This window comes from Anoxybacillus suryakundensis, assembly GCF_001418025.1.
GTDB lineage: Bacteria > Bacillota > Bacilli > Bacillales > Anoxybacillaceae > Anoxybacillus > Anoxybacillus tengchongensis.
This window is the reverse complement of sequence record NZ_LIOK01000001.1, coordinates 115,344-173,014: the sequence shown is the minus strand read 5'-3', so window position 1 is coordinate 173,014 and position 57,671 is coordinate 115,344. Positions and strand designations below refer to the sequence as shown.

Sequence of the window (57,671 nt, the reverse complement as noted above, 5' to 3'; positions counted from 1 at the left end):
GCTGAATTTGAAGCGAATGTCATGAAACAAATGGACGCTTACATCGGCTTGCGTGCTGGAGATAATATTAACGAATTTGCTGATGTGCCGGCGGACAAAATGAAAATTCATGGAAAGACGATTATGCAAAAAGTGCATCGTGACATTCGCGTACCAAAAACGAAATGGGTCGTCCTTCGCTATCCGAATCCATCTATGGCACAGCTTGCAAAAATGAGCACAGAGGCGTTTGAAGATTTTTATTTCAACGTATGTAACTTAGACTACGGAAAAATGGATAAAGCGATGGACGCCCTCGTTGAATTAATGAATAAAACTGATCAAGTACGCATTACAGGACCGGGGACAGATTTAACGTTCTCGATTAAGGATATTCCTGCGGTAAAATGTTCAGGACAAATGAATATTCCAGATGGAGAAGTGTATACGGCTCCTGTTCGTGATTCGGTTAATGGTACTATCACATTTAATACACCTTCTCCTTATCAAGGATTTACGTTTGAAAACGTAAAATTAACGTTTAAAGATGGAAAAATTATTGAAGCAACAGCAAACGATACAGAGCGCATTAATCAAATTTTTGATACAGATGAAGGTGCGCGCTATATTGGTGAGTTCGCAATCGGGGTCAATCCATACATTCAACATCCGATGCAAGATATTTTGTTTGATGAAAAAATTGATGGAAGCTTCCATTTTACACCGGGACAATGTTATGACGAGGCGTACAACGGCAACCATTCAAACATTCATTGGGATATGGTTATGATTCAGCGCCCAGAATACGGTGGTGGTGAAATTTATTTTGATGGTGTGCTGATTCGCAAAGATGGCCGTTTTGTCCTCCCAGAATTAGAACCGTTAAATCCAGAAAACTTAAAATAAAAGAAAAGCAACTATGGCTCGTTCATAGTTGCTTTTTCTTATGCCAAATAATTTCTAGTCGATCTCCTGGTGCAAGCGGTTCATAAAATGTTGTCGGTTCACCGTTTTTGAGCAACGTAAACGTTGTCGATGCACCATGAGGAATATCAACTTGGACGTATTGGAATATATCTTGAAAAATGAACGGTTCCATTTTTTGTTCATTAAATTCAAGTTCATCTTCATGGTGAACGAGATCATCTTCTTCAAGTTGTTCACCATTGCGATAAAACGTACCGATTGACTTTGTTAATGTGAATGTTTCACCATTAAATATAATCGGAATAGAATAATAAAGTTTTATTTGTTTTGCTTCAGCGATTTGAGCGATTGTTCGCTGCTTTTTTTTATGAACAATAATATGATCGCCGTCTTCAAATGTTGTATAACGTTGGCACTCAATCCCGTTTCGATACATCGTTCCGCACCATTCAGGAAATGTTACGGTTTTGCCATTTAACGTGATCGTAAACGGTTCGAGTTGTTTGAGCAGATCGTCGTTTTTTGTTGCGTGCAAAAGCTGTTCAATCGTTTCTGGCATACGAACGACAATGTCATCCCGATCACATAAAACCGTATCGAGAGAAACGTGTTCCCCATTCCGTAATACAATCGGCTCAATAGTGTATGGTTGCTCGTTGATTGTCACACGTTTTATTGGCAATGATTCGAGCAAATCACGAAGTTGGATGGTCGCTTGTTTCCCATCTTTTCCTTTTTCAATAACAATCTCGTCATTATTTTTTATTGGTGTGTCAAATGTTGCTAATTCACCATTCTTTAAAATTGTTGGTGGTTCTCCATGTGTCCCAGGAATTGTAATCGTCTGTCCATTTAACGTGATGACGCAAGCTAAGCCCGGTTTCCCATATAGCTTACGTAATTGAATGCCCGCAGCTAGTAGGGCATCACCGATCGACAGTTGTTTCATATCAAATAAGCGAATGGTTTGTCCATTTACATGAACGGTTACGTACTGGATCGGTGTTTGCTTTGCGGCAATGGCAATGCCAATTGGGGTGACGAGTTCCGGGCGATGTTTCATTTCTTCTTGATCGATGTGCAATTTTTGAATAGCATCAATACCACGAATAGCGACACGATTTTCAGGAAGATGGAGTTTTTGAGCAAGCCGCTTTGGCAGTTCAGGTGTCAAACTCCCTCCCCCCACAAGCATGACTGCTTTTGGAGATTGATGATTATTTAATCGTAAAATTTCTTTGCTAATCGCATCAGCGAGTCGATCAATCGCGTCTGAAATTGTTGCAATCATTTGTTCACGAGGCACTTCTGTTTCAAAACCGAGAATGTCTGTAATCGTTACCGTTTCCTTTGAATGTAAGTCACGTTTTGCTTGCTCAGCAAGAGGAAAATCAAGTAAATATGCGTCTGAAATGGCTTCTGTAATTTCATCTCCTGCTATCGGTACCATTCCGTAGGCAATGACTGTACCTAGATTTGTAATCGCAATGTCAGACGTTCCTGCACCAATATCTACAAGCGCAACATTTAATCGTCGCATCGTCGGAGGAATAAGCACATGTAGTGCGGCGATCGGCTCAAGTGTTAGCGCCTCCATTTCTAAATGAGCGCGTTGTAATGCCGCAAGAAGTGATTCAACGACAAGCTTCGGTAAAAATGTGGCAATTACTTCAACGCTTGCGTCATCTCCTTGTTGATCAATTAAGTTGCCAATTTCCTCGCCATCAATTTCATAGCGCGTTACCGAATAGCCAACACAATAGTAGTGATGACTTTTTTCGTTAGATGATTGTTCAGCCAACGTCATTTGAGCTTGTTGAACTGCAGCGAGTTCTAAGTATGTCACATCTTCATGTGTGAGCAGAGGCTTCCCTTTAATGGATATATTCGCTCTTCCTTTTTCTGTTTTTAATGAACGTCCTGCGGCTGCAACGCATACACGCGTCAGAGGTCCGTGTCTCTCCTCTAACGTTTTTTTTATGTCGAGAATAACATTAGAAACAGCAAGTACGTCGTGAATTTGTCCATCAAGCATCGCCCGTTCTTCATGCTCTTTTATGACAATGTCTTCAACTTGATATTGTCCGTCTGTTTCCTTTAAAATAATGCCAACTACTGAACGCGTACCAATGTCTAGTGCAAAAATCAAGCTTCCCACCTTCTTTTTCGAAAATTAAAAAATTCTTTATTGCTTAAACGCGTTTTATAAATAAAGGGGTGACAACTTTATCCACTTCGTTTATAATAATCTCTAATTATATAGAAATGTACCATATTTTTTAGCTTATATAAAGAAAGGATGAGATGTATGAGTAACGAACGATTAGATGAGTTGAGAGCGAAGGTTGATGAGTTAAATTTACAGTTGTTAAAGCTAATTAATGAACGCGGTCGGGTTGTTCAAGAAATTGGAAAAATTAAGGACGCCCAAGGTACGTATTTCTATGACCCTGTTCGTGAAAGAAAAATGTTAGATTTGATTTTAGAGCATAACGATGGGCCATTTGATACGGCGACGTTAAAACATATTTTTAAAGAAATTTTTAAAGCAGGGCTCGATTTACAAGAAGACGATCATAAAAAAGCATTGCTTGTATCAAGAAAGAAAAAGCCAGAAAATACGATTGTCGATGTAAAAGGAGAAAAAATCGGCGACGGTAATCAATATTTCGTTATGGGACCATGTGCGGTTGAAAGCTATGAACAAGTGGCAGAAGTGGCACAAGCGATCAAACGACACGGGCTAAAATTATTGCGCGGTGGTGCTTACAAACCACGCACTTCACCATATGATTTCCAAGGACTTGGCGTAGAAGGGTTGAAAATTTTAAAACGTGTAGCAGATGAGTTTGATTTAGCAGTCATTAGTGAAATTGTAACGCCAGCAGATATCGAAACAGCGCTCGATTATATTGACGTCATTCAAATCGGGGCGCGCAATATGCAAAACTTTGAGTTGTTAAAAGCGGCGGGTCAAGTAAATAAACCGGTGTTGTTAAAACGTGGATTAGCTGCAACGATCGAAGAATTTATTCATGCTGCTGAGTACATTATGTCGCAAGGCAACGGACAAATCATTTTATGTGAGCGAGGCATTCGCACATATGAAAAGGCGACGCGCAACACGCTTGATATTTCAGCCGTACCGATTTTGAAAAAAGAAACGCATTTACCTGTTTTTGTCGATGTCACACATTCAACAGGACGACGCGATTTACTTTTACCTTGTGCGAAAGCTGCGCTTGCCATTGGGGCAGACGGGGTCATGGCCGAAGTACATCCAGATCCTGCTGTTGCGTTATCCGATTCTGCACAACAAATGGATATTGATCAATTCAACGAGTTTATGGAAGAATTAAAATCGTTCCAAAAACAATTTGTCAAAGCGTAAAAACAAAAAGCTGGTGATCGTTCACCGGCTTTTTCTTATGAATTTATTTGTGAAAACGTTGCACTTAGGTAATCATTTATCGTATGATAATTTTACATAAAATTGCGATGTACGACAGTTTTCGATATATAGAGTGCAAAAAAGGAGTGTATGTGATGAATGTAACAATTTATGATGTAGCAAGAGAAGCAAACGTGTCGATGGCAACCGTTTCACGTGTCGTAAATGGGAACCCAAACGTAAAGCCTTCAACGCGCAAAAAAGTGTTAGAAGTGATTGAGCGGCTCGGTTATCGTCCGAATGCGGTAGCACGTGGATTGGCAAGCAAAAAAACAACGACGGTCGGCGTCATTATTCCAGATATATCAAGCATTTTCTTTGCGGAAATGGCGCGTGGCATTGAGGATATTGCAACGATGTACAAGTATAACATCATTTTAAGCAACTCTGATCAAAATAAAGAAAAAGAGTTACATTTATTAAACACAATGCTTGCCAAACAAGTTGATGGCATTTTATTCATGGGCGGCGATGTAACTGAAGAACATGTTGAGCAGTTTAAAAAGTCAGATGTACCGATCGTATTAGCTGCAACAATTGAAAAAAACAATATTATTCCATCTGTTAACATTGACTACGAGCAAGCAGCGTATGATGCGGTGCATATGTTGATCGAAAAAGGACATAAACGAATTGCTTATGTAACAGGACCGTTAAACGATCCGATTAACGGATTAAAAAAATTAGCTGGTTATCGTCGCGCCTTAGAAGAAGCGAATATGGTTTATGATGAGGCGCTTGTTGTGGAAGGAGATTATACGTACGATTCAGGCATCGAAGCATACGAAAAGTTAGCTGAACTTCCACAGCGACCAACAGCGATTTTTGTTGGAACCGACGAAATGGCGCTCGGCGTCATTCATGGGGCACAAGATCGCGGTGTACGCATTCCCGATGACTTAGAAGTTGTCGGTTTTGATAATACGCGCTTGGCAACAATGGTTCGCCCGAAATTGACGACGGTAGTCCAGCCGATGTACGACATTGGGGCCGTGGCGATGCGTTTATTAACGAAATATATGAATAAAGAGCATGTCGACAATCACATTGTTGTGTTGCCACATCGCATTGAATATCGCGATTCGACAAAATAGGTGGCTAACTAGATTTTTTTCTTAAAGAAGAACGCGTATTTCGTGTGCGTATAAACATAGAAAAGGGTGTTCGCTACTTTCGGAACACCCTTGTTATTTTGTTATAAGTTTAACCGTTGTTTGTTGCTTCGAATTGGCTGAAGTGCTTTCATGACGGTTTGTGCATTTTTTTCCGTAATTTCTGCTTTTCTTGGAATGGGTGGATATAAGTCTTCTGGGTCATCCCATTCGAGTGGCAAAGAAACAGGAGCATGAGGTTGCCAACGGACAATCCATTCTTTCGGTAAAGGCCCAGAAATATCGGATTGTTCTGTCATTTCGAGCCACAATAGCGCCCATGCACGTGGAACGACGCGCCAAATGTCGTATCCGCCGCCACCAACTGCGATCCAACGACCGTTACAATATTGATGTGCAATTTGATGTGCTAGTTTTGGAATTTCACGATAAATGCGCATGGACGCAGATAAATGAGTTAACGGATCGTAATAATGGGCATCGACACCGTTTTGCGTCAAGATGACATCAGGGCGAAAAAAATCAGCGATTTCAATTAGAGCTTCCGTATATGCGGCGAGCCACGACTCATCTTCTGTAAACGCATCAACCGGAATGTTGAACGAATAACCGTATCCTTTCCCTTGCCCCCGTTCATTAACGTTTCCTGTTCCTGGGAATAGGTAGCGACCTGTTTCGTGAATCGAAAATGTACATACATTCGGGTCATCATAAAACGTCCATTGTACCCCATCACCATGATGTGCATCAGTGTCAACGTATAAGACACGCACACCATATTTTTCTTGCATATATTTAATGGCCACAGAGCTATCGTTGTAAATGCAAAAACCGGATGCCTTGCCTCGGAATCCATGATGGAGCCCTCCGCCCAAACTGAGCGCGTGTTCAGCTTTGCCAGAGAGGACATAATCGACGGCTGTTAACGTTCCACCAACAAGAAGAGCGCTCGCTTCATGCATGTTTGGAAAAATCGGTGTATCTTCGGTCCCTAATCCATAATTGAGCGCAACATCTTCTGATAGTTGACCCTTTCCTGCTTTTTTTACTGCTGCAATGTAATCTGAATCATGCACAAGAGCTAATTCTTCGTCTGTCGCTAGGCGTGGTGCTACAATTTGTCCGTCATGTAGCGCGCCGAGTGTTTGCAACAGGTCATACGTCAGTTTGACACGTAGTTGATTAAACGGATGGCGATCATGGAATTTATACGTTTGGAACGCATCGGAATAAACGAATATGCTATTTTTGCTCATGATGAAACCCCCGGCAAGTTTGGCCATAATACGTCGTATCCTTGTTCTTTTAAATCATCAATAATCGCCATCGGGTTCATCGTTTGAATGCGAAACACGAGCACTTTATACATATCATCTCGGTCAGGGTAGACAAGAACACTTAAAATATTGATGTTTCTTTTTTGAAAAACAGAGGCGACTTCACTTAACATACCGGTGCGGTTCGGCACTTTAATTTCAATTTGCGAACCTGGTTGATGAGCCCCTGTTAATTGTACAAGTGTATATAACAAATCACTTTCTGTAATGATACCGACAAGTTTATTTTTTTTAACGATGGGCATACAGCTAATGCGGTGTTCGTAAAATAAAGCTGCTACTTCTTCAACGAAGTCAAGCGGATGCCCTGTAATGACGTTTGTTTTCATAATGGTACTTAACGGCTTTTGTAAATCCTCAAGATGTTCGTTCGCATGAAAAATAGATGGACGTGCATCGCGCAAATCGCGATCCGTAACGATACCAACGACACGATATTCATCATCAACAATTGGTAAATGACGAATATTTTTTTGCTTAACAATGTTTAGTGCATCAGCAATTGTATTTGATGGCTTTAATGCGATAACATCCGTTTTCATCATTTGTTCGACAATCATTTCCCCATCCCCTTTGTTTTTAATACATAAAGCGGTTCATAAAACGGAGCTGATCGAATTTTTGGATCGATTGTTGATCGACGCGTTTTCCGATTCGAGCCATTAAGCAGTTTGCCGGATGTGAACAAATTTCTGGATCATCCGTTGCATACCAAACAAGCCCACCTGCGTTCATCATTTTCTCCATTACTTTTCGATATTCCCATACGTTTAATCCGGTTCGTTTTAAATCCCAATGCCAATAGTACTCCGTTGTAATAATGATGTAATCTTCCATCGCATCGTCCATCATAGCTACTTTCAATAAATTTTTCCCAACGCCGCAGCCTCTAAAATCTGGAATGACCTCGATTGCACCAAGCTCGATTAAATTTTCCATCTTCCCTTGCGACCATCTTTCAAGTGGGTCTGGGTATAAAAAAGTGACGTAGCCAACGATCGTATGACCGTGGCGGGCAATAATAATTCGTCCTTCTGGAAGCCCAGCAATTTCGATGAGTGCTTGATGTTGTTGATGCGGTTGTCGAAACGCTGTTAAATCATGATGAAATTCATAGCTAGCCAATTTTTCTGGAGAAATTGGTCCTTCAATAATTAACGTTCCTTTCGGTGTTTTTAATTGTTTTGCGTTATATGTTTTTTTATGCTCCATTGCCCCACCGCCTACTGAAATAATCTCAATTCAATTATACATAAAAAAATAAAAATTAAATCGTTTTCACAATAAACATAAATGAAAATTTTTTAAAAATTGAGAATTTGTTTATAGTATAATATAATACGAATGTAAACACTTCAAACAAGGGGGAGTTTGGGATGATTAAAGTGGAAACGCTACCAGTCATTCAAGGGGATTTCAACTTGAAAAACTATGAAGAAACGTATCAAACGTTTGACTGGTCCGAAACAGAAAAACATTTTTCGTGGTATGAAACGGGTAAAGTAAACATGGCTTATGAAGCGATTGATCGCCATGTAGAAACGTTTCGAAAAAACAAAGTAGCCTTGTATTATCGCGATGCGACGAGAGAAGAAAAGTACACATTTAAAGAAATGAAAGAGTTCTCAAACAAAGTAGCCAACGTATTAAAAGAAGTGGCCGATGTAGAAAAAGGTGACCGCGTCTTTATTTTTATGCCTCGCTCGCCTGAACTATACTTCTCTGTGCTTGGTGCGATTAAACTTGGGGCAATTGTTGGGCCTCTTTTCGAAGCGTTCATGGAAGGCGCAGTCCGTGACCGTTTAGAAGATAGCGAGGCAAAAGTTATTATTACGACTCCTGAACTTTTACCGCGTGTACCTGTAAATGAATTGCCAGCATTAAAATACGTATTTTTAGTTGGCGATGACATTAAAGAAGAAGGTCCGTTTTTTGATTTGAAAAAACGAATGAACGCAGCAAGCAAACATTTTAATATGGAATGGGTCGGACGTGAAGATGGGCTCATTTTACACTATACATCTGGATCGACAGGAAAACCAAAAGGTGTATTACATGTGCATAACGCCATGATCCAACATTATCAAACGGCCAAATGGGTATTAGACTTAAAAGAAGATGATGTATATTGGTGCACAGCCGATCCAGGTTGGGTGACTGGAACATCATACGGTATTTTCGGTCCATGGCTTTGCGGAGCATCTAACGTCATTGTCGGCGGTCGCTTTAATCCTGAGGCGTGGTATAAAACGATTGAAGACTATGGTGTAACGGTATGGTATAGTGCACCGACAGCATTCCGCATGTTAATGGGTGCTGGGGACGAGCTTGTGAAAAAATTTGATTTACGTTCACTTCGCCATATTTTAAGCGTCGGTGAACCGCTCAATCCAGAAGTTGTGCGCTGGGGAATGAAGGTATTTAATCGTCGCATTCATGATACATGGTGGATGACAGAAACAGGAGCGCAACTCATTTGCAACTATCCGTGTATGGAAATTAAACCTGGATCAATGGGGAAACCGATCCCAGGGGTTAAAGCAGCGATCGTTGACGATCAAGGAAATGAGTTACCGCCATATCGCATGGGGAATTTGGCGATTAAAAAAGGTTGGCCGTCGATGATGCGCGCGATTTGGAACAATCCACAAAAATACGAATCATACTTTTTACCTGGTGATTGGTATGTTTCTGGTGATTCGGCATATATGGACGAAGACGGATACTTCTGGTTTCAAGGTCGGATTGATGATGTCATTATGACAGCAGGGGAGCGCGTTGGTCCATTTGAAGTAGAAAGCAAGCTCGTTGAACATCCGGCTGTTGCAGAAGCTGGTGTCATCGGAAAGCCGGATCCGGTACGCGGTGAAATTATTAAAGCGTTTGTTGCTTTACGTGAAGGGTACGAGCCATCTGAAGAGCTAAAAGAGGATATTCGCAACTTTGTAAAAAAAGGTTTAGCTGCGCATGCCGCACCACGTGAAATCGAGTTTCGCGATAAATTGCCAAAAACGAGAAGCGGAAAAATTATGCGTCGCGTCTTGAAAGCTTGGGAACTAAACTTACCGACAGGCGACTTATCAACAATGGAAGATTAAAAAAATCGGGCTATGCCCGATTTTTTTTAATTGGTTGATGGCTGTTCTTCTGTTTGTGTTTCTGTCGTTTCTCCATTTGTTGATTGCCCAGGTGATGAAGCAGGAAGCATACGAACGATATTTGACGGATTCGATTCCAATCCAGCAATATCGACAGCAGTAACGTAATACATACCTTGTCTTAACGGTACGCTTTTTTGTTCTCCTTTGCGTATCGTTGCCATGACTTGAAATGGAGCTGTTTCTGATGCTGTATAGTATACACGATATCCAATGACATCTTGTTCGTGATGTTCGCTCCAAACGAGCGTATTTTCTTTTTGATGTACAGCTAGCGGATCTGGCTTTTTTCCGTTTTCTTGAAGCGTTTTTGCGACAAATACATGCTTCCATTGATCATTTTGTGGAAGCAATTTGCTCATATCCTTTATATGTTGAATTCCCCATTGTTCAAGTAACGAAGTGCTGATCATTATGCCTTCTTTTGTCAATTCTTTTGGTGTTGTCGGTAAGGCTACGTATCGTTCTCCGTTTAGTTCAACGAAAGTTCCACTCACTAAATACGAGTCTTCTTTTTTCGGTACAAATGCGGCATTAAACAAGTCACTTTCTATAAGTCCGAATCGTTTACAAGTTTCCGATGGGAGCAATCCAGAAATAGCGCAATACGAACGTTTAACAATTCCGCCTGGCATGTGGAACCGCTCTTTTGGTGCAATAAGTTCTGGACGAATATCATATGCCCCGTTCATTAACTGTGCCCATAGCAATAAATTTCTTTGGGAATATGACAATCCTTTATAGCTCTTTTCTAGAGGCTTTGGTGTATCGTATCCCATCCAAGTGCCGAACGTGACATGTGGATTTGTTGCGACAAACCAAGCATCTTTCGTATTTTGGCTCGTTCCTGTTTTTCCTGCCCAATCGGCTGAAAATTTTAGTTTGCCATTTAAGAAAGCTGCTGTGCCAGAACGAATGACGTCACGCATCATATCAATTGTTAAATAGGCTGTTTGTGGCGAAAATACTTCTACTGGCTTTGTTTCATGCTCGTATACGACATTTCCATTTTTATCGACAATTTTTTCAATTAAATACGCGTCGATGAACTTTCCACCATTCGCAAACGTAGCATATGCGTTTACATTTTCTTCAATCGTTACCCCTTTTGTTAAACCGCCAAGCGCAAGCGACAAGTTGCTTCCATCTCCTGTTGTTAAGCTTGTAAAACCCATTTTTTCCAAGTATGAAATGGGTCGTTGATCGATGATGCGCGCATATGTCCGAATAGCAGGAATGTTATACGATTTTTTTAGCGCATGGCGAACCGATGTTAAGCCATGCGTTTTTCCATCTGCATTTTTCGGACGGTACGGGCCTTGTTGCGTTGGGATTTCCAAATCGACATCCGGAATAACAGATCCAGGTTGAACGATACCCATTTCCATTGCTGGTGCATAAACAAGAAGCGGCTTCATCGTTGAACCGTTTGAACGATACGCTTGTGTTGCGTGATTGAGTTGTTCCCGTTTATAATCTCGTCCACCGACAAAGCTAATGATTCGACCCGTTTTGTTTTCGATTAGCATAGCCCCCACCTCTACCGGTTGACGAACGGAAATGATTTGTCCTGTTTTTTCATCCTTTTTGCGCACGACCGTATCGCTTCCGAAGTACGGATATTTTTCAACAATTGCTTGCATTCGCTCATATATGTTTTTATCAATGGTTGTATAAATTGTATAACCATTTTGGCGTAGTTGCTTTTCTGCTTTCTCAGCATATTCTTTATATAGTTGATCGTTTGAGCGCACATCTTGTCGTTCATATCCGTCTTTTTTTGATAATAGATCAATAAAAATATCTTTTGCACGTCGTTCGATTTCAAACGTGAGCCACGGATACTTTTCAACAGGAGAAGGTAAGGAAGACACAAAATCTTTTGTAACGTCGTACGCTAGCGCTTCTTTATATTCGTCTTCCGAAATGTATCCCGCTTTTTTCATACGCGATAATACAGTTTTCATCCGATTTAGCGCTGGGGATAAATCGTTTTTCAACTCCCCTTCGCTTGTAAACGGTGTATAGCGAAACGGACTTTGTGGTAATCCTGCTAAAAAAGCCGCTTGTGGCAACTTTAGTTCCTTCGCATCGATGCCGAAAACGCCTTTGGCAGCAGCTTGAACGCCGGCAATATTTCGTCCTGATGCGTTTCGTCCAAACGGCACAACGTTAATATATGCTTCTAAAATTTCATCTTTCGAAAAAAACTTCTCAAGGCGTAAAGCAAACAACACTTCTTTTGCTTTTCGTTCAAATGACACTTCGCTTGTTAAAATTTGATTTTTTACAAGTTGCTGTGTTAACGTACTTCCTCCGCTACGCATGGAGGAGTTTGTTGCTTCTTGAAAAATGGCACGTATAATAGCTTTTGGTACAACCCCTTTATGCTCATAAAAATGTTCGTCTTCTGTTGCGATGACCGCTTGAATGAAATAAGGGGAAACTTGTGAAAGTTTGACTTCGTCACGTTCTAAATCTGAACGAAAATAGCCGAGATACTCGCGATTAGCGAAGTAAATATGTGTTGTTTCTTCATAGTTATAAATATCTTTTTTCATCTCTTTGTACGGAATCGGTTTGACATCTTTCACAAGTGAGGCGAAATATCCTGCACCGACACCGAAGGCAAAACTGAACGCACATAAACTGACAATCAATATAATTAAACATACATTCCAAATGACCTCGTATGTAATTGTAAAATGACGCCATAGTTTTTGCCATGAGAATCGGACTTGTTTTTCTGACATGGTGACCTCCCATCCGTATTGTATTTTCATTATTATATCATAATTTGTCTGTTCGTATCGGGGAATGTCTAAATTTGTTTGAAGATCTTGACAATGGTTTATGATTTATGATAAAAGAGAGTATGCTAATATGTAAATAGTCGAGCGATGAGCGGAATGAGTAGTGCTTATCTCCCTGCGAACAGAGAGCTAGTGGTTGGTGCGAACTAGCGCATAGGTGAGCATGAATTACCTCCGTGAGCATCTTTTGCGAACCGCTTGTGCGAAAGTAGCAAAAGACGGTGTAGACCGTTATGTCAATGAAGTGAGAGAACATGTCCGTTCTCTAAGTAGGGTGGTACCGCGATGAAACTCGTCCCTTCGTGTGAAGGGCGAGTTTTTTATTTGAATTGAAAAAAGAAAGGATGGCTGAGATGGATTTACTTCAAGACTTACAATTTCGTGGTTTAATTAATCAAGTGACGGATGAAGATGGGTTAAAAGCGCTGTTAGCAGGAGAAAGTGTAAAAGTATATTGCGGTTTTGATCCAACAGCAGATAGTTTACATATTGGGCATCTTCTCCCGATTTTAATGTTGCGTCGTTTTCAACAAACAGGGCACCAACCGATTGCGCTCGTTGGAGGAGCAACGGGACTCATCGGGGATCCGAGCGGGAAAAAAGCAGAGCGAAAACTGAACGAAAAAGAAACTGTTGCATATTACAGTGAGCGAATTAAACAACAGTTAAGTCGTTTTTTAGACTTTGACAATGACAATAATCCAGCCATTATCGCAAATAACTACGAATGGATTGGCTCGCTTGATGTTATTACGTTTTTGCGTGATGTCGGGAAAAACTTTGGTATTAACTACATGCTTGCGAAAGAATCTGTACAGTCGCGATTAGAAACGGGTATTTCATTTACAGAATTTAGTTATATGATTTTGCAGGCGTATGACTTTTTAAAGCTGTATGAAATGTATGGATGTAAGTTGCAAGTAGGCGGTAGTGATCAATGGGGGAACATTACAGCTGGATTAGAGCTCATTCGGAAAACAGAAGAAGATGCCAAAGTGTTCGGGTTAACTGTCCCACTCGTAACAAAAGCAGATGGAACGAAATTTGGTAAAACGGAAGGAGGAGCGGTATGGCTTGATGCTGATAAAACGTCACCATATGAATTTTATCAATTTTGGATTAATACAGATGATCGCGATGTTGTAAAATATTTAAAATATTTTACGTTTTTATCGCATGAAGAAATTCTCGAATTGGAAAAACAAACGGCTGAAGCCCCGGAAAAGCGTGCAGCCCAAAAGGCGTTAGCTGCGGAAATGACACGCCTTGTTCATGGAGAGGAAGCATTGAAGCAGGCGATCAACATTTCTGAAGCACTCTTTAGCGGGGACGTATCCAAACTAACAGCAAATGAAATTGAACAAGGTTTTAAAGATGTACCATCGTATGTATGTCATGAAAAGGAAGTAGCACTTATTGATTTGCTCGTTGCAAGCGGTATTTGCCCATCGAAGCGCCAAGCGCGTGAGGACGTCACAAATGGGGCTATTTACGTAAATGGTGAGCGTGTACAAGATGTAAGTAAGATGATGACAGAAGAAGATCGCATGGAAGGTCGATTTACAATTATTCGTCGCGGTAAGAAGAAGTATTACTTAATTCGTTATGCATAAAAAACCTCTCTGCTTATAGCAGAGAGGTTTTTTATTAACGAGAGTAGAACTCAACGATTAACGCTTCGTTAATTTCAGCAGGCAATTCAGAACGTTCAGGGAAACGAGTATAAGTACCTTCTAATTTGTCTGCGTCAAGTGTTAAATAGTCAGGTACGAAGTTGTTCACTTCAAGCGCTTCTTTAATAATTTGAAGGTTGCGAGACTTTTCGCGAACAGAAATCGTTTGACCTGGTTTTACACGGTAAGATGGAATATCAACGCGGCTGCCATCCACTAAAATGTGACCATGGTTGACTAATTGACGAGCTTGACGGCGAGTACGCGCGAAACCTAGACGGTAAACAAGGTTATCTAAACGAGACTCAAGTAAGATCATAAAGTTTTCACCATGTTTACCATGCATTTTACCTGCTTCTTCGAACGTTTTACGGAATTGACGTTCGTTTACACCGTACATATGGCGAAGTTTTTGCTTCTCTTGAAGCTGCATGCCATATTCAGATAGTTTTTTGCGTTGTCCTGGGCCATGTTGACCTGGTGGGTAAGGACGTTTTTGTAATTCTTTACCTGTGCCGCTTAATGAAATACCAAGGCGACGAGAAATTTTCCATGTTGGACCTGTATAACGAGCCATAAATGCTCCTCCTTTGTTTTTATTTTTGGTAAAATAAAAACAGTCGTGCCTCACCATTTATCGCCATTTTGTTTTCATGTATCCTCGCCCTAGCAGCTGAGAGTTACACGATACAACCTCCGATGAGAGAATGATGCTCTCTATGGGGAACAAAATGGACATACAAATGTGAGCACAAAGGCTGCAATATTTTACACAAAGGCTATTATAGTTTTTTTTTGCGTCTGAGTCAATAATTTTTGTATAGTCTTTATCATAAGGATTATGGTATGATATAATCAATAGGTCCTCAGTTTCAGAAATATTACAGAAACTATCATTTTTTTATTTATATGGTTAATACATATAAAGAGAGGAAGTACGTGCGGGTGAGTGAAAAAAATGAACGTTCAAGAACGCGATCAATATGCAATATTTAAGCAAAAGTTTTTTGATTGGTTTTTAAGTGAAGAAGATTTTACGGATTTACCTCGCATGATTCAAGCACTGATTGCCCTACTGAAACACGAATTTCATTTATTAGATGTTACGTTTTACACGTTGAACCCGTTTAAGCATGTTTTTGAACCTGAAATGACGACAGACCGAACGATTGAACAGCATCGAGAGAAACACATCATTCCGTTTAATGATCAGTTGAAAAAACAATTTGATGATGTTGTGATTTTGGATAGTGGTAACGAAATCAAAACGGTTCAATTTGGTATACATTTTTCAGAAGATTCATGCGGACTTGTTCGTTTTCAGCTGCATGAACGAGATATGTTGCCGAAAGCGTTTATCAAACAAATAAAACGTGATTTTTTAAAAGTGTTTGCTCGCATTCGTAAAGTGTTCGAAGTGTTAAGCGAAGAAAAAAGATATGAACAGTTACATCGGGCGGCAACAAAAATTCATGCATCGATGAATATTGGAGATGTGCTTGAAGAAATTGTAAAAACGTTAAAAGAAGTGTATCCGACGTTTACATGCCACTTGTTTTTATCTTATGATAGCACGACGGATCGTGACTTGCCGATTAAACTACTGACGTTTGAAAATGAAGATGAGCACATGGGTGCGATGCAGGCGTATGTGACGGGACAAATCCAACTTCACGATTCGCTCGTTCATAAAAAGTCTGTCATTTATGCTCCGATTAAAGGGGCACAAGGGATTTACGGTGTCATTGAAATGATTGCGCCGACGATCATGGAGCTCCCAGAACGAGAAATGCGTTTCATTTCCTTATTGGCAAATACAGCTGGTAGCGCATTAGAAAATGCAAAATTATATGAACAATCGAAACGATTAATTGCTGATTTACAACTCATTAATGAAACGATTCACCACTTAAATACAAATTTACGCTTCCAAGATGCACTACAATTTATGATTGAAAAAATTAAAACATCGTTTGATGCACAGGAAGTTGGCTTTATTATTTTGCAAGAAAAAGAGCGAAAAGTACTTCCGGGTAGCACAAATTTTTTCCAATCACGTGAAGCAAAGCCATATGTTGATTTCGTTTTTCATCGCATCCAACATCCGCGTGATACGTTATTTTTAGGTGATGTAAAAATTCATAGCAACTATACGAAACGGTTTCGTTCGTTGATGGCTGTACCGATGATGCGTGGGATGATGAAAGGTGTAGCGATTGTTTTACATCAAGAAGCATATCATTTTTCATTTGATATGTTTAAATTGTTGCAGTCGCTTATTCATCATTCGACATTGGCATTTACGAACGCAGCGTTGCGCGAAGAACTCGAACGAATGGTCATTACAGACCGATTAACAAATTTATACGCACGACATTATTTAGATGAACGCATTCAACGTTCGATGGAAGAGGACGGTCTAGGTACATTTATTTTAATAGACATTGATAATTTCAAAAAAATAAACGATACGTACGGACATCAAGTAGGCGATGAAATTATTATTCAAGTAGCGAATATTATTAAAGCAAACATTCGCCAAAATGATATTGGGGCTCGATGGGGAGGAGAAGAACTCGCCATTTATTTACCAAAAGTGTCCATCAATGCGGGTTTATCTATTGCAAACCGTTTAGTACAAAAAGTTCGTGAGTTAACAAATCCCCCTGTGACCATTTCCTGTGGCGTATCGTATTGGAAGAAAAATCGCGCAGATTCTGTAAAGGAGCTATTTAATCGTGCAGATGAGGCGTTATATACCGCAAAACGGACAGGAAAAAACCGCGTTGTTGTGCAAGAATATTAAAAAGAGGCCAGCTTGTATGGGCCTCTTTTTTACATGTTGAGATAGTGAACGAGCGTTTCAACAAAACGTTGTAAGTGTTGTTCATCTATCTCATCAAAACGATTTTTTATTGGGCTGTCAATATCAAGTACCCCAATGACACGACTATCTTTCATCATTGGAATGACAATTTCAGATTGAGATGCTGCATCACATGTGATGTGACCTGGAAACGTATGAATATCCGCAACGCGTATCGTTCGTCTTTCAGCGGCGGCTGTTCCGCATACCCCTTTGCCGAATGGAATGCGCACGCAAGCTGGCAATCCTTGGAATGGTCCAAGCACGAGTTCATTTCCTTCAGCTATATAAAAACCAACCCAATTAATATCGTGTAAAAAGTAATTCAATAAAGCGGAAGCATTCGCTAAGTTCGCTACAACATTTGTTTCATCCGAAATTAACGCTTTTAATTGTTCGATGACAAGTGTATAATTCTCTTCTCTTGTCCCTTTGTATGTTTGTGCATGAAACATATTTTTCACTCCTCTACATCAACATATGTTCGACTCCTTGGTGAAGGCCGGCAACCGAGTGGGCATCTGAGCCATACACGAGAGGAATACCACGTTTGACTGCTTCTTTTACAACCCAATGAGGTGGGTATGGCTCTAAACATAGTGGTTTTACTACACCAGCCCCGTTATAATCGAGTTCTAATTGCCGATTTTTCATTTCATCCAGAATGTGCGCAATCATTTTTCCTTCATCATACTCACACGGATAGGCGCGTTGAAACTTGTGAATAAGCGTAAGGTGACCGATTCGTTTTGGTTTGTATGCCCCTAAATCAGCAACGACGGAAGCTAAAACGGTTTTGTAATATGCATCATATACTCGTTCAATAGAATGAAAAGCGGCAATGATGTCGCCAAACATTTCTTCGCTATAATCGATACACATGTATCGATCGTCAAGGAGTAAAAAATGAACAGACAAAATGCTGTCGTCTAATTGTGGACCAATTTCATTTAAAAATTCTTTCGTTTTTTGTTCGTATCCGACGATAAAATCAACTTCTAATCCGATGCGGATACGAATATGTCTTTCGTACTGTTTTTTTAATGACTGCAAAATTGATACGTATGATGCTAGTTGTTCTTCTTTCATCGCGCTATCTTGATAAGGGGTTGGGTCTATAAATCCTTTCGGAAGCGGTGCGTGCTCAGTAAATGAAATATCTGTATAGCCAAGCGAAATGGCTGTTTCGATGTATGTATGCAACGCATCATCGCTTCCATGAGGACAAAACGGTGTATGAATATGTCCATCACGCACATTGTTCACCTCTTTAGGCGCAAAGTTCGACAAAAATCACGGTTTTTAGGAAAAAAATTAAAATTTTTGCTCAAAAAATGTTGCTAACATGGTATCATAAAATCATTGAAAAGAAAATGCCTTCTCCATAAAAAAAGAAAGCTTGACAACAAGGAGGCCCATTATGGAATTTGTAGCGATTAGTGCGCTCCTCGTCATCGGAGGACTAACATATACATATGTGTACCGAAAACGTTTATATAAACAAATCGATCAATTAGAACAATGGAAAATTTCTTTAATGAATCGCCCTGTACCTGAGGAACTGTCAAAAATTAAATCGTTAAATATGATGGGGGAAACAGAGCAGCTGTTTGAGAAATGGAGAAATGAATGGGACGATATCGTTGCAGTGCAACTGCCAAACATAGAAGAAAAGTTGTTTGATATTGAAGAAGCGGTTGTCAAATATCGGTTTATGAAAGCGAAAGAAGCTTTACATCAAACAGAGCAACAGTTAAAGGATATTGAAGGAAATATTCAACGCATCTTGTTAGAGTTACAAGAATTAGTCGGAAGTGAAGAAAAAAATCGTGAGGAAATTGAGCAATTTAAAGAGAAGTATCGCCAAGTCAAAAAAGCGATGCTTACCCAACGCCATACATTTGGTCGCACAGAAGCTGCACTTGAGGCACGATTAAATGCCCTTCATCAACAATTTCAAACATTTGAACAGTTAACAACGGAAGGGAATTATTTAGCGGCTCGTGAAGTCGTATTACTCATTCAAAACGAACTGAATGAATTAAATCGTTTTATTGAACACATTCCGCTTTTGTTAAGCGATGCGCAAGTTGAAATTCCAGCACAATTAGATAATATGATTGAGGGATATCGCGAGTTGATAGAAAAAGGATATGTACTTGACCATCTTCCTGTAGAAAAAGAAGTGGAAGCCATCCGTGGAAAAGTATCCGAAGTGCTTACATTGTTAGAAACGTTGGCTGTGGATGAAGCAGAAAAACTGCTTCGTGAAGTGCAAGAAGATGTGGATACGCTGTACGATTTATTAGAAAAAGAAGTATATGCGGAACGTTTTGTTCATGAGGAAACAGAAAAAATTGAGCAAACGCTTTATGAGTTAGAAGAAGAAACGAAAGAAACGCGCGATGAAACATTGTTTGTACAGCAAAGCTACCATTTATCGCAAAATGATCTTGATAAATATCGCCAAATTGAAAAACAAGTGCAACAGTTAACGAAACGATTTATGTTAATTCAAACGAAAATGATTGAAGAACGTTTAGCTTATTCGCTTATTCGCGAAGAGTTAGAGGAAATTTTGGCGCAAATTGCTACCGTGAAAGAAAAACATGTTCAATTTCGTGAACATTTATATGCATTGCGTAAAGATGAGTTAGCGGCACGTGAGAAGTTGACAGAAATGAAAAAACAATTGTCGGAAGCGATGCGACTGGTGAAAAAAAGCAAGCTCCCTGGCTTGCCAGAATCTTATATGCTACAAGTAAGTGAGGCGCGTGAAAGTTTAACGCGTGTATCGCTTACGCTAGATGGAAAACCGTTAAATATGGAAGCTGTTCATCAAGCATTGGATGAGGCGATTGTTTTTGTAGAAAATGTATGTGATCAAACAAAAGAAATGATTGAACAAGCCCAACTAGCAGAAAGAGTCATTCAATACGGCAACCGCTATCGTCGCCGTTTTCATGCGGTGAATGCAGGACTAGAAGAAGCAGAACAACTATTTCGTCGATACGAATACGAACTAGCTTTGCAAAAAGCTATTGTTGCGGTAGAGCAAGTAGAGGAAGGAGCATTTGAACGTATTCGTGAGTGGTTAAGAGAAAACGAGTGAAGGAGCTTCCTTCACTCGTTTTTAACTTGCTTTTTTTTCGGTACGTGCAACATGATTTGTTTTGTTAAATAATAAACCAATCACCCCACCGATGAGCGCTGGTGTGAGCCATCCGATTCCTTGTTCAAAGAGCGGTAATGTTTTTTCATATACATGTAAAGCCGCTGCTACGTCAAATCCTGCTGTTTTTAGTCCATCCACGATGCTAACAAGGGATGTGCCAACCATCGCTCCGATATAAACGGTTTGTTTGCCGCCAAAATAGTCATGTAAAAAGGATAAAACGACAAGAGTAATGGCCAGCGGATAAATGATAATAAGAACAGGAATCGATAATGAAATGAGTTTTGTTAAACCGACATTTGCAATTACCGCACTGAAGCCGCTCATCACGATGACAAGTGTTCGATAAGAAAGTTTTGGCGAAATTTTCGAAAAATAACTTGCGCATGATGATAATAAACCGACAGACGTTGTTAAGCATGCTAGCATAATAATGATCGATAAAATGACTGTACCGGCTTGTCCGAATAAATAAGTGGCGGCTTGACTAATAATTTCTCCGCCGTTATTGCGGTAGCCGATCGCCTGTACACTCGATGCGCCAATGAAAGCGAGCGATAAATAAACGAGCGTCAGTCCGGAAGCAGCAATAAAACCAGCTTGAATACAAAGTTTAGTTAGTTGTTTCGTATGTGTAATTCCTTTTTGTTGAATCGCTTGAATGACGATAATACCAAAAACGAGTGCCGCAATGGCATCCATCGTTAAATATCCATCAATAAATCCTTTAAATAGTGGAGCGTGTGCATAGATATCCGTTGGTTTTTGGATTGTGCCCATAGGGGTCCATATACTTTTAATAAAAAATAACGTAAGACCGATAAGTAAAAATGGTGTTAACAATTTTCCGATTCGATCAACTAATTTCGATGGGTTTAATGCTAACCAAAGCGATATGCCAAAATAAGCAACAGTATACACCGCTAACATCGTCGACCGATCAGTTGTTTCAGGTAAAAACGGTGTCACTCCAATTTCAAACGATACCGTACCTGTTCGTGGAATGCCAAAAAATGGACCGATCGCTAAATACATGACAGCTGTGAAAATGACACCAAATACAGGATGAACCCGGCTAGCTAATTGTTGCAAATCGCTTCCTGTTCTTGCGATGGCGCTGACCGCTAATACAGGTAATCCAACGCCGGTTATTAAAAAGCCTGCAATCGCAACCCATACGTTTTCCCCTGCCGCCTGTCCGAGAGCAGGAGGAAAAATCATATTACCAGCACCAAAAAATAAAGCAAATAACATAAAACCAACAGCGATTAAATCTTTTTTCGACATGCTGATCCTCCTTTGTTGTCTCCGTACCAGCCTATATACTACCATAGAAAATAAAAATTTTGTCGTTTTTATCAAAAGTTTCAATCTTTAAAATATTCTTTGATTATTCCTTTTTTGAATAAAGATGTGATAATATAAGAAGGCTGTTTGTATACGAACGTAATGGAGGCAAGGGCGATGATGTATTTAGATAATAGCGCCACAACAAAACCATTTCCAGAGGTACTACAATCTTTCATAAAAGTAGCGACCCATTATTTCGGAAATCCGTCTTCACTACATGGATTAGGCATGCAGGCAGAGCGATTGCTCACGCAAGCAAGAGAGCAAATTGCACGTTTGCTCGAGGTGAAACCGTCAGAAGTGATTTTTACATCTGGAGGGACAGAAGGAAACAATTTGGCCATTAAAGGTGTGGCTTGGCAACATCAACAACGCGGTCGCCACATCATTACAACAGCGATTGAACATCCGTCTGTCATTGAAGCATGCAAACAGCTTGAACAATTCGGCTTTCAAGTTACATATGTGCCTGTTGACGAACGTGGTATCGTGTCGGTAGCACATATTGAACAAGCGTTGCGTGATGATACTATTCTTGTTTCGGTTATGCACGTAAATAACGAAGTAGGTTCTATTCAACCAATTGAACAGATTGGTGCGATGTTAAAAAAATATCCAAAAGTGTTGTTTCATGTTGATGGGGTACAAGGTGCGGCGAAACTGCCACTTCATTTAAAACGTGCAAATGTGGATTTATACACGATGTCAGCTCATAAATTTCATGGGCTAAAAGGAGCAGGAGTTTTATACGTTCGCGAAGGCGTGCGTCTTTCGCCCCTTTTGTCAGGGGGAGAACAAGAAATGCAATTGCGTTCGGGAACTGAAAATGTTGCTGCCATTGTTGCGATGGCGAAAGCATTACGATTATCTATTGAAAAGTATCGCGAATCATATGCTCGACTCGTGGAAATAAAACGAGCGATCATCGGACGTTTACAAACGATTGAAGGCATTTCTGTCCACACGCCGTTAGAGCAATCTGCTCCACACATTATTCATTTTTCTTTAGAAGGAATAAAATCAGAGACGTTTGTTCACGAACTGGAAAAACAACATATGTATGTATCAACGACATCAGCTTGTTCGTCTCGTAAAAAAGCGCCAAGTAAAACATTGTTAGCAATGGGAATTGAAAAAACACGGGCAGAGCGTTCGATTCGTATAAGCTTATCGTATGAACAACAAATCGAGCATGTTCCAATTATTGTTGAAGCCATTGAGAAAGCATATGAACGATTAAAAATAGTAGCGAGGGGAACGAAATGACGTACGATCATATTGTAATTCGTTACGGTGAAATGTCGACAAAAGGAAAAAACCGTTTGCAATTTGTGAGATGTTTAAAAAGAAATATAGCAAAAAAACTACAACATTTCCCTGATATTCAAATTGAAGCATTGCGTGATCGGATGTATATTCGCCTACATCATACACCACCGCAACCTGTTATCGAAAAATTACAAGAAGTGTTCGGTATTCAATCGTTAAGTTTAGCGTTAAAAACGGAGAGTGACTTACAAAAGATAAAAGAAGCGACACTATTTTTTTTGAAACAATTCCCATATGAAGGGAAAACGTTTAAAATATCGGCTAGAAGAGCAGATAAACAATTCCATGTTACAACAAATGAATTAAACTATGAGCTGGGCAGTTATGTGTTGAAAAATACAACGGGCTTAAAAGTTGATGTTCACCGTCCAGATATTGACATTCGTGTTGAAGTGCGGAAAGAAGGAACATACATTACTGCATACGATGTACCAGGAGCAGGTGGCTTACCTGTTGGAACAAGTGGAAAGGCGATGTTGATGCTTTCAGGCGGAATCGACAGCCCTGTAGCTGGATACTTAGCAATGAAGCGCGGATTGCAAATTGAAGCTGTCCACTTTTTTAGCCCACCGTTTACAAGCGAGCGGGCGAAACAAAAAGTGATTGACTTAGCGCAACGTTTGACGGAATTTGGCGGAGCGATTCGTCTTCATATCGTGCCGTTTACCGAGCTGCAACAAGCCATTTATAAACAAGTACCTGAAAATTATTCGCTTATTTCAACGCGCCGCGCGATGTTGCGCATCACAGATGAGATTCGTAAAAAACAAAATGGACTGGCGATCGTGACGGGAGAAAGTTTAGGACAAGTGGCTAGTCAAACACTTGAAAGTATGGTTGTTGTCAATGATGTAACAACGACACCTATTCTTCGCCCGCTTGTTTCGATGGATAAAACGGAAATTATTTCAATTGCTGAGCGAATAGGGACACATCATATTTCCATTCGACCATATGAAGATTGTTGTACAATTTTTACGCCAAAAGCACCAAAAACGAAACCGAAAAAAGAAAAAATTATTCAATATGAGAAGTTTTTACCTTTAGATGAGATGATCGCGGAAACTGTTGCTCGCGTCGAAACGATTACGTTGAAACCCGATCAACCGATGGATGATCTCTTTTAAGAGAATGTGTATGAAGTCCATTTGTTTTGCACAACCTATAGGTACAAGGGGGTGAAAACGAATGGCAAATCGAAATCGATTGCTCGTCCCTGGTGTACAACAAGCGATTGATCAAATGAAATATGAAATCGCTCAAGAGTTTGGCGTGCAGTTAGGTCCCGATACAACTGCACGAGCAAACGGCTCTGTTGGTGGCGAGATTACGAAACGTCTCGTGAAAATGGCAGAACAGCAATTAGGTAGCCAAAAATAAATGTTATGTTAGGCGACAAACTCGGTAGTTCGTTCTACCGAGTTTTTTATTTTTTAAAAATTTTTAGAAAAGTTATACAAAAACGTTTGATTTTTTTGTATAATTTTTCTGTATTATAACGGTAAGGGGGAGAGGAAAATGAATTTAATTGCACCAGAAAAGTACAATTTGACAAGTGAATTTGAAAAGTACGCACATGATCCAAACCGGATAGCGTTAAAATGGGAAAGTGAAGTGGGGGAAACGAAAGAGCTTACATATGCCGAGTTAATGAAACAGGCGAATAAAATTGCAAACGCTTTCGTTAGTCATGGGTTGCAAAAAGGGGACAAGGTTCTTGTGATGCTCCCGCGGTTGTTAGAGGCATATGCGGTGTATATTGGGGCGCTAAAAGCAGGACTTGTGGTCATTCCAAGTTCTGAAATGTTGCGCACAAAAGATTTGCAGTATCGAATTTCTCATGGGGAAGTGAAAGGAGTTGTTGCTTATTTTCCGTATATTGAGCAATTTATCCCTATTGAGGGGATGGAAAATGTTATAACATTTTCAGTCGGCGGTTCGACTGAGCGCTGGCTCGATTTGCACGATGAAATGGCGAAGCAAAGTGATACATTTGTCGCTGTAGAGACGTCTCGAGAGGATATGGCATTTTTATCGTATACATCGGGAACGACCGGCAATCCGAAAGGGGTTGTCCATACACATGCTTGGGCATATGCGCATTTGCGAACAGCAGCAAAAAATTGGCTTTGCATCGAAGAAGGAGATCTTGTTTGGGCGACAGCGAGCCCGGGATGGCAAAAATGGGTATGGAGCCCGTTTTTATCAACGCTTGGATGTGGAGCGACAGGTTTTGTATATTACGGACGTTTTGAACCAGAAAAATATTTACAGTTATTAGAGAAATATAACATTAACGTACTTTGTTGCACGCCAACAGAATATCGTCTTATGGCTAAAGTTTCGACGATTTCTCAATACAAGTTGCCGCACTTGCATAGCGCTGTATCTGCTGGTGAACCGTTAAACCGTGAAGTGATTGATACGTTTGAACGTTATTTTGGTGTGCAAGTTCGCGATGGATATGGACAAACAGAAAATACGCTACTTGTTGGAGTTATGAAAGGAATGAAAATGAAACCAGGATCGATGGGGAAACCGACACCGGGCAATCGCGTTGAAATTATTAATGAATTTGGTGAGCCGTGTGCGGTTGGTGAAGTCGGAGATATTGCTGTACATGTCGAAACGCCAGCTTTATTTAAGTGTTATTATAAAGACCCAGAACGCACAGCGATGCAGTTCCGCGGTGAATATTACATTACGGGTGATAAAGCGAAAAAAGATGAAGAAGGGTATTTTTGGTTTGAAGGTCGCGGTGATGATATTATTATTAGCTCGGGCTATACGATTGGTCCGTTTGAGGTAGAAGATGCGCTAGTAAAACATCCATTCGTGAAAGAATGTGCCGTTGTCGCTAGCCCAGATGAAATTCGAGGCCATGTTGTGAAAGCGTTTATTGTGTTGCGGGAAGGGGTTGATAAAGATGATCCAAACTTAATTCCGCAACTTCAAGAGCACGTGAAACAACTAACGGCGCCATATAAATATCCGCGCAAAATTGAATTTGTTGATGATTTACCAAAAACGACTTCTGGAAAAATTCGTCGCGTTGAATTACGTGAACGTGAAATGAAGGCGATACAAAAATAAAATGTTCCGCTCCGATTCAATCGGGGCGGAAAAAAGCTTGACGAATAACAAAAATTTGTGTACTATTCTTTTTAGAATTTTCTTAAAATTAAGAAATGTTTTTTTAAAACTCTTTTTTTGATAACGCTTACATTTTTGTTTTTCGACTTTGTCAAGGCATAAAGAGGAGAAAACGTCCATAAAGTGTTATCGAAAGAGAGAAATAGAGAAAAAAAGGGGGGGAGAAAGTGGGCATATTAAACGTACAAAATGTATCTATTCGTTTCGGTGGTGTGTTAGCGCTTGATGCTGTTTCTTTTGAAGTGAAAGAAGGAGAAATTTTTTCACTCATCGGCCCAAATGGAGCTGGAAAAACGAGTATGTTGAATTGCATTAGCGGTTTGTACAAACCAACAGAAGGAGATATTTTCTTCAAAGGGGAACGCATTACGCATATTAAACCACATAAACGTGCTGCTTTAGGCATTGCGCGCGCGTTTCAAAACATCGAATTGTTTCCTCATTTATCCGTTTTGGACAATCTTATGCTCGGTAGACATGTGCGCATGAAAACGGGAGTGCTGGCAGGTGGATTGTATTGGGGGAGAGCACAAAAAGAAGAAGTAGAGCATCGTTATAAAGTTGAGGAAGTAATCGACTTTTTGGAGCTTGAACATGTGCGCAACGTGCCAGTTGGAACGTTGTCTTACGGTTTACAAAAACGGGTGGAAGTCGGTCGGGCATTAGCAATGGAGCCTGATTTATTATTGCTTGACGAACCGATGGCTGGCATGAACAATGAAGAAAAAGAAGATATGGCACGGTATATTATTGATATTCACGAAGAAAAAAAGACGACGATTATTTTAATTGAGCATGATATGGGCGTTGTCATGGATTTATCTAATCATATTGCTGTATTAGATTTTGGAAAATTGATCGCGTACGGAACGCCAAAAGAAGTGCAAACAAATCCGCGCGTCATTGAAGCGTATTTAGGAGAAGAACATGCGGTGTAAAGGGGGAGTTTTATGGAACAAATGACGTTTCCACAGCTATTAACCGCTCGTGCGCGACAAAAAACAAATCAAGTCGCATTGCGCGAAAAAGATTACGGCATTTGGAACGAATATACGTACGGGGATTATTACGAACAAGTGAAAGCGTTCGCATTAGGACTTGCTTCGCTCGGTTTTCAGCGCGGTGATAAGCTTGCGATCATTGGTGATAATCGACCAGAGTGGGTATTTAGTCAACTAGCGGCCCAGAGTTTAGGAGGAATTTCAGTTGGTATTTATCAAGAATCGTTACCAAACGAACTAGCGTACATTATCGACAATTGCGATGCAAAGTTCGTTGTTGTTGAAGATCAAGAACAAGTTGATAAGGTGCTAGAAATTGAACAGCAACTGTCAAAAGTACAACATGTCATTTACTACGATCCACGTGGTATGCGAAACTACAAGAACGATAAGCTATTATACTTCCAAGACGTGCAAGCGCTCGGTCGACAATTTGAACAAATGTATCCGACATATTTTGATAATGAAGTACAAAAAGGGTGTTACGATGACATTGCCATTTTATCTTATACATCTGGAACGACCGGAAATCCAAAAGGAACGGAACTTTCTTATCGCAATTTATTTGAAATGGCAAAGAACCTCGCAAAAATCGATCCACTTGACGAACAAGACGAATACCTTTCATTTTTACCACTCGCTTGGATAGGCGAACAAATGATGACCATTTCAATGGCATTCCACTGCAACATAGTTGTGAACTTCCCAGAAGAACCTTCAACAGTATTTGAAAATTTACGAGAAATTGGACCGCATGTGATGTTTTCACCACCGCGCATTTATGAAGACATTGTCTCAAAGTTTCAAGTGCGCATTCAAGATGCGAGTTGGTTGAAACGAAAAATGTATGAATGGTGTAAGCCGATTGGCGAAAAAGTAGCAGAAGCTCATTTTACGAAAAGCGATGTTTCATTTTGGACGAAATGTTTGTATAAACTTGCAGATTATTTCGTGTTTAGTGCCATTCGAGACCATTTTGGTTTGTTGCGTTTAAAGCGCGCATATACAGGTGGGGCTCCATTAGGCCCAGATGTATTTCGCTTTTTTCATAGCATTGGCGTGAATGTGAAAAGCATTTATGGTCAAACAGAAGTATCAGGTATTGCGATTGTTCATCGCGATGGAGATATTAAAGTGGATAGTGTTGGCATGCCAATCCCAGAAACAGAGGTGAAAATTTCTGAGCAGGGTGAAATTTTGTTAAAAAGCCCAAGTGTATGTTGTGGCTACTATAAAAATGAAAAAGCGACAAAAGAAACGATTGAGGATGGATGGCTGCATACGGGCGATGCTGGTTATTTAGATGAATCGGGTCATTTGTATGTGATCGATCGTTTAAAAGATGTCATTCGTTTGCAAACGGGTGAGATGTTTTCACCGCAATTCATTGAAAATAAATTGAAATTTAGTCCATATATTCAAGAAGCCGTTGCCATCGGACGCGATCGTCCATACGTCGTTGCCATTATTAACATTGATATGGCGAACGTTGGGAGATGGGCCGAAAAAAATCAACTCGTTTATACAACTTATTCCGATCTCTCAGCGAAACAGGAAGTTATTCAGCTCATTCAAGAACAAGTGAATGAAATTAATCAATCGTTGCCAGAAAAAGCGCGTGTGAAAAAATTTGTATTGCTCTATAAAGAACTTGACGCAGACGATGAAGAATTGACAAGAACGAAGAAAGTACGTCGTCAATTTATTGCGAAAAAATATGCGTCACTTATTGAAGGCATGTATTCAGAAACGGATCATGTTGCCGTAGAAGGAACAATTAAATACCGTGATGGCAAAGAGCAAGTTATTAAAACGACGTTAAAAATCGTTTCGATTGATGAAGGGGAGGGAGCAGCATAAATGGCTTTTTTCTTACAAATGCTTGTAACGGGTATCGTCGTTGGGAGCGTATATGCGCTTGTTGCGCTCGGTTTTGTGCTCATTTACAAATCGAGTGATGCCATTAATTTTGCCCAAGGTGAATTTTTACTTATCGGGACGTACGTTTGTTTAACGCTTGTTGCTAGCTATAATGTTCCGTTTATTGCTGCATTATTGCTCGCTTTAGCGTTTAGTGCATTGCTTGGTTGGAGCGTAGAGAAAGTCGTGTTGCGTCCTTTCATTGGAAAACCAGTCATTTCTATGATCATGGCGACGATTGGATTATCGAGTGTACTTGCAGGGATTGTGCATATCATTTGGGGGCATGAAACGCGCGTATATCCACCGGTCTTTTCGGAGAAGCCACTACAGTTTGGAGAGGTGATTATCGCTCCTGTATACGCATGGTCATTTGTGATTGTGATGATTTGGCTCATCATTTTCACGTTATTTTTCAAGTATTCACGTTTCGGTATTGCGATGCGAGCAACAGCAGATGATCAACAAGCCGCTTTATCTATGGGGATTAGCGTTAAAACGATTTTTGCGATTGCATGGGCGATTGCTGCAATCGTATCAGCAGTTGGCGGGGTGCTATTAGGTAATATTAACGGAGTCAACTCCTCCCTTTCGCTCATCGGATTGAAAGTGTTGCCAGTTGCCATTTTAGGTGGGCTTGACAGCATCCCTGGAGCGATTATTGGCGGCATTTTAATCGGTATCATCGAAAGTATGACAGGAGGATATTTAGACCCGCTTGTCGGCGGTGGTTTGAAAGAAGTGATCCCGTTTGTCATCCTCGTCATCATTTTAATGGTTAAACCTTACGGACTATTTGGAAAGAAAGAAATCGAAAGGGTGTGAGAAATGGTGCGAAATCCGTTTGTGATGCAATGTGGGGAATTTCATGTTGATTATAAGCAAGATATGGCGATTTGGAAAATTGCTCGCGTTCGTTGGCGTATTTTTGCTGTTGTAGCATTATTTGCACTTTTTCCTATGGTTGCGACAGACTATGTAGTCGGTTTGGCCACATTATGTGGTATTGCAGCTATCGGAGCAATCGGATTGAATATTTTGACAGGATTTACTGGTCAAATTTCAATAGGGGTTGGCGCATTTTTAGGAGTGGGTGGATATACGTCAGCCATTTTGACGACCAAGTTAGGTTTTAGCTTTTGGATTGCCTTCCCGCTTGCTGGACTCATCACAGCGCTTGTCGGTGCTTTGTTTGGGATTCCATCATTGCGCTTAAAAGGGCTATATTTAGCGATTGCGACGTTAGCAGCGCAAGTGATTATTTTGTTTGTCATTTCACGTTGGGATTCGTTAACAGGTGGTACAGCAGGGCTCGTATTAAGCCGTCCACAAATCGGTTCGTTTACGTTCATGAGTGAAACGAGCTATTACTACTTAATGTTTGCTGTTTTACTTATCACTATGGTTTTTTCACTTAATTTATTTCGTACCCGTGTCGGACGCGCATTCATTGCAGTACGAGACCGCGATATTGCAGCGGAAGTGATGGGCATTGATTTGTTTAAATATAAAGTGCTCGCCTTTTTCGTTAGCTCGTTTTTTGTTGGTATTGCTGGAGCGCTTCTTGGACATTACACGATGATTGTCAGCCCAGAACTTTATAGTATTTCTGTTTCAATTGAATACTTGGCGATGATTTTAGTCGGTGGTTTAGGAAGTGTGTTTGGATCGTTGTATGGAGCAGTGTTTATTACGCTTATGCCCGTTGTTTTACGAAGTGTTGTTGATTTATTAAGCGGTACGTTTCCTGGATTAGAAGGCGTACTTGTCGGTATGAAAGAGGTTGTCTTCGGAGTTGTGATCATTTTATTTCTCGTGTATGAGCCAGATGGATTAAATAAAATTTGGTTAAATATAAAAAATTATTTCCGTCTCTGGCCATTTTCTTATACGAAGTAATATGAAGCGGAATATCCGCTTTATATACAATAAAAAAACATAAGGGGGATGAAAGAATGAAGAAAAAAGGAGCGCTACTTGCTACGTTGCTTCTTGGAGCAAGCATGTTGTTCGGGTGTTCAGGAGGTGACAAAACAGCAACAGAACCAGCAAAAGAGACAGGAAAAGAGCAAGGAACAATTAAAATTGGTGCATTGTTTGATATTACAGGGGCAACTGGAGATGTTGGTACACCGTATGCAGAAGGGGAAAAAGCGTATATTGAATACGTTAATTCGAAAGGCGGGGTAAACGGTTATAAAATTGAGCTTGTTGGTCAAGATTACGCATACAAAATTCCGGAAGCGCAAAAGTTGTATCAAAAGTACAAATCAAGTGATAAAGTATCCGCTATTTTAGGATGGGGAACAGCCGATACGGAAGCGTTGCGTCAACAAGTTGCAACAGATAAACTACCATTTTTCTCAGCTTCTTATTCAGAAAATTTAAAAAATATAAAAGAAAGTCCATATAACTTTTTAACAGCTGCATCGTATTCTGATCAAGCGCGGTCGGTGCTTCGTTGGATTAAAGAAAATCATACAGGGGGCACGCCAAAAGTCGCTCTTATTTACAATGACACGGCATTTGGAAAATCGCCAATTCAAGATGCAAAAGATTTTGCGAAAGAAATTGGCGTAGAGATTGTAGACGAACAAATTGTTGATTTAAAAGCGCTTGATGCGACGTCACAGCTCCTTAATATGAAGAAAAAAGCACCTGATTATGCGATTATTCAACAAACTTGGGGCGCGACAGCAACCATTTTAAAAGATGCAAAAAAACTAGGCATTGAGACGCAATTTATCGGTTTAAACTGGACAACGGGTGAAGGATTACTTCCGATTGCTGGAGATGCGGCAGAAGGGTTTATTGGTGTTGTCACGCATGCGTTTCCATATGAAGATTTACCAGGTATGACTGAAGTAAAAGAGTATTTAACAAGCAAAGGAGAGAAATTAGAGGATAAAAACCAAAAGTTTATTCAAGGATGGGTGACAGCGAAAATTCTAGTAGAAGGAATCAAGCAAGCAGATGATCCAACGAGTGGCGAAGGCATTCGTCAAGGCTTAGAAAAATTAAAAGATCTTGATTTAGGAGGATTAGCTGCACCTGTTACGTTTACAGCTGACAACCATGCTGGAACAAATCAAATCCGTCTAGCAAAAGTAGAAAACGGAAAGTTTAAAGTGTTTACGGACTACTTCGGATATTAAAGTGAATGAAAGGGTGTTTTCAACAGGAAGCACCCTTTCGCATTCAAAAAGGGGGAAAACGATGCTTACGTTAAATAATGTGGAAGTGATGTATAATCGCGTCATTCTCGTGCTTAAAGGGATGTCGATGGTCATTCCAGAAGGGAAAATTGTCGCTTTGCTTGGCAGCAATGGGGCAGGAAAAACGACAACATTAAAGGCGATTTCAGGATTGTTAAGAAGCGAAGATGGGGAAGTGACGGACGGATACATTGAGCTATATGGCGAACGAATCGAGGGAAAAGATGCAGAAGAAATTGTGAAAAAAGGTATTTTTCAATGTATGGAAGGAAGACGAGTGTTTGAGCATTTGACGGTAGAAGAAAATTTAATTGTCGGTGCCCATACGCGAAAAGATCGTCATAACATAAAAGCGGATTTACAAAAAGTGTATCATTACTTTCCGAAACTTCATATGTTGCGCCATCGGCAAGCTGGATACTTATCGGGCGGAGAACAACAAATGTTAGCGATCGGTCGTGGGATGATGGCAAAGCCGAAAATTTTATTGCTTGACGAGCCATCGCTGGGGATTGCTCCACTACTTGTAAAAGAAATTTTTTCAATCATTAAAAAGATTAACGAAGAAGAAGGAACGACCATTCTTGTTGTTGAACAAAATGCGAATATCGCCTTGTCGATTGCCCATTATGGATACATTATGGAAAATGGTCGCATTGTAATGGATGGTCCGGTTGAGAGACTACTTGAAAATGAAGATGTAAAAGAATTTTACCTTGGCATGAGCGAGAAAGGGCGTAAAAATTATCGCGAAGTAAAGTCGTATAAACGGAGAAAGCGGTGGTTGTAATGGAAGGGTGGAAATCGTTCTTGATTGACGCATACGAACAGTCGCCAGCATTACGCGAGCGGTTAGACGTTGAAAATATCAATCCGTATGAATTGACAACGGTTGAACAGCTTAGTCGTATCCCTGTATTGAAAAAAGAACAACTACCTTTTTTGCAAAAACATGAGTTGCCCTTTGGAAAGATGATTACAACAAAAACAAATGAACTTGCACGCATATTTATGTCCCCTGGTCCGATTTATGACCCACAAGGAGACGACCAAGATGAATGGGGATTTTCAGAAGCGCTTCAAGCGGCCGGTTTTACGAAAGATGATATCGTTCAAAATACGTTCTCATACCATTTATCACCAGCGGGTTTTATGTTTGATAGCGCCCTTCGCCAGATTGGAGCAACTGTCGTTCCAGCCGGTCCGGGCAATCGCGAATTACAAGTGCAACTTATGAATGATTTACAAGTGACAGGGTATGTTGGTACACCAAGTTTTCTACATTTATTGTTGCAATATGCGGATGAAAAAAGGATACATGTAGCGGTGAAGAAGGCGTTTTTTACCGCAGAAAAACTAACAGAAAGTATGCGTGAACAGTTTGAGCAAAGAGGTATTCGTGTTTTTGAAGGATACGGAACAGCTGATTGCGGTTGTATTGCATTTGAGGATCGGAAAGGCCCAGGCTTAAAAATTAGTTCACGTGCGATCGTTCAACTGTGCGATCCGATAACGGGAGATTCGCTCGATGAAGAAGGGGAAATTGTTGTTACGATATTGGATCGCACGTATCCGCTTGTGCGGTTTGGCACAGGGGATGTTTCACGTTGGGTAGAAGGTTATAAAGGTGAGCGCATCATCGGTGTGCTTGGACGTGTCGGTACGAGTGTAAAAGTAAAAGGGATGTTTGTTCATGAACAACAGTTAAAGCAAGTGATGGCTGAAGTAGGTTGCCCAATATTTCAAGCGGTTGTGACGAAGGAAAATGATCGTGATCAATTAACGATTTACATCGAAAAAGAACTTGATGAAGAAGCGAAACAAAAAATTAACAACGTGATTCGTGTAACGCCAACATTCGTTTGCGTACATCGTGTAAACGAAGAGGAACGGTGTCTTGTTGATCGAAGAAAATGGTAAAAAGAGGCGTTACGCCTCTTTTTACAAAAATGTTCGTTTTACTTTTTCCCAAAATGAGTTATCTTTTAGTTTGACGGTTTTAATGACTTTTCCGCTTAATGAAATATCAATTTTTTCGACATGTTGAATGCTTAATGCTTCATTATCCATACCGATAATCGGATAATCGTTTCCGTCTTGTACTACTTTCAATGTAAGTTTGCGATTTCCGCTTAAAATAAATGATGAGCCGAGGGTACGATAACGATTATTGTTTAATGACGCTAATTCGCTTACTTGAAAACAAGGGAGCATAGGATCAACGACTGCGCCATTGACTGATTTATTGTAGGCGGTACTTCCTGTAGGTGTAGCAATGATCATTCCATCACCACGGAATGTTTCGAAATGCAAGTTATCAATAAACACGTCCATGACAAACGTTTTAATAACACTTGAACGAATCGAGCATTCATTCAAACAGTAAAATGATGTCGAGTCATTGACTGTGACATAAATCGTTGGATATTTCCGCACTTCAATTTGTTCCGTTGTCATCGCTTCAATCATTTTTTTCGTATCATGAATATGAAAATCACAATACATACTTAATGAACCTGACGTTGAAATACCCGCATATAAGCAATCGTCACGAAAGCCTGTTTTTCTGACGGCTTGTAAAAATGTCCCGTCTCCACCGACGCTTACAATAATGTTTGCTTGTTTAGCATCGTCCACAACTTCAAACTTATACTGTTTAGCCAGTTCAATAAGTGGTTGTACTTGTTTTTTCGTTTCGTCATCATGTTTATGAAAGAAGTACATACGATTGCGTCGTTCAGTCATCGATTTTCCCTCCGTTAAAATGTCCTCACGTTTATTTTATCATTTATTTTCCATTCATAGCGAATTTATTCGTTTAATTTTCCTCATTTTTGTCGACAATGTCATCGGGAGGGAAGTGAACAACCGATGATTTTCGTTATCGTCATCATCCTTATAGCCTTCTTAGCGCTTATTCCTTTTTTATACGTGCGTATCACCATTCAATTTCAACATGCACAAGATAATGATCAATTAACGATAGACATTCGCCTTCTTCGGTTTCTTCGTTATCGTTTTACTGTTCCGCTTATTGAAATATCGAAGAGAGAAGCAGGCTTTGTGACAGAACAAAAAACGAATACCGGAAAAGATGAAAAAACAACGTTTACTGTTACGGATGCTCGGGAACGTCTAGCCCAAGTGAGGCAGTGGTTCAATCGAATCGTTCATTTACATACAATTGTAAAAAAGTTTTTACAAAAAGTTTCTGTTTTACAGTTTCACTGGCATACACAAGTTGGGGTAGGCGATGCCGCGAAAACAGGGATGATTGTAGGGCTTGGTTGGTCGATTAAATATTATATAGTAGCCATGGTCAGTAAATATATGAACGTTTGTAGTCATCCTTCTATTTCAATTGTTCCTTTTTTTCAAGGAGCAGTATCACGTACGTCGTTTACATGTATGATCCGATTTCGAATCGGTTATGCTATATTAGCAGGACTGAAGGTCGTCAAACATTTGAAAAAAGGAACACGGGTCACGAACGACGTGGAAAGCTGTTAGGAGGAATGAAAATGAGTGGACATCCAATTGAGGGATTAATGACGACAGCGATGGAAAACTTAAAGCAAATGATCGATGTCAATACGATTATTGGTGATCCTGTGGAGACACCAGATGGAAGCGTCATTTTAACTGTATCAAAAGTCGGTTTCGGTTTTGCAGCAGGCGGTAGTGAGTTTATGTTGAATGATGGAAATGAACAACAAAAAGAAGCTCATCCGTTTGGTGGCGGAAGCGGTGGCGGTGTATCGATTACCCCGATTGCCTTTTTAATTGTAAACAGTTCAGGTGTGAAACTGTTGCATGTTGATGAAAGTACGCATTTATATGAGAAAATTTTAGACTTAGCCCCGCAAGCGATTGAAAAAATTCAGCAAATGTTTGAGAAAAAAGAAAAACCGAAGCAACATAATGAAGCACCCGATTTTGATATTTAGTCTCAATCGAAATAATTGAATTTTTCATCTAATTACGTTATGATGAGCCTGTATCTTATATAAAGAGGAGGCTTACTATGGCGAGTGTTACATTTAAAGGAAATCCTGTCACATTAATCGGTCAAGAAGTGAAAGTCGGTGATGTCGCTCCGAATTTCACCGTACTTGCAAACGATTTATCGCCAGTGACATTAGATGATACAAAAGGATTCGTTCGTTTAATTAGCGTTGTCCCATCGATCGACACAGGGGTTTGTGATGCCCAAACACGTCGCTTTAATGAAGAAGCAGGAAGCATTGAAGGAGTAAAGGTATTAACGATTAGCGTTGATTTGCCATTTGCTCAAAAACGCTGGTGCGCAGCGAACGGATTAGAAAACGTTGTCACATTATCTGATCATCGCGACGTATCGTTTGGTCAAGCCTACGGTGTGCTTATTCAAGAGTTACGTTTACTTGCCCGTGCTGTATTTGTCGTAGATCGCAATGATCGTGTGACATATGTCGAGTATGTATCGGAAGCGACAAACCATCCAAACTATGAAGCAGCGATTGAAGCTGCGAAACAAGCGGCTCAACAATAATTGTGAGAGGCTATCTCAAAAAAGGGATAGCCTTTTTCGTTTACATTCTCTAAAATAAAATGTCGGACAGAAAGGAGTGAATGATATTGGAAAAGCTATTTACAGTCATTGACGAAACAGCAACGTGGTTGCAAGAAGAATTAAAATGCTCTTATTTAGAAGCTGTCGCTGAAACGGGTGAAAACATATTTCATGAAGAAATTCTTCAAGAAGAAGTAAGTGAGTTGTTAAAAAAACGGCTGAAAAAAGCGTATGAATCTATTAGTTTGCACGATTGGAAAAATGAACATATTCGTAAAGCGTTGCAATTAGCGGTGTTAAAAGGAATGAAGGAATATGTACAGCCTCACCATCAAATGACACCAGATGCGGTATCAGTATTTATCGGTTATTTAGTTGATGAATTTACAAAAACGTATTTTTCGCTATCGCTTCTCGATCCAGCCATTGGAACAGGAAATTTAATGACAGCTGTATTAAATCAACTGACGAATAAAAAAGTAAAAAGTTACGGAGCGGATGTAGACGATTTATTATTGAAGCTCGCTTATGTGAATGCAAATTTACAACAACATGAAATGCAACTATTTCATCAAGATAGTTTAAAGCCATTGTTTATTGAGCCAGTTGACGTAGTCGTGTGCGATTTGCCGATCGGATATTATCCAGATGACGAAAATGCCAAGTCATTTCGCTTACATGCAAAGAGCGGTCATTCATATGCTCATTATTTGTTTATTGAGCAAAGCATTCGTTATACGAAAGAAGGCGGATATTTATTTCTCTTAATTCCAAATACGCTGTTTACATCAGATGAATCAAAAGATCTGCACGCGCTCATCAAAGAAGAGACGTTTATTCAAGGCTTGTTGCAGCTTCCGCTTTCGATGTTTAAAAATGAAGCAGCAGCGAAAAGTATTTTTATTTTGCAAAAGAAAGGTACATATGCAAAAGCTCCAAAACAAACGTTGCTTGCTCAACTTCCTAGCTTTTCAAATAAGCAGGCGATGCAAACAATGGTGTTGAAGCTCGAACAATGGCTAAAAGAAAATCGTTCATAACCTTCTGAATATAACAAATATGTGAAGAAAACGTTTTCGTCAAGTTTGTGTACTTGAAAAGAGCGACGAACGACCCGTAAAATGAGAGACGTACCGATGAAATTCGCATATTTGCATACAATAATTGTGAACGATGTTAAAGGAGCTGTTTAGTCAAATGCCAAAAGTCATAGCCATTAATGCGGGAAGTTCTTCGTTAAAGTTTCAATTGTTTAACATGCCGAGTGAAGAAGTATTAACAAAAGGTGTTGTTGAGCGAATTGGTTTTGAAGATGCGATTTTTAATATTACAGTAAATGGTGAAAAAATAAAAGAAGTAACACCAATTCTAGATCATGCAGTTGCTGTAAAAATGTTACTTGATAAATTAATTGAGCTTGGTATTATTCAATCGTTTGATGAAATCGAAGGAATCGGTCATCGCGTTGTGCATGGTGGCGAGAAATTTAGCGACTCGGTTTTAATTACAGATGAAACGTTAAAAGAAATTGAAGATTTATCTGATTTAGCGCCATTACACAACCCAGCGAACGTTGTTGGCATTAAAGCGTTCCGTGAAGTGTTGCCGAACGTACCAGCTGTTGCGGTGTTTGATACAGCATTCCATCAGACGATGCCAGAGCAGTCGTTTTTGTATAGCTTGCCGTATGAGTATTACGAAAAGTTTGGCATTCGTAAATACGGATTCCACGGCACATCGCATAAATATGTGACACAACGGGCAGCTGAACTATTAGGTCGCCCAATTGAGCAACTTCGCTTAATTTCTTGTCACTTAGGAAATGGAGCGAGCATTGCAGCAGTAGAAGGTGGAAAATCGATTGATACGTCGATGGGCTTTACGCCGCTTGCTGGTGTAGCGATGGGAACGCGTTCTGGAAACATTGACCCAGCGTTAATCCCATACATTATGCAAAAAACAGGAAAAACAGCAGAAGAAGTGATTGATATTTTAAATAAGAAAAGTGGTATGCTCGGCTTAACTGGTTTTTCAAGCGATTTACGCGATATTGAAGAAGCGGCGGCTAAGGGCGATCAACGTGCGGAATTAGCGCTTGAAGTGTTTGCAGGGCGCATTCATAAATATATCGGTTCATACGCAGCGCGCATGTGTGGTGTAGATGCGATTATTTTCACAGCGGGCATTGGAGAAAACAGCGATGTTGTGCGCGCAAAAGTATTACGTGGTCTTGAATTCATGGGTGTTTACTGGGATCCAGCATTAAATAAAGTGCGCGGCAAAGAAGCGTTCATTAGCTATCCACACTCTCCGGTAAAAGTATTAGTCATTCCGACGAATGAAGAAGTGATGATCGCTCGCGACGTCATGCGATTAGCAAACTTGGTGTAAAAAAGGTGTCCTTATGGGCACCTTTTTTAAAAGATAAGAAAGTATAAAATTTCAGATTTGGGGAGCTGTCTAGCTCCAAGCGCCATCTGCTCGAGTCGCTCCGCCCCACACTGCGGCGGCGACAGCCTCCTCGGTGGGGCTTGTGCGCTCTTCGCCGATAGGCGGGCGCTTTGCGTTTTTCCTATTGATGTATGCGATTTGTAACCGTTTGGTTCATCCGATACCAAATCCATAAATCGTTAATGATTGAAGCGAGGGCCGCGATTTCAAAGTTGAGCGTGCATGAACGAGCAAAATCATTTTCTTCCCCAAGCTGCCTTTGTTTTTCATTAATTTGCTGTTCTAGCTCGATAATTCGATCAGGGATTTTTCCACGAATCGTCTCCCACTCTAATAAAATCGCCGCTTGTTCTTCTTTTGTATACATCTCCCACGCCTTCTGTAAATGTGGCAGTCGAATGCCTAGCCGTTCATCATATATAAAATGTGTACTCATTTTATTCTCCCATCCTTTTCATTTATTAATTTTTATTTTAATCAAAATAGTTATTGAAAAAAAGAAAAATAGTTGTTACATTATTAATATGTAAAATGAATAAATATTAAAAAACAAGTATTTTTATTCTTTAGGGAGGAACGATCATGGCAAATCCAAAAGTAGTGCTCGCTTATTCAGGAGGTTTAGATACATCGGTAGCTATTAAATGGCTGCAGGAACAAGGATATGATGTTGTTGCTTGTTGTTTAGACGTCGGTGAAGGGAAAGATTTAGAGTTTGTGAAAGAAAAAGCGTTAAAAGTAGGCGCTGTACAATCATATATGATTGATGCGAAAGAAGAGTTTGCGAATGAATATGCGCTTGTTGCTCTGCAAGCACATGCGCTGTATGAAGGAAAATATCCGCTCATCTCTGCGTTGTCCCGTCCGTTAATTTCAAAAAAACTCGTTGAAATTGCTGAATTAGAAGGAGCAGTTGCTGTGGCGCACGGTTGCACAGGAAAAGGGAATGACCAAGTGCGCTTTGAAGTGTCCATTCAAGCATTAAATCCAAATTTAAAAGTGATTGCACCTGTTCGTGAATGGAAATGGTCGCGTGAAGAAGAAATTGAATATGCGAAACAACATAACATTCCGATTCCAATCGATTTAGATAGCCCATTTTCCATTGATCAAAACTTATGGGGAAGAAGTAACGAGTGCGGCATTTTAGAAGATCCATGGGCAGCACCGCCAGAAGAAGCATACGAGTTAACAGTTGCACTTGAACATACACCAAATGAGCCAGATATCATTGAAATCGGCTTTGAGCAAGGGGTACCGAAAACAATTAATGGAAAAGCGTATTCGCTCGCAGAGCTTATTCTTGAACTGAATGCATTAGCTGGCAAACACGGTGTTGGTCGCATCGATCATGTTGAAAACCGACTCGTTGGGATTAAATCACGTGAAGTATACGAATGCCCAGGAGCGATGACACTTATTAAAGCGCATAAAGAATTAGAGGACTTAACACTTGTCAAAGAAGTCGCTCATTTCAAGCCGATCATTGAGCAAAAAATTGCGGAAGTCATTTATAACGGTCTTTGGTTTTCCCCATTAAAAGATGCGCTTGTCGCATTTTTGAAAGAAACACAAAAAAATGTCACCGGTGTTGTTCGAGTGAAATTATTTAAAGGTCATGCCATTGTAGAAGGTCGGAAATCACCGTTTTCGCTATACGATGAAAAATTAGCGACGTATACATCAGAAGATGAATTCGATCATCAAGCAGCTGTTGGGTTTATTTCCCTATTTGGCTTGCCGACAAAAGTGTACAGTATCGTCAACAGCCAAAAGAAGGTGAACGTGTGAAAAAGTTATGGGGAGGACGGTTTACAAAAACAGCAGCACAATGGGTCGATGATTTTGGCGCATCGATCCATTTTGACCAACAACTCGTCGAAGAAGACATTGAAGGAAGTATCGCGCATGTGACGATGCTCGGTGAATGTGGCATTTTACCAAAAGAAGATGTCGAAACGATTAAAAAAGGGTTAATGGAGTTATTAGAAAAAGCGAGAAATGGCGAACTTTCCTTTTCTGTTGCCTATGAAGATATTCATTTAAACATTGAAAAAATGTTGATTGATGAAATTGGTTCTGTTGGAGGGAAACTTCATACAGGAAGAAGTCGAAACGATCAAGTTGCGACGGATATGCATTTATATTTGCGAAAACGGGTCATCGAGATCATCGAGCTAATTCGTCAATTGCAACATGTGCTTGTGGAAAAAGCAGAACAGCATATTGAAACGCTTATTCCTGGTTATACGCACTTGCAACGAGCACAACCGATTTCATTTGCTCATCATTTGATGGCGTATGTATGGATGTTTGAACGTGATCGAGAGCGGTTTACAGAATCGTTAAAGCGGATTAACAAATCGCCGCTTGGTGCGGGAGCGCTTGCAGGGACGACGTTTCCGATCGATCGTCATTTGACAGCCAAACTTCTCGGTTTTGATAGCATATATGAAAACAGCTTAGATGCGGTGAGCGATCGTGATTTTATTATCGAATTTTTAAGCCATAGTTCCCTTTTGATGATGCATTTATCTCGCTTTTGTGAAGAGCTTATTCTTTGGTCGAGTCAAGAGTTTCAGTTTATTGAAATAGATGATACGTTTGCGACAGGAAGTAGCATTATGCCGCAAAAGAAAAATCCCGATATGGCTGAGCTCATTCGTGGAAAAACAGGACGAGTGTATGGGCATTTAATGGCCCTACTGACCGTTATGAAAGGATTGCCGCTTGCTTACAATAAAGATATGCAAGAAGATAAAGAAGGCATGTTCGACACGGTTCAAACGGTCATTGGTAGCTTAAAAATTTTCACCGGCATGATTGAAACGATGACAGTTCGTACTGATGTAATGGAAAAAGCAACGAGACAAGATTTTTCAAATGCAACAGAACTGGCGGATTATTTAGCGAAAAAAGGTGTGCCGTTTCGTGAGGCGCATGAAATCGTCGGGAAACTCGTGCTTACATGCATTGAACGGGGTATTTTTTTAGCAGATTTGCCGCTCGATGTATATCAACAAGCGTCGCCTTTATTTGAGGAAGATATTTATGAAGCACTTGATCCGTATACAGCTGTCAACCGTCGCATGAGTGCAGGTGGAACGGGATTTAAAGAAGTGAAGCAAGCAATCGAAAAAGCGAAACAAATAATAGAGGCATAAAAGCGCTCGCTTTTATGCCTCTGTTTGTTCAGGTGTGCGTACAACAAGTACATCGCATTTTGCATATCGTGTAATATGTTCGGAAACGCTTCCAATGAAAAAGCGTTCGACTGCACTCATTCCTGTTGCGCCACAAACGATTAAATCGACTTCATATTTTGGAGCGACTTCTTTTGAAATTTTTACTTTTGGGGAACCGTACTCAATATCTGTGACGACTTCTTTCACTCCTGCCTCGACAGCTTGTTTTTCATACGATTGTAACAATTCTTTTGCGAATTTTTCTGCCCGCTCCGCCACCGTTCGATCGTATGCTTCAATGGTTGCGAATGAACGAACGTCAATAATGTGTGAAAGAACGAGTGAAGCGTCGTTGCGTTTGGCAATTTCAATTGCTTTTTTAAACGCCCATTCTGCTTCTTTTGAGCCATCGACTGCTACTAAGATTTTTTTATACTTGTACATAAACACTCCCCCAATAAAAAATTTTCCTTCCTATTCAAGTATATCATTTTTTGTAAAACAAACACTACGTATTGTCGAAAAATTTATGACGAAAGGGGTAAAAACAATGCGTGAAAAGGAACAAAAAGAACAACTGTATTATGATGAAAACGGCGTTTCAGAAGTGACTGAGCAAATTACGGACGCATACATCAGTGGGGTCATTGAACAGGAAGATGAGCAAAAGAGGCGATAACGCCTCTTTTGTTTCTAACGAGCATAACAAGTGTTTTCCTCCGCCTATTTGTAGTACGATAAACATAGCAAAGCATGGATGGAGGGATGAGTATGAGACATGCGATTGTAACAGCGGGGTCGAAAGGGCTCGGAAAAAAAGTGACGGAACGATTTTTAAACAAAGGATATGCTGTTACCGTCCATTATCGAAGCGACGTACAAGCGGTTGAAGCATTGAAAGACATGTATCGTCATTGTCATGACCGCCTTCATTTTGTACAAGGGGATGTGACGAACAAAGAAGATTTAATTCGTCTCGTGGATGAAGCGTTGGCGACATTTGGGCGAATTGACTACTTGATTCATAATGCAGGTCCTTACATATTCGAGCGAAAAAAACTGGCGGATTATACTGATGACGAATGGTACGAAATGATTGAAGGGAACTTAAGCGCTATGTTTCATTTGTTTAAAAGGGTTGTCCCGATCATGCGCAACCAACGTTTTGGCCGCATTGTGACGTACGGTTTTCAAGGAGCAGATCACGCACCAGGGTGGATGTATCGTTCAGCATTTAGCGCAGCGAAAGTGGGGCTCGTCTCGCTTACAAAAACGATTGCGCTTGAAGAAGCGGAGTATGGCATTACAGCAAATATGGTTTGTCCGGGAAATATTATTGGAGAAATGAAAGAAGCGACCATTGCATATGCTCGCCAGATAAAAGACGATATGACACCGATTGGCCGTTCAGGGACAGGGGAAGATATTGCCCGCGTCGTTGAATTTTTATGTGATGATCGCTCCGATATGATTACAGGGACAGTCATTGAAGTAACCGGCGGTCTAGACGTTATTCATCGGTATCGAAAATAGGCTGCCATCGTGACAGCCTATATGATTTGTAGTTCTTTTGGATATGTTGTTAAAAGAAGCGGTCCTTTTTCAGTCATGTACACGTCGTCTTCAATGCGTACGCCACCGACCGATGGGACGTAAATACCAGGTTCAATGGTAAATACCATTCCCGCTTGAAGAGACATTGTGTTTGTTGCGTTCATCGACGGATATTCATGAACATCAATGCCGAGACCATGACCGATTCGATGCGGAAAATATGCTCCGTATCCTTCTTGTTCGATGAGCGAACGAGCGGTTTTGTCAATGCTTCCAATCGGTGCGCCAATTTGACACGCATGGATCGCCGCTTGCTGCGCTTGTAAGACGGTGTTGTATATGTGTTTTTGTTCTTCTGTTGGTTTCCCGAATACGACCGTGCGCGTAATATCGGAACAATATCCATCAAGTACGACACCGAGGTCAAATAACACGAAATCGCCTGCTTGAATACGATTCATTCCTGGGACACCATGGGGATGTGCGCTATTTGTTCCGGTAAGAACCATCGTATCAAACGCCATCGTACGTACCCCATGTTTTTTTAATTCATATTCAATAGTGGCGATGATTTCTAATTCTGTTTTCCCTTCTTTCAGCGAACGGACACCGACATCGACACCGAAATCCGCTAATTCGGCTGCTTGACGAAGCATGTGGAGTTCTTTTTCATCTTTTGTCATACGTAGTTCATGGATCGTGTCGGTCAAATCGAAACATGATGCATGAGAAAAGCACGATTGAAGTTGCTCGAGACGGCTTACAGTGATATGAGATTTTTCGATACCGATTCGTTCTGTTTGTACATTTCGTCTATTTAACTCATTGTGCAACATATGCCACGGATCATGCACATCATCATAGCCGACGATGGAATATGACCAGCCTGCTTGTTTTGCTTGATTCACATCCATTTCTGGACAAATGAGAAACGGTTCGTCATTTGGAAGCACGACAATAGCTAATAACCGTTCATGTGGGTTGCTGTAAAAGTTGCTAAAATAAAAAACGTTTGCTGTCGATGTAATAAACGCCCATGATGCGTTTGTTTCTTTCAGTTTTTGTTGAAGTTTACTTATTCGTTCCATCATATTCACATCCTTTCTTTTTCAGCTTATCATGAACGAAAAAAGAAGGAAATAGCGCAAAAATGAAGAAACAAGATCATGTAAAAAACGAGGAAAGGAGAATGAAAAATGAAGCTGACTTACCACGGACATTCAGCCATAAAAATTGAAACGAATGGAAAAACGATTTTCATTGATCCTTTTATTACAGGGAATCCGCTAACAGATTTAAAGGCAGAGGATGTTCATGTCGATGTTATTTTGTTAACACATGGTCATAATGATCATGTCGGAGATACAGTTGCATTAGCAAAGAAAAATGATGCTCTTGTTATTGCTCCTTATGAATTAGCTACATATTTAAGCTGGAAAGGTGTTCGTACCCATCCGATGCACATCGGTGGATCATTTACGTTTGAGTTCGGTAAAGTAAAATTGACGCAAGCGTTTCACGGTTCTAGCTATGTAGAAGAAAACGAAACGATTGTTTATACAGGAATGCCAAGTGGCATTTTATTCTATGCAGAAGGAAAAACGATTTATCATGCCGGAGATACAGCGTTATTTTCTGATATGAAACTTATTGGAGAAATGAATGATATCGACGTTGCCTTTTTACCAATCGGAGATAATTTTACGATGGGACCAGAGGATGCAGCGATTGCTGCGAAATGGCTAAAGGCGAAAACAGTTGTTCCTATTCATTACAATACATTCCCTGTCATTCAACAGGATCCACAATGGTTCGTCGCAAAGATTGAAGGTGTTGGTCGCGTCCTGCATGTTGGGGAAAGCGTTGAACTGTGAAAACGTTCATTGAATGCAGTCATGCACACCCTTATAATAAGAGTAAGAAACTGTCGAAAAAGGGTGGGGCAACTTGACGATTACGAAGCACGAACAAATTTTGCAATATATTGAGAGCTTACCGGTCGGAGAAAAAATATCCGTTCGCCAAATCGCAAAAGAAATGGGAGTAAGCGAAGGAACGGCTTATCGTGCCATTAAGGACGCTGAAACAAAAGGATATGTGAGCACAATTGAACGGGTCGGAACGATTCGCATTGAACAAAAGAAGAAAGAAAATATTGAAAAGCTAACGTATGCTGAAGTTGTCAATATTGTTGATGGGCAAGTGCTCGGAGGAAAAGAAGGACTACATAAAACGTTAAATAAATTCGTCATCGGTGCGATGAAGCTTGAAGCGATGATGCGTTATACAGGTGCAGGTAATTTGTTGATCGTTGGGAACCGAACGAAAGCGCATGAATTAGCGCTTGAAGCCGGGGCGGGCGTGCTCATTACAGGTGGTTTTGATACAGAAGAGCATGTGAAAAAATTAGCGGATGAGCGGCAACTGCCGATTATTTCGACAAGTTACGACACGTTTACGGTTGCGACGATGATTAATCGCGCCATTTATGACCAGTTAATTAAAAAAGAAATCGTGCTTGTTGAAGATATTTTAACGCCATTTGAAAAAACAGCATATTTGTATGTGACAGATCCAATCGAGCGGTGGTATGAACTGAATCGCGAAACGAAGCATAGCCGTTTTCCAGTCATTGATCAGCAATTAAAAGTGCAAGGAATTGTGACGGCAAAAGATATTATGGGATATGAGCGTGACGTGCTGATTGAAAAAGTGATGACGAAACATCCGATTACAGTCAGTGGAAAAACGTCAGTCGCTTCCGCATCGCATATGATGGTGTGGGAAGGAATTGAAGTGTTGCCAGTTGTCGATGAATACAATCGACTTCAAGGAATTATTAGTCGCCAAGACGTATTAAAAGCGCTACAAATGGTTCAACGTCAACCACAAGTTGGCGAGACGATTGATGATATCGTAACCACCCAGTTTTTAACGGAAACAGTTGATGGTGTTTTTCGTTGTAACATTACTCCGCAAATGACAAATCATTTAGGAACATTATCATACGGTGTATTTACGACGATTGTAACCGAGGCGGCTACGCGCGCGCTTCGGTTACATAAGCGTGGCGATCTCGTTGTAGAGAACATTACCATTTACTTTATTAAACCTGTACAAATTGATAGCGTCATCGATATTAAGCCGAAATTGCTAGAAATTGGGCGTAAATTTGGGAAGGTTGACGTTGAAGTGTTTAATGAAGGGACGCTAGTCGGAAAGGCGTTAATGATGTGTCAATTGCTTGAACGACAATAGGCTGCGTACGGCAGCCTATTTCGTTTCTTCCGCTTCTTTTACTGCGAGCGGAAAATAATAGCGATGGGCACGGTAACCTGCCCATATGCTTCCTGCACCGACAAGAAGAAACACAATACCAACGATGAGAGATACCGTTGACCGATGAATGAAAAATTGGTTGATTGCAAAGAAAAATACAAACGAGCCAAGCGCAATGCTTGATTTTGAACTAATCCATTTTCGCTCCATCGGTTTTTTACTTCGAAAATATTTTATTTTGTAATACAAATAAAACGAAAGTGAAAAAATGATAAGTATAACAAATATCGGCATATCCAGTCCTCCAAAAGAAAAATTGTTGCGTGATTATTTTACATCTTTTCGAATCATAATAAAATATGTTTTAATGGAGAAAAAAAGGGAGAAGCGCCATGGGACAAAAAGTTTTGGAAATTATTGATCATATTCGGCAATTTGATACGATTATTATTCATCGGCACGTTCGGCCAGATCCCGATGCATACGGTTCACAAGGAGGGTTAGCCGAGATCATTCAAGCTTCATTTCCAGAAAAACGAGTATATACAGTTGGAAAAGACGAACCATCGCTTGAATTTTTACGTAAAATGGATGTTATTTCGGATGAAATGTATAACGATGCACTTGTGATCGTTTGCGATACGGCAAATGAAGAGCGCGTTTGTGATCAACGTTATAAGCTAGGGAAAAAAATTATTAAAATCGACCATCATCCAAATGAAGATCCATACGGTGACATCTTGTGGGTGGATACAAATGCAAGTTCCGTTAGCGAAATGATTTATGAGTTATACTTAATTGGAAAGGAACATGGTCTTGTTTTAACGAAAGAAGCTGCTCGGCTTATTTATGCGGGCATTGTTGGTGATACAGGCCGTTTCCTTTTCCCAAGTACAAATCCGAAAACATTTAAATATGCAAGCGAGTTAGTTGAATACGAGTTTTCGTTTGTCGATTTATATGATCAACTGTATCGAACGAAATTATCGATTGCACATTTAAGCGGATATGTGTTGCAAAATTTCGAGCTATCTGAACATGGAGTGGCTCATATTATATTAACAAAAGAGCTGTTAAAACAATATGATGCAACGCCGTCAGAAGCTTCTCAACTCGTGAGTGTGCTTGGAAATATTGAGGGAATAAAAGCATGGGTATTTTTTGTAGAAGAAGATGATCAAATTCGTGTCCGTCTTCGTTCCAGAGGCCCGATCGTCAATGAAGTGGCGAAAAAATACCGTGGTGGAGGTCATCCGTTAGCCGCAGGCGCATCTATTTATTCGTGGGAGGAAGTTGAACACGTATTAGCAGATTTAAACGAAGTGTGCAAGCAACAGTAGGAAGCTTTCTACTGTTGCTTTAATTTTAGTTCAATAGATATATGAGTGAAAAATAAAATGGTTTCGATATCGAGATGATACGTTCGATTGTCGATAATGTACGTTTTATTTTCAATTGCTTTTTTTAATAGCTCTTTACTTTTATATACTGTTTCGATATCTTTGGCCGTTATATGTTGAATATCCCTTTTTATATCTTCTTCAATGCGGAAGGTTGTGTACGTATCGATGCCATACGATTGAGCGTTAATGATTTTCACATCAATTGATTGAATCGTCAGTCGTTTTTTATTTTCTTTGTTTAGCTGAATGTAATCTTGTTGCCAAATGTTTAAATCATGTTTTAATTGAGCAATGATTTCTTGTTGGGTTTTGAGTTGACGCACTTGTTTTTCTTGTAAAATGCCAAAAATGTGTGTGAAAACGATCCAACTGATCATTGTTCCAATTGCCGCCCCAGCAAAAAAGCGTTGCCATCCTGGATCGCGTGAATATGGTGGAACCCTCATGCGCCATGCTCCTGCGTAAACCAGCGAATGAATGTCATACCTGTTTGTGCGCCACCAGTTGCCGATAAAATGAGTAAAAATTGTTTAATGACATCTCGTGTTTCTCCTTGGAAAAATCCGCGTTCGACGCTATAAAACGTATCAAACGTACCACCAATGGCTGCAATTAACGCCCAAATTTTCAAACTGCTCGCAAAGCGATACATCATTGTCAGGGGCGGTTCGCCAGACAAAAAAGCCCCGAATCCCCCGATGAGAGCCCCTCCAACTAACACGCCTAAAGCAATGAAGTAGCTTTGAATAAAAGCAGGTAAAAATGCTGTTTTCATCTCCATCCCTCTCACTCCTTCTGTATACTATGTATATGGGACAAACGAACAAGGTATGTTTTGCTTTTCAGCTTTTACAGAGTCTATAATAGAAAAAAATAGAAAAGGTGGGAGACACATTGTCGTTTATCCATCTACAAGTACGAAGTGGTTATAGTTTATTAAGTAGCACGGTCAAAATTGAAGAGCTTGTCATACGTGCACGCGAGCTTCAATTTCCAGCGATCGCATTAACGGATGAAAATGTGTTGTACGGCACTATTCCGTTTTATGAGATGTGTCAAGCACATGGAATGAAGCCGATCATTGGTATGATAGCAACGGTCATTCATGAATATGGTCATACAGATCAGCTTGTGTTGTTGGCAAAAAATAACGACGGGTATCGTCAACTTGTCCATATTGCTACAATGATTCAAATGAATGGTGGGAAAGGGATTTGTTTATGTGACTTATCTCGTTACACGAGCGAACTAATTGGCATCACAAGCGGGTTGGACGGGCGAATAGAACAGCATTTGTTAAATGGCGAAATCGTCCAAGCAGAAGCGATTGCTCAAAGGTACACTGAAATATTCCAGCAAGGCGATTTTTACATAAATGTTCAACAACACGGGTTGCAAGAGCAAGCAAAGTTATTGCCGCTACTTCTTGAATATAGTAAACGATGGAACATTCCGCTCGTTGCAACAAATGATGTACGTTACATCTATAAAGAAGATGCGCTTGCATGTGAGTGTTTGCTTGCGATGAAGCATGGAAAGAAAATGAATGACACAAGCCGTCCGCGTTTGGAAACAAATGAATATGATTTAAAAAGCGCAGATGAAATGGTCTCTTTATTTTCTATGTGTCATGAGGCGGTGGAGGAAACGATCTGTATTGCAGAACGATGCCATGTGACGTTTGAACATGAACAATGGCATATGCCGCGTTACCCCGTTCCTTCAGAGACGACAGCGGATGAATATTTACAAACATGGTGCTTTAGAGAGTTGACAAGACGCTTTCCAGAGCGTCCCCAAGCATATGTTGACCGACTACGATATGAGTTGCAAATCATTCAACAAATGAACTTTAGTGATTACTTTTTAATTGTTGCCGATTTTGTCCGTTTTGCGCGTGAGCGAGGCATATTCATCGGACCGGGACGCGGATCAGCCGCAGGTTCGCTCGTTGCTTACATACTCGGTATTACCCAAGTAGACCCGTTGCAATATGGGTTATTGTTTGAACGTTTTTTAAATCCAGCACGTTTATCCCTTCCAGATATTGATATCGATTTTGCGGATGATCGTCGTGAAGAAGTGATTCGTTACATTGAGCAAAAATACGGAGCTGATCACGTTGCACAAATTATTACGTTCGGAACTTTTGGGATGCGTTCTGCTATTCGTGAAGTTGGTCGCATTTTTGATGTTGATGAACACGAAATTCAACAAACGTTATCAACGGGAAGTTTCAATCATACGCGGCCATGGCATTACGTTGCACAACGAATTGAAGGATTGCCGAAGCATACGTCCGTTCATGCTGCTGGCATTGTGATTAGTCCGCGTCCATTAACCGATGTCGTTCCTCTTCAAAGCGGGCAAACGACAACATATGTGACGCAATATGCAATGGATGCGCTCGAACGACTAGGATTACTAAAATTTGATTTGCTTGCTCTTAAAAATTTAACAATGATTGAGCAAATGGTTCAAAGTATTGAACAGCGCACAGGTCGTCGCTTGAGTTTTGAAAACATGCCAATGGATGATCAAAAAACGTATGCGCTCTTAAGTCAAGGGGACACATTTGGTGTGTTTCAGCTTGAGTCAGAAGGAATGAAGCGGGTATTGCGCGAATTACAACCGACAACGTTTGAAGATATTGTTGCAGTGAACGCCTTATTTCGTCCAGGACCGATGGAGCAAATTCCAACATATATTTCTCGTAAACATGGCCGCGAACAAATCCGTTACATGCATGATGATTTGCAACCGATTTTGCAGTCGACATATGGCGTCATCGTGTATCAAGAACAAATTATGAAAATTGCTGAACAAATGGCGAGCTTTTCGTTAGCTGAGGCAGATTTATTACGGCGAGCGATAAGCAAAAAAGACGTTGGACAAATGGAAAAAGAGAAAAAGCGCTTCGTTGAGGGATGTATACAAAATGGATATGATGCCGATCTCGCAAACGAATTGTATGAACTCATCGTTCGCTTTGCTGGATATGGTTTTAATCGTAGCCACGCGGTAGCATATAGCTACATCGCATATATGTTGGCGTATATTAAAGCGCATTATCCGCTTGATTTTTATGCAACATTATTAACAAACGTAAGTGGACAAAAAGAAAAAATGATGCAATGTGTATACGAGCTTCGGAACAAAAAAATACGTTTACTTCCCCCTTCCATTACGCGAAGCGAAGGGCATTTTACCGTTGATGACAACGGCATTCGTTTTGGATTGTTAGCGATTAAGCAAGTAAGCGCCGCCTTTGTCAAGCAAATAATCAAGGAGCGTCAAAAACGCCCATTTGCTGATTTTTTTGATTTCGTTTTACGACTACGTATTGAGCCTTCGCAAAAAAAGATAATTGAAGCACTTATTTTTTCTGGCTGCTTTGATGAATTTCATATCGAGCGTGCCACTCTTTATGCAAGTATTGATGTTGCGATTGAGCATGCAGAGTTGATGAATCTCCCTCTGAATATACGGCCAAAATACGTCCACGCTGAACCGCTATCGCTCATCGATCAACTGAAATATGAGAAACAATGGCTCAATGTATACGTGTCCCCTCATCCTGTTGAATCATTTTCACACTTTTACTCGATGTGGGGAGCAAAACGTATGTATGAATGGATCATAGAAAGGGCAAAGGAAGGAAAAGTGATTGTATATGTTGAGGGGGTGACGAACAAGCGGACAAAAAAAGGGGAAGAAATGGTGTTTGCTACAATTTGTGATGATAGTGATGAGTGGCATGCAATTGTATTTCCAACGAGCTATAGGCGGTTTCATGCTTTATTGCAACAAGGAAGCGTACTTTATATGGAAGGAAAAATAGAGCAGCGACCGAGCGGTTGGCATCTTATCGTACAACAAGTAAGAAAGCCGGTATGTGTGTATGTCAAAATTGATGAACAACATGCATCACCAGCTGTATTAAAACAGTTAAAACATATATTAACCGCTCATCGAGGATATGCACCTGTTATTTTGTATTATGAAAAAGAACGAAAAAAAGTGCAGCTTTCCCATGAGCACGCAGTATCTCCAAGTGATGAGGTAATCAGGAAATTGACAACATTGCTTGGGGATGGGAATGTCGTTGTGAAATAAAAATGCTTTACTATTTTTCATTTTTATTATATTTTTATAGAAGTTAAGTGGTCAGACCAGTGGCGACCACTTCGTGGGGGGATTGTTAGTGTCGTTGTTTGAAAAAGCGCTTCATATGCATGAGCGTTATCAAGGAAAACTAGAAATAAAAGCGAAAGTACCGTTAAAAAATGCTTACGATTTAAGCTTGGCTTATTCTCCTGGTGTAGCAGAACCGTGCAAAGTTATCCATCATGAACCGAACAAAATATACGATTATACATTAAAAGCGAATACAGTAGCTGTTGTATCGAATGGAAGCGCAGTATTAGGACTTGGAAATATTGGAGCCGAAGCAGCGTTGCCAGTCATGGAAGGAAAGGCCGTGCTTTTTAAAAGTTTTGCGGGAGTTGATGCGTTTCCGATTTGCTTAAATACATCCGACGCAGAACAAATGATTCAAACAGTGAAGCTACTTGAGCCGACATTCGGTGGCGTTAACTTAGAAGACATTGCAGCTCCGCATTGTTTTATCATTGAAGAACGCTTAAAGAAAGAACTAAACATCCCGGTCTTTCATGACGACCAACATGGAACAGCGATCGTGACTGTTGCCGGTTTAGTGAATGCATTGAAATTAGTGAACAAAAAAATAGAACATATTCAAGTTGTGATTAATGGAGCAGGTGCAGCAGGAATAGCGATCATGAAGTTGCTTCGTTGTTATGGTGTAAAACATATGATCATGTGCGATTCCAAAGGGGCAATTTATGAGGGACGCCCGTACGGAATGAATGAGATGAAACATGAAGTTGCACAATGGACAAACCATGAGAAAAAAGCTGGCACGTTAGAAGAAGTGATCGTTGGTGCGGATGTATTTATTGGTGTGTCCGTTGCAGGAGCATTGACAGCTAGCATGGTTGAAACGATGAATCGAGATGCAATTATTTTTGCGATGGCAAACCCGACGCCAGAAATTATGCCGGAAGAAGCGTTGCAAGCAGGGGCAACAGTTGTTGGTACAGGACGTTCTGATTATCCGAATCAAGTGAATAACGTGTTGGCATTTCCAGGTATTTTCAGAGGGGCGCTTGATGTGCGTGCAAAACAAATTAACGAACAAATGAAAATAGCAGCAGTCGAAGCAATAGCACATTTAATTGCAGAAGATGAGTTGCGTGCGGATTATGTGATTCCTGCTCCGTTCGATCCGCGCGTCGCTCCAGCAGTTGCTGCTGCTGTGGCAAAAGCAGCAATCGAAACAGGAGTGGCTCAAGTGATTGTTGATCCAAAAGAGATAGAAAAACGAACACGACAATTAGCTTTGATTGCAGGTGAGGACACCGATGACTACTTCTAAAGTGTATATTGAAACGTTTTGGCAAATTCATCGCATGATTGAAGAAGCGGGGCTTCAACCAGGGGATCGATTGCCTTCTGAACGAGAGTTAGCGGATCGGTTACGAGTCGGTCGATCTTCCGTTCGTGAAGCGCTGCGAGCGTTAGAGTTGCTTGGATTAATCGAAACGCGTCGCGGGGAAGGAACATTTATGAAACCGTTTGGTGATCACCAGCTCATTCAACTACTCGGTTCGTTTATTTTGCAAGGAAATCGGGAAAAACGAGATTTAATCGAAACAAAAATGTTTATCGAACGAATGTGTCTGCAGCTTGCTTGTGAGCGACTAACAGATGAGAAGCTCGAGCATATAGCTCGTGCTGAGCATACGTATGATTTATTTTTTCAACGAGTTGTGGAAGCAACCGACAACTATTTATTGTTACGCATTTGGCTTGTATTAAACGACTTTTTTGAACACGTATATACGTTGACTCTCCCTTCCGAGTTTTATGAACAAATGTGGACAGCGCTACAAAAACGGTCTTGTGAAGAAGCGACAGCGATTTATGAACAATACGTGATGCAAAAAATGTCGAAAGAAAACTGACACAATATGACAAACAAAGTTGTCTCTATTCGGTAAAGTAGAAATGGACTAAGTAGGGGAGGGAAACATGTGCTGAAAGATTTGTTCTCTAAAAGGAAAAAGTATGCCACCATTCCGTCTGAACAAGCGAAGCAAGATGTACCAGAAGGCATTATGACGAAATGTCCAAAATGTAAAAAAATTATGTATACAAAAGAACTAGTGAAAAACTTACGCGTTTGTATATCATGCGGTTATCATCATCCGATGTCTGCTCCAGAGCGCATTGCGTGTTTATTAGATGAAGGAACGTTTCAAGAATACGATCGTCACCTTCTTTCTAAAAATCCGCTCGATTTTCCTCAATATATTGAAAAAGTCGAGGAAGATCGTGAAAAAACAAAACTAAATGAAGCGGTCGTCACAGGGGAAGGAATGATTAACGGGTTTCCTATCGTCATTGCCGTAATGGATTCTCGCTTTCGCATGGGAAGTATGGGATCGGTTGTCGGAGAAAAAATCGCACGTGCCATCGAACGAGCAATGGAAAAATCAGTGCCTTTTATTATTTTCACCGCTTCAGGTGGAGCGCGCATGCAAGAAGGTGTATTAAGTTTAATGCAAATGGCGAAAACGAGCGCAGCGTTAAAACTGTTTAGCGAACAAGGTGGACTTATTATTTCAGTGATGACTCATCCGACGACAGGTGGTGTATCAGCAAGTTTCGCCTCGCTTGGGGATTACAATTTCGCTGAGCCGGGGGCGCTCATCGGTTTTGCAGGACGACGTGTCATTGAACAAACCGTTCGTGAAGAGTTGCCAGAAGATTTTCAAACAGCGGAATTTTTATTGAAACATGGACAACTAGATGCTGTGATTCTGCGTCACGAGCTAAAAGACGTATTAACGAATGTATTAGACATTCACCAATCGCGAGGTGGAGACGAATGGCATACGAATTAGAATTTGAGAAACCACTTGTAGAATTACGGAAAAAAATTAGTGAATTGAAAGAATTTACAAAGTATCGCGACGTCGATTTTTCCGATGAAATCAACAAATTAGAAGCCCGACTTGAAAAACTTGAGAATGACATTTATGCCAATTTAGGTCCATGGGATCGTGTACAAATTGCACGTCATCCGAATCGCCCGACAACGCTTGATTATATTGAACGTTTGTTTACAAACTTTTTTGAATGTCACGGTGATCGTTGTTTTGGTGATGATGAAGCGATCGTAGGGGGAATTGCAAAATATCATGGGTTGCCTGTGACTGTCATTGGCCACCAACGTGGGAAAGATACGAAAGAAAATATTCGTCGCAATTTTGGCATGCCACATCCAGAAGGATATCGAAAAGCGCTTCGCTTAATGAAACAAGCTGAAAAGTTTGGGCGTCCGATTATTTGTTTTATTGATACGAAAGGGGCATACCCTGGAAAAGCGGCAGAAGAACGAGGACAAAGCGAGGCCATCGCGCGAAACTTATTTGAAATGGCGGGATTGACAGTTCCCGTTGTATGCATTGTCATTGGCGAAGGGGGAAGCGGTGGTGCGCTTGCACTCGGTGTCGGAAACTACGTTCACATGCTTGAAAATTCAACGTATTCCGTTATTTCGCCAGAAGGAGCAGCAGCAATTTTATGGAAAGATGCATCACTTGCAAAAAAAGCTGCCGAAACGATGAAAATTACGGCGAAAGATTTGAAACAGCTTGGTATCATCGATGAAGTGATTCCTGAGGTGCGCGGTGGTGCCCATCGAAATGTAGATGAACAAGCGAAATATATTGATGATGTGCTTAAGCGTTCCTTGCGTGAATTACTTCCATTACATGCTGAACAGTTGATTGCTCAACGATACGAAAAATATAAGAAAATTGGCGATTTCATTGATTCCGAACAGCATGTTTCGGTTATGTAAAAAAGGTCATCCGTTTAGATGGCCTTTTTCTTTACATGAAATAGACGACTTTGGGCAAACTTTTTGTAGTGCAAAAAAATCAACGTTTTGTGAAACATTTCATTATGTATTGTGTTCCATATACCTTCATGTTATCTTAAAGTAAGAGGTCATACTTCTTATTTTATTTTTTTAAAGAGGTGAAGAGCGATGAAAAGAATTGGTGTGCTTACAAGCGGTGGCGATTCGCCGGGAATGAATGCTGCCATTCGTGCAGTCGTCCGAAAGGCGATCTATCATGGATTAGAAGTGTACGGCATTTACCATGGATATGCAGGATTAATTGCCGGTCAAATTAAAAAGCTTGAAATCGGGGATGTTGGCGATATTATTCATCGTGGCGGAACGATGCTATATACTGCCCGTTGCCCAGAATTCAAAACGTTAGAAGGACAGTTAAAAGGAATTGAGCAGTTGAAAAAACACGGTATTGAGGGGCTTGTTGTCATTGGTGGCGACGGTTCATACCAAGGGGCGAAAAAATTAACAGAGCACGGCTATCCGTGTGTTGGTGTGCCGGGAACGATTGATAATGACATTCCTGGAACAGATTTTACGATCGGATTTGACACAGCATTGAATACAGTGATTGACGCGATTGATAAAATTCGCGATACAGCGACATCTCATGAACGTACATATGTCATTGAAGTCATGGGACGTCATGCAGGTGATATTGCGCTTTGGGCAGGTCTTGCAGGTGGAGCAGAAAGCATTTTAATCCCAGAAGCCGATTATGATATGGACGAAATAGTCGCGCGTCTCAAACGCGGACATGAACGTGGTAAGAAACATAGC

Annotated in this window: 52 protein-coding genes and 1 other annotated feature (2 of these 53 cut by a window edge); of the genes, 36 read left to right on the top strand and 16 right to left on the bottom strand. The window is 40.4% G+C overall.

Annotated features, from left to right (window positions below):
• Positions 1–885, top strand: the 3' portion of a protein-coding gene (locus tag ASC42_RS00805) for an aminopeptidase (protein ID WP_032100405.1). The gene continues 231 nt to the left of window position 1, outside the view; the window shows 885 of its 1,116 coding nt (coding positions 232–1,116); its start codon lies beyond the left edge, outside the window; its stop codon occupies positions 883–885.
• Between the two features lie 22 nt (positions 886–907).
• Here the strand turns inward: ASC42_RS00805 and ASC42_RS00800 are convergent, their stop codons facing one another.
• A complete protein-coding gene (locus ASC42_RS00800) occupies positions 908–3,064 on the bottom strand; it encodes a cell division protein FtsA (protein ID WP_055440117.1) in 2,157 nt (718 codons plus the stop codon).
• A 150-nt stretch (positions 3,065–3,214) separates the two neighbouring features.
• On the opposite strand from ASC42_RS00800, the gene ASC42_RS00795 reads away from it, so the two are divergent.
• Together ASC42_RS00795 and ccpA are read left to right on the top strand one after the other, a co-directional pair.
• A complete protein-coding gene (locus tag ASC42_RS00795; protein ID WP_035047540.1) occupies positions 3,215–4,297 on the top strand; it encodes a bifunctional 3-deoxy-7-phosphoheptulonate synthase/chorismate mutase in 1,083 nt (360 codons plus the stop codon).
• Positions 4,298–4,452: 155 nt separating this feature from the next.
• Positions 4,453–5,451, top strand: a complete 999-nt coding sequence (gene ccpA / locus ASC42_RS00790; protein WP_055440116.1) for a catabolite control protein A — start codon at positions 4,453–4,455, stop codon at positions 5,449–5,451.
• A gap of 101 nt (positions 5,452–5,552) precedes the next feature.
• On the opposite strand, the gene ASC42_RS00785 is transcribed toward ccpA, so the two are convergent.
• Genes ASC42_RS00785 through ASC42_RS00775 form a run of 3 tightly spaced genes read right to left on the bottom strand, consistent with a single transcriptional unit; the run spans position 5,553 to position 8,018 of the window.
• Complete coding sequence (locus ASC42_RS00785; protein WP_055440115.1) at positions 5,553–6,725, bottom strand: acetoin utilization protein AcuC; 1,173 nt, start codon at positions 6,723–6,725, stop codon at positions 5,553–5,555.
• Positions 6,722–7,366 (bottom strand): acetoin utilization AcuB family protein, encoded by a 645-nt coding sequence (locus ASC42_RS00780; RefSeq protein WP_055440114.1) that lies wholly within the window; start codon positions 7,364–7,366, stop codon positions 6,722–6,724. The genes ASC42_RS00785 and ASC42_RS00780 overlap by 4 nt, the downstream gene beginning before the upstream one ends.
• Positions 7,367–7,385: 19 nt before the next feature.
• A complete protein-coding gene (locus ASC42_RS00775; protein ID WP_003398366.1) occupies positions 7,386–8,018 on the bottom strand; it encodes a GNAT family N-acetyltransferase in 633 nt (210 codons plus the stop codon).
• 167 nt (positions 8,019–8,185) lie between these two features.
• On the opposite strand from ASC42_RS00775, the gene acsA reads away from it, so the two are divergent.
• Positions 8,186–9,904 carry an acetate--CoA ligase gene (acsA, locus tag ASC42_RS00770; RefSeq protein ID WP_055440183.1) on the top strand — a complete coding sequence of 573 codons (1,719 nt, stop codon included), beginning with the start codon at positions 8,186–8,188 and terminating at the stop codon, positions 9,902–9,904.
• Positions 9,905–9,930: 26 nt separating this feature from the next.
• Here the strand turns inward: acsA and ASC42_RS00765 are convergent, their stop codons facing one another.
• Entirely contained in the window at positions 9,931–12,717 is a 2,787-nt protein-coding gene (locus ASC42_RS00765; RefSeq protein WP_055440113.1) for a transglycosylase domain-containing protein, read from the bottom strand.
• A gap of 138 nt (positions 12,718–12,855) precedes the next feature.
• Positions 12,856–13,080 (top strand) — a binding site (T-box leader).
• Between the two features lie 50 nt (positions 13,081–13,130).
• On the opposite strand from ASC42_RS00765, the gene tyrS reads away from it, so the two are divergent.
• Positions 13,131–14,390: a tyrosine--tRNA ligase gene (gene tyrS, locus ASC42_RS00760; protein WP_055440112.1), complete on the top strand. Its 1,260-nt coding sequence runs from the start codon at positions 13,131–13,133 to the stop codon at positions 14,388–14,390.
• Between the two features lie 34 nt (positions 14,391–14,424).
• Here the strand turns inward: tyrS and rpsD are convergent, their stop codons facing one another.
• Positions 14,425–15,027 carry a 30S ribosomal protein S4 gene (gene rpsD, locus ASC42_RS00755; RefSeq protein WP_055440111.1) on the bottom strand — a complete coding sequence of 201 codons (603 nt, stop codon included), beginning with the start codon at positions 15,025–15,027 and terminating at the stop codon, positions 14,425–14,427.
• 372 nt (positions 15,028–15,399) lie between these two features.
• On the opposite strand from rpsD, the gene ASC42_RS00750 reads away from it, so the two are divergent.
• Positions 15,400–17,256 carry a sensor domain-containing diguanylate cyclase gene (locus ASC42_RS00750; protein WP_082435651.1) on the top strand — a complete coding sequence of 619 codons (1,857 nt, stop codon included), beginning with the start codon at positions 15,400–15,402 and terminating at the stop codon, positions 17,254–17,256.
• Positions 17,257–17,285: 29 nt separating this feature from the next.
• Here the strand turns inward: ASC42_RS00750 and ASC42_RS00745 are convergent, their stop codons facing one another.
• Together ASC42_RS00745 and hisJ are read right to left on the bottom strand one after the other, a co-directional pair.
• Complete coding sequence (locus ASC42_RS00745) at positions 17,286–17,771, bottom strand: GAF domain-containing protein (protein ID WP_055440110.1); 486 nt, start codon at positions 17,769–17,771, stop codon at positions 17,286–17,288.
• A gap of 13 nt (positions 17,772–17,784) precedes the next feature.
• On the bottom strand, positions 17,785–18,573 hold the full coding sequence (gene hisJ / locus ASC42_RS00740; RefSeq protein ID WP_032100395.1) for a histidinol-phosphatase HisJ: 789 nt from the start codon (positions 18,571–18,573) through the stop codon (positions 17,785–17,787).
• A 163-nt stretch (positions 18,574–18,736) separates the two neighbouring features.
• On the opposite strand from hisJ, the gene ezrA reads away from it, so the two are divergent.
• On the top strand, positions 18,737–20,428 hold the full coding sequence (gene ezrA / locus ASC42_RS00735; RefSeq protein WP_055440109.1) for a septation ring formation regulator EzrA: 1,692 nt from the start codon (positions 18,737–18,739) through the stop codon (positions 20,426–20,428).
• A 21-nt stretch (positions 20,429–20,449) separates the two neighbouring features.
• Here ezrA and brnQ read toward each other — a convergent pair whose 3' ends face one another.
• Positions 20,450–21,778, bottom strand: a complete 1,329-nt coding sequence (gene brnQ / locus ASC42_RS00730) for a branched-chain amino acid transport system II carrier protein (protein WP_055440108.1) — start codon at positions 21,776–21,778, stop codon at positions 20,450–20,452.
• 177 nt (positions 21,779–21,955) lie between these two features.
• On the opposite strand from brnQ, the gene ASC42_RS00725 reads away from it, so the two are divergent.
• From ASC42_RS00725 to ASC42_RS00675, 11 genes are all read left to right on the top strand, one after another.
• Positions 21,956–23,107: a cysteine desulfurase family protein gene (locus ASC42_RS00725; protein WP_055440107.1), complete on the top strand. Its 1,152-nt coding sequence runs from the start codon at positions 21,956–21,958 to the stop codon at positions 23,105–23,107.
• A complete protein-coding gene (gene thiI, locus ASC42_RS00720; protein WP_055440106.1) occupies positions 23,104–24,297 on the top strand; it encodes a tRNA uracil 4-sulfurtransferase ThiI in 1,194 nt (397 codons plus the stop codon). Before ASC42_RS00725 ends, thiI begins: the two co-directional genes overlap by 4 nt.
• A 61-nt stretch (positions 24,298–24,358) precedes the next feature.
• Entirely contained in the window at positions 24,359–24,550 is a 192-nt protein-coding gene (locus ASC42_RS00715; protein ID WP_006320794.1) for an alpha/beta-type small acid-soluble spore protein, read from the top strand.
• 138 nt (positions 24,551–24,688) lie between these two features.
• Positions 24,689–26,263: an acyl-CoA synthetase MbcS gene (gene mbcS / locus ASC42_RS00710; protein WP_055440105.1), complete on the top strand. Its 1,575-nt coding sequence runs from the start codon at positions 24,689–24,691 to the stop codon at positions 26,261–26,263.
• A gap of 227 nt (positions 26,264–26,490) precedes the next feature.
• On the top strand, positions 26,491–27,261 hold the full coding sequence (locus ASC42_RS00705) for an ABC transporter ATP-binding protein (RefSeq protein WP_055440104.1): 771 nt from the start codon (positions 26,491–26,493) through the stop codon (positions 27,259–27,261).
• A gap of 12 nt (positions 27,262–27,273) precedes the next feature.
• Entirely contained in the window at positions 27,274–29,184 is a 1,911-nt protein-coding gene (locus tag ASC42_RS00700) for an AMP-binding protein (protein ID WP_055440103.1), read from the top strand.
• Entirely contained in the window at positions 29,185–30,069 is an 885-nt protein-coding gene (locus tag ASC42_RS00695) for a branched-chain amino acid ABC transporter permease (RefSeq protein WP_003398014.1), read from the top strand.
• Positions 30,070–30,072: 3 nt separating this feature from the next.
• Complete coding sequence (locus tag ASC42_RS00690; protein ID WP_209424204.1) at positions 30,073–31,143, top strand: branched-chain amino acid ABC transporter permease; 1,071 nt, start codon at positions 30,073–30,075, stop codon at positions 31,141–31,143.
• Between the two features lie 56 nt (positions 31,144–31,199).
• Complete coding sequence (locus ASC42_RS00685; RefSeq protein WP_055440102.1) at positions 31,200–32,399, top strand: ABC transporter substrate-binding protein; 1,200 nt, start codon at positions 31,200–31,202, stop codon at positions 32,397–32,399.
• 61 nt (positions 32,400–32,460) lie between these two features.
• Positions 32,461–33,249, top strand: coding sequence for an ABC transporter ATP-binding protein (locus tag ASC42_RS00680; RefSeq protein ID WP_032100385.1), 789 nt, complete (start codon positions 32,461–32,463; stop codon positions 33,247–33,249).
• A complete protein-coding gene (locus tag ASC42_RS00675) occupies positions 33,249–34,379 on the top strand; it encodes a phenylacetate--CoA ligase family protein (protein WP_055440101.1) in 1,131 nt (376 codons plus the stop codon). Before ASC42_RS00680 ends, ASC42_RS00675 begins: the two co-directional genes overlap by 1 nt.
• Before the next feature lie 21 nt (positions 34,380–34,400).
• On the opposite strand, the gene ASC42_RS00670 is transcribed toward ASC42_RS00675, so the two are convergent.
• The gene (locus ASC42_RS00670) at positions 34,401–35,204 is read right to left on the bottom strand and encodes an NAD kinase (RefSeq protein ID WP_032100383.1); all 804 of its coding nucleotides are present in this window, start codon (positions 35,202–35,204) and stop codon (positions 34,401–34,403) included.
• Positions 35,205–35,330: 126 nt separating this feature from the next.
• Here ASC42_RS00670 and ASC42_RS14390 point away from each other — a divergent pair, with 126 nt between their 5' ends.
• The 5 genes from ASC42_RS14390 (at position 35,331) to ASC42_RS00645 (ending at position 39,402) form a co-directional block, all read left to right on the top strand.
• Complete coding sequence (locus tag ASC42_RS14390; protein WP_055440100.1) at positions 35,331–35,969, top strand: DUF2953 domain-containing protein; 639 nt, start codon at positions 35,331–35,333, stop codon at positions 35,967–35,969.
• Between the two features lie 11 nt (positions 35,970–35,980).
• On the top strand, positions 35,981–36,406 hold the full coding sequence (gene ytfJ / locus ASC42_RS00660) for a GerW family sporulation protein (protein WP_055440099.1): 426 nt from the start codon (positions 35,981–35,983) through the stop codon (positions 36,404–36,406).
• A gap of 77 nt (positions 36,407–36,483) precedes the next feature.
• Positions 36,484–36,990, top strand: a complete 507-nt coding sequence (gene tpx / locus ASC42_RS00655) for a thiol peroxidase (RefSeq protein ID WP_055440098.1) — start codon at positions 36,484–36,486, stop codon at positions 36,988–36,990.
• A gap of 86 nt (positions 36,991–37,076) precedes the next feature.
• Positions 37,077–38,051 carry a class I SAM-dependent methyltransferase gene (locus tag ASC42_RS00650; protein WP_082435649.1) on the top strand — a complete coding sequence of 325 codons (975 nt, stop codon included), beginning with the start codon at positions 37,077–37,079 and terminating at the stop codon, positions 38,049–38,051.
• A gap of 157 nt (positions 38,052–38,208) precedes the next feature.
• Positions 38,209–39,402 (top strand): acetate kinase, encoded by a 1,194-nt coding sequence (locus ASC42_RS00645; protein ID WP_055440096.1) that lies wholly within the window; start codon positions 38,209–38,211, stop codon positions 39,400–39,402.
• Positions 39,403–39,583: 181 nt separating this feature from the next.
• Here the strand turns inward: ASC42_RS00645 and ASC42_RS00640 are convergent, their stop codons facing one another.
• A complete protein-coding gene (locus ASC42_RS00640; RefSeq protein WP_055440095.1) occupies positions 39,584–39,898 on the bottom strand; it encodes a hypothetical protein in 315 nt (104 codons plus the stop codon).
• Between the two features lie 146 nt (positions 39,899–40,044).
• On the opposite strand from ASC42_RS00640, the gene ASC42_RS00635 reads away from it, so the two are divergent.
• Positions 40,045–41,253 (top strand): argininosuccinate synthase, encoded by a 1,209-nt coding sequence (locus ASC42_RS00635; protein WP_055440094.1) that lies wholly within the window; start codon positions 40,045–40,047, stop codon positions 41,251–41,253.
• The gene (gene argH, locus ASC42_RS00630) at positions 41,250–42,626 is read left to right on the top strand and encodes an argininosuccinate lyase (protein ID WP_055440093.1); all 1,377 of its coding nucleotides are present in this window, start codon (positions 41,250–41,252) and stop codon (positions 42,624–42,626) included. The genes ASC42_RS00635 and argH overlap by 4 nt, the downstream gene beginning before the upstream one ends.
• 12 nt (positions 42,627–42,638) lie before the next feature.
• On the opposite strand, the gene ASC42_RS00625 is transcribed toward argH, so the two are convergent.
• Positions 42,639–43,091, bottom strand: coding sequence for a universal stress protein (locus ASC42_RS00625; RefSeq protein WP_055440092.1), 453 nt, complete (start codon positions 43,089–43,091; stop codon positions 42,639–42,641).
• A gap of 106 nt (positions 43,092–43,197) precedes the next feature.
• Between ASC42_RS00625 and ASC42_RS14320 the strand changes: the two genes are divergently transcribed.
• Together ASC42_RS14320 and ASC42_RS00620 are read left to right on the top strand one after the other, a co-directional pair.
• Entirely contained in the window at positions 43,198–43,326 is a 129-nt protein-coding gene (locus tag ASC42_RS14320) for a hypothetical protein (RefSeq protein ID WP_255350591.1), read from the top strand.
• Between the two features lie 92 nt (positions 43,327–43,418).
• On the top strand, positions 43,419–44,180 hold the full coding sequence (locus ASC42_RS00620) for an SDR family oxidoreductase (protein WP_032100375.1): 762 nt from the start codon (positions 43,419–43,421) through the stop codon (positions 44,178–44,180).
• A 17-nt stretch (positions 44,181–44,197) separates the two neighbouring features.
• On the opposite strand, the gene ASC42_RS00615 is transcribed toward ASC42_RS00620, so the two are convergent.
• Positions 44,198–45,292 (bottom strand): M24 family metallopeptidase, encoded by a 1,095-nt coding sequence (locus ASC42_RS00615; RefSeq protein WP_055440091.1) that lies wholly within the window; start codon positions 45,290–45,292, stop codon positions 44,198–44,200.
• 105 nt (positions 45,293–45,397) lie between these two features.
• Between ASC42_RS00615 and ASC42_RS00610 the strand changes: the two genes are divergently transcribed.
• Together ASC42_RS00610 and ASC42_RS00605 are read left to right on the top strand one after the other, a co-directional pair.
• Entirely contained in the window at positions 45,398–46,075 is a 678-nt protein-coding gene (locus tag ASC42_RS00610; RefSeq protein WP_055440090.1) for a metal-dependent hydrolase, read from the top strand.
• A 73-nt stretch (positions 46,076–46,148) separates the two neighbouring features.
• Positions 46,149–47,459, top strand: a complete 1,311-nt coding sequence (locus ASC42_RS00605) for a CBS domain-containing protein (protein WP_055440089.1) — start codon at positions 46,149–46,151, stop codon at positions 47,457–47,459.
• A 15-nt stretch (positions 47,460–47,474) separates the two neighbouring features.
• Here ASC42_RS00605 and ASC42_RS00600 read toward each other — a convergent pair whose 3' ends face one another.
• Positions 47,475–47,774, bottom strand: coding sequence for a YtpI family protein (locus ASC42_RS00600; protein ID WP_032100371.1), 300 nt, complete (start codon positions 47,772–47,774; stop codon positions 47,475–47,477).
• A 98-nt stretch (positions 47,775–47,872) separates the two neighbouring features.
• Between ASC42_RS00600 and ASC42_RS00595 the strand changes: the two genes are divergently transcribed.
• Positions 47,873–48,820, top strand: a complete 948-nt coding sequence (locus ASC42_RS00595; protein WP_055440088.1) for a DHH family phosphoesterase — start codon at positions 47,873–47,875, stop codon at positions 48,818–48,820.
• Between the two features lie 8 nt (positions 48,821–48,828).
• On the opposite strand, the gene ytrI is transcribed toward ASC42_RS00595, so the two are convergent.
• The gene (gene ytrI / locus ASC42_RS00590; protein WP_055440087.1) at positions 48,829–49,329 is read right to left on the bottom strand and encodes a sporulation membrane protein YtrI; all 501 of its coding nucleotides are present in this window, start codon (positions 49,327–49,329) and stop codon (positions 48,829–48,831) included.
• Entirely contained in the window at positions 49,326–49,664 is a 339-nt protein-coding gene (ytrH, locus tag ASC42_RS00585; protein ID WP_021093776.1) for a sporulation membrane protein YtrH, read from the bottom strand. The genes ytrI and ytrH overlap by 4 nt, the downstream gene beginning before the upstream one ends.
• A 113-nt stretch (positions 49,665–49,777) precedes the next feature.
• Here ytrH and dnaE point away from each other — a divergent pair, with 113 nt between their 5' ends.
• From dnaE to pfkA, 6 genes are all read left to right on the top strand, one after another.
• Entirely contained in the window at positions 49,778–52,999 is a 3,222-nt protein-coding gene (dnaE, locus tag ASC42_RS00580) for a DNA polymerase III subunit alpha (protein WP_055440086.1), read from the top strand.
• An 88-nt stretch (positions 53,000–53,087) separates the two neighbouring features.
• Positions 53,088–54,341, top strand: a complete 1,254-nt coding sequence (gene ystJ, locus ASC42_RS00575; protein WP_055440085.1) for an NADP-dependent malic enzyme — start codon at positions 53,088–53,090, stop codon at positions 54,339–54,341.
• Positions 54,328–54,930, top strand: a complete 603-nt coding sequence (locus tag ASC42_RS00570) for a FadR/GntR family transcriptional regulator (RefSeq protein ID WP_072242631.1) — start codon at positions 54,328–54,330, stop codon at positions 54,928–54,930. The genes ystJ and ASC42_RS00570 overlap by 14 nt, the downstream gene beginning before the upstream one ends.
• Positions 54,931–54,999: 69 nt before the next feature.
• Positions 55,000–55,872 carry an acetyl-CoA carboxylase, carboxyltransferase subunit beta gene (gene accD / locus ASC42_RS00565; RefSeq protein ID WP_055440083.1) on the top strand — a complete coding sequence of 291 codons (873 nt, stop codon included), beginning with the start codon at positions 55,000–55,002 and terminating at the stop codon, positions 55,870–55,872.
• Positions 55,857–56,834: an acetyl-CoA carboxylase carboxyl transferase subunit alpha gene (gene accA, locus ASC42_RS00560; RefSeq protein ID WP_055440082.1), complete on the top strand. Its 978-nt coding sequence runs from the start codon at positions 55,857–55,859 to the stop codon at positions 56,832–56,834. Before accD ends, accA begins: the two co-directional genes overlap by 16 nt.
• 189 nt (positions 56,835–57,023) lie before the next feature.
• Positions 57,024–57,671, top strand: partial view of a 6-phosphofructokinase gene (gene pfkA / locus ASC42_RS00555; protein WP_055440081.1) — the 5' portion only. The gene runs 312 nt beyond the window's last position; the window shows 648 of its 960 coding nt (coding positions 1–648); its start codon is at positions 57,024–57,026; its stop codon lies beyond the right edge, outside the window.

What these genes read in the sequence shown, in the direction of transcription:
- ASC42_RS00795 (WP_035047540.1), top strand. Translation starts at nt 3,215, where the DNA reads ATGAGTAACGAACGATTAGATGAGTTGAGAGCGAAGGTTGATGAGTTA.
- ccpA (WP_055440116.1), top strand. Translation starts at nt 4,453, where the DNA reads ATGAATGTAACAATTTATGATGTAGCAAGAGAAGCAAACGTGTCGATG.
- ASC42_RS00785 (WP_055440115.1), bottom strand. Translation starts at nt 6,725, where the DNA reads ATGAGCAAAAATAGCATATTCGTTTATTCCGATGCGTTCCAAACGTAT.
- ASC42_RS00780 (WP_055440114.1), bottom strand. Translation starts at nt 7,366, where the DNA reads ATGATTGTCGAACAAATGATGAAAACGGATGTTATCGCATTAAAGCCA.
- ASC42_RS00775 (WP_003398366.1), bottom strand. Translation starts at nt 8,018, where the DNA reads ATGGAGCATAAAAAAACATATAACGCAAAACAATTAAAAACACCGAAA.
- ASC42_RS00765 (WP_055440113.1), bottom strand. Translation starts at nt 12,717, where the DNA reads ATGTCAGAAAAACAAGTCCGATTCTCATGGCAAAAACTATGGCGTCAT.
- tyrS (WP_055440112.1), top strand. Translation starts at nt 13,131, where the DNA reads ATGGATTTACTTCAAGACTTACAATTTCGTGGTTTAATTAATCAAGTG.
- rpsD (WP_055440111.1), bottom strand. Translation starts at nt 15,027, where the DNA reads ATGGCTCGTTATACAGGTCCAACATGGAAAATTTCTCGTCGCCTTGGT.
- ASC42_RS00745 (WP_055440110.1), bottom strand. Translation starts at nt 17,771, where the DNA reads ATGTTTCATGCACAAACATACAAAGGGACAAGAGAAGAGAATTATACA.
- ezrA (WP_055440109.1), top strand. Translation starts at nt 18,737, where the DNA reads ATGGAATTTGTAGCGATTAGTGCGCTCCTCGTCATCGGAGGACTAACA.
- brnQ (WP_055440108.1), bottom strand. Translation starts at nt 21,778, where the DNA reads ATGTCGAAAAAAGATTTAATCGCTGTTGGTTTTATGTTATTTGCTTTA.
- ASC42_RS00725 (WP_055440107.1), top strand. Translation starts at nt 21,956, where the DNA reads ATGATGTATTTAGATAATAGCGCCACAACAAAACCATTTCCAGAGGTA.
- thiI (WP_055440106.1), top strand. Translation starts at nt 23,104, where the DNA reads ATGACGTACGATCATATTGTAATTCGTTACGGTGAAATGTCGACAAAA.
- ASC42_RS00715 (WP_006320794.1), top strand. Translation starts at nt 24,359, where the DNA reads ATGGCAAATCGAAATCGATTGCTCGTCCCTGGTGTACAACAAGCGATT.
- mbcS (WP_055440105.1), top strand. Translation starts at nt 24,689, where the DNA reads ATGAATTTAATTGCACCAGAAAAGTACAATTTGACAAGTGAATTTGAA.
- ASC42_RS00700 (WP_055440103.1), top strand. Translation starts at nt 27,274, where the DNA reads ATGGAACAAATGACGTTTCCACAGCTATTAACCGCTCGTGCGCGACAA.
- ASC42_RS00695 (WP_003398014.1), top strand. Translation starts at nt 29,185, where the DNA reads ATGGCTTTTTTCTTACAAATGCTTGTAACGGGTATCGTCGTTGGGAGC.
- ASC42_RS00690 (WP_209424204.1), top strand. Translation starts at nt 30,073, where the DNA reads ATGGTGCGAAATCCGTTTGTGATGCAATGTGGGGAATTTCATGTTGAT.
- ASC42_RS00685 (WP_055440102.1), top strand. Translation starts at nt 31,200, where the DNA reads ATGAAGAAAAAAGGAGCGCTACTTGCTACGTTGCTTCTTGGAGCAAGC.
- ASC42_RS00680 (WP_032100385.1), top strand. Translation starts at nt 32,461, where the DNA reads ATGCTTACGTTAAATAATGTGGAAGTGATGTATAATCGCGTCATTCTC.
- ASC42_RS00675 (WP_055440101.1), top strand. Translation starts at nt 33,249, where the DNA reads ATGGAAGGGTGGAAATCGTTCTTGATTGACGCATACGAACAGTCGCCA.
- ASC42_RS00670 (WP_032100383.1), bottom strand. Translation starts at nt 35,204, where the DNA reads ATGACTGAACGACGCAATCGTATGTACTTCTTTCATAAACATGATGAC.
- ASC42_RS14390 (WP_055440100.1), top strand. Translation starts at nt 35,331, where the DNA reads ATGATTTTCGTTATCGTCATCATCCTTATAGCCTTCTTAGCGCTTATT.
- ytfJ (WP_055440099.1), top strand. Translation starts at nt 35,981, where the DNA reads ATGAGTGGACATCCAATTGAGGGATTAATGACGACAGCGATGGAAAAC.
- tpx (WP_055440098.1), top strand. Translation starts at nt 36,484, where the DNA reads ATGGCGAGTGTTACATTTAAAGGAAATCCTGTCACATTAATCGGTCAA.
- ASC42_RS00645 (WP_055440096.1), top strand. Translation starts at nt 38,209, where the DNA reads ATGCCAAAAGTCATAGCCATTAATGCGGGAAGTTCTTCGTTAAAGTTT.
- ASC42_RS00640 (WP_055440095.1), bottom strand. Translation starts at nt 39,898, where the DNA reads ATGAGTACACATTTTATATATGATGAACGGCTAGGCATTCGACTGCCA.
- ASC42_RS00635 (WP_055440094.1), top strand. Translation starts at nt 40,045, where the DNA reads ATGGCAAATCCAAAAGTAGTGCTCGCTTATTCAGGAGGTTTAGATACA.
- ASC42_RS00625 (WP_055440092.1), bottom strand. Translation starts at nt 43,091, where the DNA reads ATGTACAAGTATAAAAAAATCTTAGTAGCAGTCGATGGCTCAAAAGAA.
- ASC42_RS14320 (WP_255350591.1), top strand. Translation starts at nt 43,198, where the DNA reads ATGCGTGAAAAGGAACAAAAAGAACAACTGTATTATGATGAAAACGGC.
- ASC42_RS00620 (WP_032100375.1), top strand. Translation starts at nt 43,419, where the DNA reads ATGAGACATGCGATTGTAACAGCGGGGTCGAAAGGGCTCGGAAAAAAA.
- ASC42_RS00615 (WP_055440091.1), bottom strand. Translation starts at nt 45,292, where the DNA reads ATGATGGAACGAATAAGTAAACTTCAACAAAAACTGAAAGAAACAAAC.
- ASC42_RS00610 (WP_055440090.1), top strand. Translation starts at nt 45,398, where the DNA reads ATGAAGCTGACTTACCACGGACATTCAGCCATAAAAATTGAAACGAAT.
- ASC42_RS00600 (WP_032100371.1), bottom strand. Translation starts at nt 47,774, where the DNA reads ATGCCGATATTTGTTATACTTATCATTTTTTCACTTTCGTTTTATTTG.
- ASC42_RS00595 (WP_055440088.1), top strand. Translation starts at nt 47,873, where the DNA reads ATGGGACAAAAAGTTTTGGAAATTATTGATCATATTCGGCAATTTGAT.
- ytrI (WP_055440087.1), bottom strand. Translation starts at nt 49,329, where the DNA reads ATGAGGGTTCCACCATATTCACGCGATCCAGGATGGCAACGCTTTTTT.
- ytrH (WP_021093776.1), bottom strand. Translation starts at nt 49,664, where the DNA reads ATGGAGATGAAAACAGCATTTTTACCTGCTTTTATTCAAAGCTACTTC.
- ASC42_RS00570 (WP_072242631.1), top strand. Translation starts at nt 54,328, where the DNA reads ATGACTACTTCTAAAGTGTATATTGAAACGTTTTGGCAAATTCATCGC.
- accA (WP_055440082.1), top strand. Translation starts at nt 55,857, where the DNA reads ATGGCATACGAATTAGAATTTGAGAAACCACTTGTAGAATTACGGAAA.